Genomic DNA, 55,725 nt, shown 5'->3' with positions numbered 1-55,725 from the left:
GCGGCGCGTCGTCGAGGCCATGGAGACGGCTGAGGCGCAGGGTCAGGGCGCAGTGACGCTGGACGGCAAGATGATCGATTATGCCAATGTGCGGATGGCGCGCAGGATCATCGAGCTGGGGTCGTAGCTGCGCATGGCCATATCGCTGATCGTCGCGCCGGTGGTCGCGCTGATCGCGGCGATGCCGACCGAGCGAACGCGGACATCCTCGCGGTCCAGTATCAGGGGCTGATGAACCCGGTGTCGGGCGCGGTGGCAGTGGACGCTGCTGGCGGCGGCGACGTTGCCGGTGGTGGTGTGGGTGGTGGCGGGAGGTAGCGCCGCGCCGACAGAAACTCAGCTGCTGGGTTTACGGTGCTCGGCATGACCAATCGAAGGCGAGCATTTTGACTTTAGCCTAGGCAGCCCAGTCCATGATCGCGTCGATGAAGGTCTGAGCCTGGCGGATCGCGTCGAGCCTCGTCGCACAGACACCGACCGACACTGTTCGGCCCTTTCCGACAGTCCACTTCCAACCAGCCGGGTAGCTCATTTCAACGATTGAGAAGCTTACGCCGCGATGTTCCACGGAGAACCTCCGCTAACATGTTGCTGTATCTGAAAAGGCTACTCCAAATGGCGAATTTGTCCAGTCGAACGCAGGCCCACAATTCGCTCGCGCGGCTTGGATATAAGCGTTCAGGAGAGCGCATGGAGACTTATTGCGGTGGTGGTGTGGATGGTGGCGGGAGGGAAGTAGGGGCGCCTGACGATTGCCGACACCGCTATGCGACAGCTTGGCCCGTGCGCCAGGCCATCTCCCAGAAGTCTGCCTCGAGGCGGGTGGCTTCCTTGAAGATCGCAATCAGCTCGGCCTCGCGGGCCGGCGTGGCGTAGAGATCGGCGAGATGCTCCATATGCGTCCGCGCCTTGGCAGCGACCTCCTGGTACGGCACGCCGGCGTACTCGGCGATCCAGACGCGATAGGCGTTGCTCGCCGCGTCGGCAGCGGGACGCGAGGCGAGCCGCGTCGCGATCTCCGCGTACCCGATCACGCAAGGCGCAAGCGCCACCTTGAGTGCCAGCAGATCGCCGCGCATTCCCGCATCCAGCACGTAGCGTGTATAGGCCAGCATCTCGGCCGCCGGAGGGGCCTGTTCAAGATCGCTCGGGGATAGGCCCCATTCGGCACAGAGCTTCACATGCAGGTTCATCTCGACATCAAGGATGGCCGAAAGGCCGGCCGCGGCTTCACGCATGTCGGCAAGTCTGGGCGACTTGTAGACCGCGAGCGCGTAGGCGCGCGCAAACTCGATTAGGAACAAATAGTCCTGAACGAGGTAGTGACGAAACGCCGCTTCGGGGAGCGAGCCGTCTGCCAATCCGTTCGTGAAGGGATGCTCGGTATAAGCCCGCCACTCAACGGATGCTTCTGTCTTGAGACGCTCGAAAAAACTCACGATGTTTTTCGCCTAGCTTGCCTGTCCATGAACGTCCGTGGCTCTCCGAGCCGCTGGGCTATCTCAATCCAGACGGAGGCATAGGACTTTATGAGAAGGCCCTCGCACGTTTGCTGGTCGGGGATGATCAAACCGTTCAGTGTGATCGAGGCAACATTAGTGGCGCTGTTCAGCGCGGCGATTGCCTTCTTTCGAGGACTGGTTGCTCCAAGCCTCCCGAAACCGGCGCCCATCCTCCCAAACCCCCCGATCATTTGCTATCTCGCCTCTCCAGGATGACCATCGGCTTCTCTGGTGTGCCATGGCACTCTAAGAGGAAAGATAGAAAAGCGAAGGGCACCTCGGCATTCTTGACGTCTGGATGAGTGTCCAAGTAGCGGCTGAATCGAAGTGCAATTTCAGGCGCGCGCCTTCGGTGCGGTTTCCGCCTGGCACTTCATGGCATCCGCCCAAGCATTCTCATACTGCTCGCCGACGCCGAACACGACCCAAGACGATCAACAAGATGCTGAGAAAGCGGAGTTATCCGCAACGGTGGTACAGTTGGGTGGGCTCGAACCACCGACCTCCTGTTCCACAGACAGGCGCTCTAACCAACTGAGCTACAACTGCATCCTGGCGAGCCGCCCTCAAGGGGTGCCTGAAAAGGTCGACCTAGGGGGGCTGGACGGGGCGGAAACTAGGTGCAACGGCCCGGTTTGGCAAGGCCGCAATGGGGTGAAAAACCGGCTGAGATCACGTTCGGTGCGATGGAATCGGGCCTGATGGCGGCCAGCGGGACCTGGCGCTCCCGTCGTCATGGCCGGGCTTGTCCCGGCCATCCACGCCTTGCCCCCGCCAAGAACGTGGATGCCCGGGACAAGCCCGGGCATGACGCCGTTCCTGGATTCCACGTGTGCGCGCGAGAGAGGCGAAGAAAAAACCCGGGCCGTTGGGCCCGGGTTTCTCTCGATTCAAACCGGCCTCGCCGCTCAGGCGGCGGGCGGATAGTACTTTGAGGCCGAGGCCTTGATCGGCTCGGCGGTCTGGGCGGCAACGCGCTGGGTCAGCTCGACCAGCTCCTTGGCCTGGGACTGCAGGGTCTCGAACTGCTTGCGGGTGTGGCCGGTCCACAGCTCCAGCGCTTCCGACGGCGACTTGGCGCCGAACAGCTGCTGGGCGAAGTCGAGCTGCGCGCTGGAATTGGCCTTCATGAACTCGACCAGCTTGGCGGTGTATTCGCTCGCGCCCTTGGAGGCCGAGGTGAACACGGCCTCGACGGTGCCGTTGTGGGTCTCGGCCGCGTCCTTGAACTTGGCGTAGTTTTCGCGGGCCTGCGACACGCCCTTTTCGGCGAACGCACGCATCTGCTCGGGAACCTCGAACGGAATGATCGAGGCAGAAAACGGATCAGTCGCACCTGTCATGGTTGTCCCTCACGCTAATTGAAAAAATGGAGTGAGCCTTCTGGCGCGCCCGCCGGCCCCTGTCGGGCCCTTGCATTCAGCGGGTACGAAGACTGGAAACGCGAAACGATTGAGATGGCTCGCCCAGCGCCCAGCACTATGGCTGCCTATCATGTCAACATTGTGCAGCGCAACGCGCCAGGGCGGTGCGCTGCGAAAATTTAATTCTCGGGGAGGGTGAGGTTCCCGGGTTTGGGAACCGGGGGTTGAGAAGGTCCAGCCCTGCCGCCGTCATTCCGGGGCCCGAGCGAAAGCGAGGGAGCCCGGAATCCATCAGGCCGCAGAACAAGAGGATGGATGGATTCCGGGTTCGCGCTGCGCGCGCCCCGGAATGACGAGCTGCGGGGAGGCCGGCAGCTCGCATTGCAACCGATTGCTCCAAGACCCCCCGAATTCCTTGGATGAACCGGGCTGCGGCTTGCGGGGGTGGCGGGATTAAGGTTATCGCGGCTTTGGGATACCTGCGGAGGGGCGAGCCGTGGACCTGCGCGCGGGCGCGCGCGATACTAACCCTTTCTTAAGGCTGTCATTCCCGGCAGCCGCCAGCGTCTAGCGTGAGACTAAGCCGGTCGGATGACGAGTTCGGATTTCCAGTTGCGAGGTGTGGGCGATCCGCGGCTGGCCGTGCATGCGACCTCCCCTTGGCCGGCCTGGCTGTGGTCGATCGACGGCACGCGGGTGCTGTGGACCAATCCGGTCGGCGCAAGACTGTTCGGCGCGGCGCATGGCGCGGCGCTGGCGGAGAAGGTGTTCGGCCCGGCGGACCCGCATCGCCGCCAGGTCGCCCGGCTCGCGCGCCAGCTGCCGGCGAACGGCAGCGTGCGGCTCGAACGGCTGCGCGGCTTCGGCGCAAGGCTCGGCACGCTGATGACCTGCGCCTGCAGCCGGCTCGACTTTGCCGACGGCAGCCATGCCGTGCTCGTCACCGCGATGGATCCGAGCCTGCGCAGCATGCCGCTGATCGAGCGGCTGCATCGCCTGGTGGAAGGCGCGAAGATGCCGATGGCGGCGTTCGCGCCCGACGGCCTGTTCGTCGGCGCCAGCGACGCCGCCCGCGCCCTGCTCGGCTTCCGCGATCTCGGCGAGGCCGGGCTCGAGAAGGCGCGCAGCGATGCGCTGCGCGACGGCCGCGCCGAGACGCCGATCGGTATCGGCCAGATGGTGCTGCAACGGGTCGGCCGAGGCGCCGATGTCGGCCTGGTCGCGCTGATCGAGCCGGCTGCCGCCGCGCAAGCCAGGCCTGCCGAGCATATGCCGGCCGAGCCCAGGCCTGCCGAGTCCAAACCTGCCGAGTCCAAGCCTGCCGAGCCCGCACAGCAGGCCGCGACCATGCCGAGCGAGCCGTCCCCGTCGCAGCACGGCTCGGCCGGGATCTCCTTGTTCGATGCGTTCGCCGAGCCGATCGAGGCGCCCACCGCCACCGGGACCATCGCGCCCCAACCGCAGGAGACGGTCGAACCGACCCGGCAAGATCCGGCGCATGAGGTGGCCGGCCAGGCCGCCGACGTCGCGGCAAAGACTCCGGTTGAAAACCCGCTTCAAGCCATTGTGTCGCCGCAGGCTGCGCCGATCAGATCCGGCATGGTCGAGCCGCCATCGGACCAGGAATCGCCGGGCCACGAGCCGCCCGCACCGCGTCAGCATCCGCTGCGCTTTCTCTGGCAGACGGACGCGGAGGGCCGCTTTGTGCTGCTCACCGACGAATTCATCCGCCTGATCGGCGCGCGCACGGCTGGCGGCTTCGGCCGTCCCTGGCACGAGATCGCCGAGGCGTTCTCGCTCGACCCCGAGGGGCGCATCGCGCAGGCGCTGGCAAGCCACGACACCTGGGCCGGCATCACCGTGAACTGGCCGACCGACGGCGGGGAGCAGCTGCCGGTCGAGCTCGCCGGCCTGCCGACTTACGATGCCGCGCGCAATTTCGCCGGCTTCAAGGGCTTTGGCGTCTGCCGCGATCTCGACGCCCTCAACCGGCTCGATGCGCTGAGGCGCTTCGAGCAGCTCACCGCGCCGCCGGCGCAGCATGATCTGACCGCCGATGCGGTCGAGCCCAAGGCCGAGCCAGTGGAAGAGGCCGAAACAGTGGAACAGCCCGCGCCAGCGGAGCCCGATCCTGAGCCCGGGCCCGCGCCGACCGCCGAAGCCGAACGACCCGACCTCGCCTGCGACGCGACTTCACAGCCAAAAGATCCGGACATCCCAGTGGAAACGCCCGTCGAAACCCCTCCCAATGTCGTGCCGTTCCGACCGTCCGGCGATGTCAGATCACTCAGTGATCAGAGATCGCCGACGCTGACGCCGGTCGAGAACAGCGCGTTCAACGAGCTCGCGCGGCAATTGTCCGAACGGCTCGAGCGCGATCGCGAGACCATCGCGGACGCGTCCGAGCCCGTGACGGAGATCACGACCGAGCCGGAGGCGCCCGAGCCCACGCCACAGCAGGCGGCGGCCGAATGGCTGACCGAGCCGGCGCCGCCGCCGCGCGGCGCCAGCGCGCGCGACCGCGCGCTGCTCGACCTGTTGCCGACGGGCATCCTGATCTATCGGCTCGACCGCCTGCTCTACGCCAATTCCGCGTTCCTCGCGCGGATGGGCCATGCCGACATCCATGCGCTGGAGGATGCCGGCGGGCTGGACGCGCTCTATGTCGAGCCCGGCGTGTCCTCGGCGAGCAGCACCTCGCAAGGCGGCACGCCTGTCACGATCAGCGCGACGGTCGCGAACGGCGACACGCCGCTTCCGACCACAGTCGCGCATCTGCACACGATCGACTGGGACGGCGAGAGCGCGCATGCGCTGATCTGCGCGCTGCCGCAGCCGCCAGCCGCCATCGCCGCGCCCGGCATTGCCGAGCCCGTCATCGCCGAGCCTGTCATCGCGGAGACGGCTGTCGCAGAGACGGTCGTCGCCGAGACCATCGTCCCCGAGCCGTTCGCTTACGCTCCCGAGCTCGAGCCCGCAGTCGGCGAAGCCGAGGCGGAAGATCTCGCCGCGATCCTCGACACCACGGCCGAGGGCATCGTGATGTTCGATGCCGAAGGCAACATCCACGCCTGCAACCGCAGCGCCGAGGCGCTGTTCGGCTATGACGGCACGGCGCTGCTGGAGCAGAACTTGCTGACGCTGTTCGCGCCCGAGAGCCAGCAGGTCGTCGTCGACTATCTCGAAAGCCTCAAGAGCCAGGACATTGCGAGCCTGCTCGACCACGGCCGCGAGGTGCTGGGCCGCGAGAAGAAGGGCGGCGTCATTCCGCTCGCGATGATCATGGGCCGCACGCGGCCCGACGGGCCGAACTTCTTCGCCGTGTTCCGCGACCTCTCCCAGAGCAAGGCGGGCGAGAGCGAGCTGGCGCAGGCCCGCCGCCTCGTCCACAGCGCGGCCAACGCGAAGGCCGACATGCTGGCGCGGATCAGCCACGAGATCCGCACCCCGCTCAACGCCATCATCGGCTTTGCCGAGGTGATGATCTCGGAGCGCTTCGGCGCGCTCGGCAACGAGCGCTACGGCGAATACATGAAGGACATCCGCGCCTCCGGCGAGCGCGTCATCGCCATCATCGACGATTTGCTGGAGCTGTCGCGGATCGAGACCGGCAAGCTCGACCTCACCTTCGCCGACCTCAACCTCAACGACCTCGTCGAAGCCTGCGTGACGGTGATGCAGCCGCAGGCCAATCGCGAGCGCATCATCATCCGCACCTCGCTCGCGCATGCGCTGCCGCAGGTCACGGCCGACGCGCGCGCGATGCGGCAGATCGCCATGAACCTGATCTCGAACTCGATCCGGCTCGCCAGCGCCGGCGGCCAGGTCATCGTCTCCACCGCCGTGACCGACCGCGGCGAGATCGCACTTCGCATCCGCGACACCGGCCATGGCCTGTCCGAGCGCGAGGTCGCCGCGGCGATGGAGCCGTTCCGCACCCCGCCGCCGGGCGATGCCGCGGACAGCGCGGCGCTGAACCTGTCGCTGACCAAGGCCCTGGTCGAAGCCAACCGCGCCCGCTTCAACATCAAGAGCGCAGGCCACGGCACGCTGATCGAAGTGGTGTTCGCACCGGCGCTGGCGGGGGCGTGAGGCGAGATCAGACGAGGTTGATCGCTGCCACGAGGGAGGTGTGCTCCACCCCGGATCGTCGAGATCACAAATGATCAGGCCCTTAAAGCGCGATGCGATTAGGATGAATCGTCATCGCGCTTTAGGTTGTTGTTTAAGCATGATCTTTTCGGAAAACCGCTGCGCACTTTTCCGGATCGTGCTTTAGCAGGATCGTGCGTCATCCTATCGTCGAAAGGACGAGCCCGGACCTGGGTCAGCTCGACGACAAACCAGCCTCGACCTCGGCGTTCAGAAGAGTGGACATGATTTTCTGCCCCACGGGTCGTGCGAGGCTGCCGGCGGACAGAACCACCACGCCATTGCTTGACGGAGCGTTTGCGCCGTTCTGAACCCAGCTCTCAAATCCCATCCACGAGCTGAAGCCCGGGACGCCGCCGTCTTTCGACAGGACACGTCCTGCCGCGCCCGCGATCTTCGGAAAGAACCATCCAATTCCGACCGTGGGCCCCTGCGCCTGCACCTGGCAGGTGCCCGTCGTACCGCATTTGCCGCGGGCCGGGCTGGCCTGCTGCTGCATCTGCAGGATGGCGAATTCCGTTGGTGAAGGCTGCAATTGACCCATGTTGTAGAGCAGCCATTGAAGCATGTCAGAGGCGCAGCTGACGATCGCTCCGCTTCCGAACTCCATCGTCGGGCACGGCTTATAGCTCTGACCTATCTCGAAAGGCTGCGTGCCGTTATACCCACACGCCATGCCGGGTACTTGGCTCGTATTGAACAACGCGGTGTTGCCCATGCCGAGATCCGCGCCCAGCACGGCGAGTTGCGCGTTGTACTCGTCATAGACGTCGACGTAGGGGTTCTGCGGGTTGAAACCGGCAATCGCCAGCAGCGACCATGCAAGGTTCGAATACGTGTAGCACTGGCCCGCGGGGCAGATCCAGGCCGAGTGCTGCCCACTGTTGAACCAATCGACGAGATCGGCGAGATTCTGCAGGTTACCGGGCGGGCAGAATTGTCCCCGCGGATCGGGGGGTTCGCCATTGTCCTGGGGAAATCCAGAGGCATAAGTGACGATGTCGGCCACCGGAATTCCGCTGATCGCTGCCGGCAGCGAAATCGAGGGCATGCAGGACCCAACCGTATTTCCTTCATATGTGCCCTGAAGGCTGTAGAAAATTCTGGACGTGAAGACTTTTGAAATGGATCCGATTTCGAACAGAGTAGTTGGCAGCTTCGCAGCGCTCACGACATCATGGTTTGAGTCCCAGACTTCAATCTCAGAAGGAGAGAAGAACTTTGCAGAGGGGACGCCGGAGCCGTCAAAATCCGTGAAGACGTAGACTGCCATTCCCATGTGATCGCTGACGGCGGCGTCTATGATGGCTTGAATCGCCAAGCTCGGGTCCGAAAAGGCCACTTGCGCCCCTCCCCATGACAAGCTGCATCGCCAGCAAGCTCTAGCATCTTTCAGATCGGTTGTCTTTATGAGAATAGAACCGTAGAGGTTGATCGCGCGACCTGGTGATGAAGTGTGGTCCAAAGTCTCGCTGGGTTGCCCACCCGAGACGTCAGGCACCGCGGATTCTCGCGCTCAAATAAAAAGGGCACGGCTTGCGCCGTGCCCTTTCGCATTCCTGTCGCCCGGTCTCAGCTGTAGATCTCGAACAGGCCGGCGCCGCCCTGGCCGCCGCCGATGCACATGGTGACGACGCCCCACTTGGCCTTGCGGCGGGCGCCCTCCTGCAAGAGGTGGCCGGTGAGACGGGCGCCGGTCATGCCGAAGGGATGGCCGATCGCGATCGAGCCGCCGTTGACGTTGTACTTGGCGGGATCGATGCCGAGCTGGTCGCGGCAGTACAGGCACTGGCTGGCAAAGGCCTCGTTGAGCTCCCACAGATCGATGTCGTCGATCTTGAGGCCGGTGCGCTTCAAGAGCTTCGGAATCGCGAACACCGGGCCGATGCCCATCTCGTCGGGCTCGCAGCCGGCGGTGGCCCAGGCGACGAAGCGGCCGAGCGGCTTCAGGCCGCGCTTCTCGGCGTCCTTGGCTTCCATCAGCACCACGGCAGCGGCGCCGTCGGAGAGCTGGCTGGCATTGCCGGCGGTGACGAACTTGCCGGGCCCCTTCACCGGCTCGAGCTTGGCGAGACCTTCCAGCGTGGTCTCGGGCCGGTTGCACTCGTCGCGGTCGACGACGTAGTCGACGATGCTCTCGGCCTTGGTCTGCTTGTCGACGACCTTCATCCTGGTCTTCATCGGGACGATCTCGTCCTTGAACTTGCCGGCCTGCTGCGCCGAAGCCATGCGGCGCTGCGACTCCAGCGAGAACTCGTCCTGGTATTCGCGGCTGAGCTTGTAGCGCTCGGCGACGATGTCGGCGGTGTCGATCATGGCCATGAAGATGTCGGGGGCGACCTTGAGCAGATCAGGATCGACCGATTCCTTCGGCGTGCCGCCGCCGGGGATCGAGATGCTCTCGACGCCGCCGGCGACGATGCAGTCGGCACCGTCGGAGCGGATCGAGTTGGCGGCCATCGCGATGGTCTGCAGCCCCGAGGAGCAGAAGCGGTTGACCGAGACGCCGGCCGTGGTCTTCGGCAGGCCGGCGAGCAGCGCGGCCTGGCGCCCGATGTTCGGCGCGCCATGGGCGCAATTGCCGAGATAGCAATCCTCGACATAGTCCTTGTCGACGCCGGCGCGGTCGACCGCGTGCTTGATGGCATGGGCCGCGAGCGACATCGGCGGCGTGATGTTGAACCCGCCGCGGCCGGATTTCGCGAGGCCCGTGCGCGCATAGGAAACGATGACGGCTTCACGCATGTGTTTCTCCCTGATCGAACGATTTTGAACGGAGCGTAGTTACGAGGCGTTCTGGGCGCCATTGGTACACAAAGTCAGCAGATCGCGGGAAAATAAAAACGCCGCCCCCGGTGATGGAGGCGGCGTTGTTCCGCGGGTCGGAATATCAATGTGAGCGTCAGGCGTGGATGGCCGGGACAAGCCCGGCCATGACGACGGTGAGCGTTCAGAACGTCAGTGCCTTGACCTGCTTGACCTGCGGCAGCGCCTGCACCTTGGCGAGCAGGTCGGCCGGCACCGCGCCATCGACCTCGACGAGGGCGATGGCATCGCTGCCGGGCGCGACGCGGCCGAGATGGAAGGTGGCGATGTTGAGCTTGGCGTCGCCGAGCAGGCTCGCGAACCTGCCGATGAAGCCCGGCTTGTCCTCGTTGGTCACGTAGATCATCGACTTGCCGAACTCGGCGTCGACCCGGATGCCCTTGATGTCGACGAGGCGCGGCTTGCCGTCGGCATAGACGGTGCCCGAGACCGACCGTTCCTGCCGCTCGGTGGTGACGGTGACGGTGATCAGGCTCTCATAGTCGCTCTGGGCGGCGCGCACGATCTCGTCCACCACCATGCCGCGCTCCTTGGCGACGACGGGCGCGGACACGACGTTGACCTCGCCCAGCATCGGGCGCAGAAGGCCGGACAGCACGGCCGAGGTGATCGCCTTGATCTTCATCTCGGCGACGTGGCCCTCATAGGTGATCTCGACCTTGAGAATGCCGCTCTCGGTGAGCTGGCCGGCGAACGAGCCAAGCTTCTCGGCGAGCGAGATGAACGGCTTCAGCTTCGGCGCTTCTTCCGCCGTGATCGAGGGGAAGTTGACCGCGTTCGAGATCGCGCCGGTGAGCAGATAATCCGACATCTGCTCGGCGACCTGCAGCGCGACGTTCTCCTGCGCTTCGGTGGTGGAGGCGCCGAGATGCGGCGTGCAGATCACGTTGGGATGGCCGAACAGCACGTTCTTGGTCGCGGGCTCCTCGACGAAGACGTCGAAGGCGGCGCCGGCGATGTGCTTGGAGTTGAGCGCATCGACCACCGCCTGCTCGTCGACGAGGCCGCCGCGGGCGCAGTTGATCAGGCGCACGCCCTTCTTCATCTTGGCGATCGCGGCCGCGTCGATGATGTTCCTGGTCTTCTCGGTCAGCGGCGTGTGCAGCGTGATGAAGTCGGCGCGCCTGAGCAGGTCGTCGAGCTCGACCTTCTCGACGCCGATGTCCTTGGCGCGCTCCGGCGACAGGAACGGGTCGAACGCGATCACCTTCATGCGCAGGCCGAGCGCGCGGTCGGCGACGATCGAGCCGATATTGCCGCAGCCGACGACGCCCAGCACCTTGCCGGTGATCTCGACGCCCATGAAGCGGTTCTTCTCCCACTTGCCGGCCTGGGTCGAGGCATCGGCCTGCGGAATCTCGCGGGCGAGCGCCAGCATCAGGGTGATGGCGTGCTCGGCGGTCGTGATCGAATTGCCGAACGGCGTGTTCATCACGATGATGCCCTTGGCCGTGGCGGCGGGGATCTCGACGTTGTCGACGCCGATGCCGGCGCGGCCGATCACCTTGAGGTTGGTCGCCCTCTCCAGGATCTTGGCGGTCGCCTTGGTCGCCGAGCGGATCGCAAGCCCGTCATAATTGCCGATGATCTCGGCGAGCTTGTCCTTGTCCTTGCCGAGATTGGGCTGGAAGTCGACCTCGACACCGCGGTCTTTGAAGATCTGAACGGCAGCGGGCGAGAGCGCGTCGGAGATGAGAACTTTGGGTTTGGTCATGGGGATGTGTCCTTCACCGTCCCTGAGAGGATCGGCCCGAGGGCCGGAAATGCGTGAGTGACTTGGAAGCGTCTTGCTCTCCCTCTCCCCGTTCTTACGGGGAGAGGGCTGGGGTGAGGGGCAGCCACAGGCGAGGTACTCGTGGAGAGAGCCCCTCACCCGGATCGCTGCGCGACCCGGCCTCTCCCCGTAAGAACGGGGAGAGGCGAAGAAAACTCACGCCGCCTTGGGCAGAGCGGCCTTGGTTTCGGCGAAGGCCCAGTCGATCCACTGCGTCAGCAGTTCGACATCCTTTGCTTCGACGGTGGCGCCGCACCAGATGCGCAGGCCGGCCGGCGCATCGCGGTAATAGGCGAAGTCGAAGCCGGCGCCTTCCTTCTCGACGAGGGCGACCAGCTTCTTGGAGAACTCGGCTTGCGCGTCCTCGGACAGCGAGGTGATCGCGGGATCGGTGAATTTGAGGCACACCGAGGTGTTGGAGCGGATCGAAGCGTCCTTGGCCAGGAAGTCGATCCAGGGCGTCTTCGCCTTCCAGTCGGCGAGCACCTTGGTGTTGGCGTCGGCACGCGCGATCAGCGCCTTGAGGCCGCCGATCGACTTGGCCCAGTTCAGCGCATCGAGATAATCCTCGACGCAGAGCATCGACGGCGTGTTGATGGTCTCGCCGACGAAGATGCCCTCGTTGATCTTGCCGCCCTTGGTCATGCGAAAGATCTTCGGCAGCGGCCAGGCCGGCTTGTAGGTCTCGAGCCGTTCCACCGCGCGGGGCGACAGGATCAGCATGCCGTGCGCGGCTTCACCGCCGAGCGCCTTCTGCCAGGAGAAGGTGACGACGTCGAGCTTGGCCCAGTCGAGCGGCTGCGCAAAGGCTGCGGACGTCGCGTCGCAGATGGTCAGGCCTTCGCGGGTCGCGCTGATCCAGTCGGCGTTCGGCACCCGTACGCCGGAGGTGGTGCCGTTCCAGGTGAAGACGACGTCGCTCTTGGGATCGACCTTGGAGAGATCGGGGATTTCACCATAGGCTGCGTTGAGCTTGGTGACGTCCTTGAGCTTCAATTCCTTGACGATGTCGCTGACCCAGCCTTCGCCGAAGGATTCCCAGGCGAGCGTGGTGACGGGCTTTGCTCCGAGCAGCGACCACAGCGCCATCTCGACCGCGCCGGTATCCGAGGCCGGCACGATGCCGATGCGGTAATCGGCGGGCACCTCGAGCACTTCGCGCGTCAGATCGATCGCGAGCTTGAGCTTGGTCTTGCCGACCTTCGCGCGATGCGAGCGGCCGAGCGCTGCGTCCTTGAGATTTTGGGCGTTCCAGCCGGGGCGCTTGGCACAGGGGCCGGAGGAGAAATGCGGCACGGTCGGCCGCGAAGCGGGCTTCGCTACAGTCATCGTCTACCCTTCCAGATAGTAAGCCTCCCGTTGGGGGGAGGTGTCCCGCCGCGGCTGATACGGGAATCGGGCAGAGCAGTCAAGGAAGTTCCGGCGTCTCACGCTGGGGTGAAGGCGCATCCGGTGCGATATCGGGGGATTCCACGACCGCGAGCGCATTCAGCAAGTCCGTGGCCTCGCTGATCAATTGCGCGGCCCGGCGGCGGCTGCCGACTTTCAAAATGCATTTGTCGTTGGCCTGCACGACGTAATCGTTGCCGACCTTGATCATGGAATAGCTTGTCATCGAAATCCCCGAACCGACCGAGCCCGGTTTCTGACGCTGCCTAGCACCGTTCGTTCCTTCATCAACGTGAACGACCGGCGGGTAGTTTACCGGCTCTTAACACGAACGAATGCGCGCCCTGAATTTGCTGATTGTGCAACGCTCGCGCGATGCTGCCTCAAAAGCGGACGGTCATACCGACGTGGCTCGCCGTGAATCCAAGTCGCTTGTAGAAGCGCTGCGCGTCGGTTCGCGTGTGGTGCGTCAGCAATTCGACCAGATTGCAGCCGCGTGCCTTGGCCTCTGCCACCGCCCATTGCACCAATTGCTCGCCGATGCCGCGGCTGCGACAATCGGTGGCAACGCGCACGTCCTCGAGCAGGCCGCGACTGCCGCCTTGCGAGCTGATGCCCGGCAGGATCGCGAGTTGCAGGCAGCCGACCACCCTGCCCTCGCTCTCGGCCACCACGAGCGCGAGGTTCGGATCGCGCTGGACCCGCGCGAACGCGTCGTAATAGGCGGCGGGCAACGGATCCTCGACGCGCTCGCGCGCGCGGCCGAGATGATCGTCTGCCAGCATCGCCACGATCGCGGGAACGTCGTCGCGGCGGGCGCTGCGAATCGAGACGGTGCTCATGTCGAAACTCCAACCTCAGCGCGCCGGCGGAAGACCGAGAAACGCTTCGACGTCGCCGATCCAGCGGCGGACGGAAGCATAGCGGTCGAGGTCGAAGCCGCCTTCGTGCGCCACGCGGGTATAGGCGAGCAGCGAGATGTCGGCGAGCGAAACCGCTTCGCCGGCGAAGAAACGGCTGGCCGCCAGATGCTGCTCCATGCGGTCGAGTGCCGCATAGCCGCGCTTGACCTTCTCGGGGTCGAGCTCGGATGCGTCCTTGCCGAGATAGACGAGCAGGAAGCGGCACACCGCGATATAGGGCTCGTGGCTGTACTGCTCCCAGAACAGCCATTCATCCATCTTCGCGGCCGTAAAGGCGTCGCGCGGAACGAGCGCGCTGTCGCGGGCGAGATAGCGGATGATGGCGTTGGACTGCGCCAGCGTGCGGCCGTCGTCGAATGCGACCGTGGGCACCTGGCCGGCGCCGTTCATCTCGAGGAATTGCGGCGTGCGCGTCTCGCCCTTGCGGGTGTCGATCTCGACCCACCGGTAGGGCAATGCGAGATGATCGCAGACCCACTTCACCTTCAGACAGTTTCCGGAATTGCTGTCGCCGTAGACCTTCATCGCTGCCGCCCCGCTATGGAGCGACAGAGCATCAGGACGGAGCGAAACTGTCAACCGCGGCGCGGCGACCTTGCGTCAGAACTTGTAGCCGAGGCCGGCGCGGACGGTGTTGATGCTGGTGTCGACCTGGGCGGCGAAGCGAATGTATTCGTACTCCGCGCGCATGAACAGGCCGCCGACCAGATTGACATCGACACCGACACCGGCCGTGTAGCCGTAGATCAGGTGACTATGCTGGGCATCGGTCGAGCTCAACGGCGCCAGCGGCGTGTAAATCCCAAACTGGGTCGGACTGACGCGATCCTGCACGTTGACGGTACGTATGATGTCGGCATTGCCGAGCGCGAGACCCCCGAACATGTAGGGCAGGAAGCATCCCCATGCGTAAGCGGCGCGGCCGCGGAACGTTCCGATGTCGCTGATGCTGATCGAAGACGTGGATGTCGCCGTGACATCATGGAAATTGCCGTCTGCCAGAGCGGTGGCGCTGACGCGCCTTTCGCTGGCCGACGTCATCCCCCCGAACTTGCCGTGCAGCCAGCTCACTTCGATGCCCATCACGACATCGTCCCATTGCGCGTTGTAGCCGACGAAGGCGCCGTAACCGGTCGTGCGCTGCGAGGCTTTGCCCAGTCCGAGATTCCACTGGGACACGCCCATCGAGCTCTCGATCAGCGTATCCGCCAACAAGGCTGCCATCATGTTGCTGGTCGAGCCGTTGAAGTTCTCGTCGGACGAGCCATAGCCGGCCTGCGCTCCGATATACGAGCCCTGCCAGTTGACGGCCGATCTCGTCAGCCCGTCGGTGAAGCTGCCGCGCAGGATCGGCAGGTCAGGCATATCGGCCGCGTGCGCGGCAGACACCGTCCCCAACATCGCTGCCGCCAACAAAAGCCCACGCATCGCAACGCTCCATCGGACTCGAACTGTTGCGATGATCATGGCCCGTTAACCTTAACCAATGGTTGCGTGAGCCGCCTTCGCCGCTGCTCGCCATGAAAAATACGCAAAGCAAAACGGCGCGGGTTGCTCCCGCGCCGTTAAGAAAGCTTAAGCGATGAGGCTTGCGATCAGCCTTTGGTGACGAGCGGCGGCGGCGCGTAGACCGGCGGGCTGTTGAGATCCCAGCGCACGCCGAGCTTGACGTCGTGCGAGGTGAGCTCCTTGATCTTGATCGTGGTCGGGCCCGAGGCGCTGTTGTCGAAAAGGCGGTAATTGCCGGGCGCTGCGTCGCCGAGGTTCATGTAGCTGTAGGCCAGTTCGACCGTGAACCCGGGATTGACCTTGTAGGCGAGGCCCGCGTGAGCGGCCCAGGCAAAATTCCACTTTCCGTTGTCGGCGAAGTAGGCGACGCTGTTGTTGAGCAACGGGCTGTACGACACGCCGTCGTCGCGGAAGCCGCTGATCTTGTTATAGGAACCGCCGACACCCGCGCCGATGAACGGAGTGATGCACCACCAGGTGCCGAGATCGACATAGGCGTTGGCCATGACGACCCATTCGGACTTGCTGCCGCTGTAATTGTTGGAGCCGACGAAGCCGGGCCCGATGACGTTGTCGGCACCGTGCAGGTTGGCCTTGCCGCGATACTGGCCGATCACGTCGCCGCGGAACCAGTTGTTGAAGCGATAGCCGACGCCGAGACCGAACAGCGGCGAGGAGTCGAAGCCGAGGCCTTCCGTCGTCTTCGAATACCCGGCCGGCAGGGCGCTCTCGATGCGCTTGGCGCTCTGGTTGGTCATGCCGATGTCGCCGCGCAGATACCAGCCGCCGAAGTCGGCCGGCGGAGCGGGCGGCGAGTACATGGGAGGGGGTGCCGCGATCGGCATGTCCGCGGCGAAAGCCATCGACGAGATCAGGGTTGCCGCACCCGCGGCAAGGAGAGACTTAACGCTACGCATTGGCTTCGTCCTTTTGGCCGGTGAGGCAAATACACAGGCCTCACGTTCTGGAAACTCACGGAGCGGACGATGCCAGCAAATGTTTAAGCGCCACTTAACCCTAATTTTTAAGGTTGATTTTTTCTCACCGCTCGCGTGCACGGCACGTGAGCGTTGCAGGAACGCCGCATCAAGTGCGGCAACTTGGCCGCAATTGCTAACGATCCGTGAACGTGGGCTGCAGCGAGAGAGGGCGCGTTAACGCGTGTGCCGCGGCAGCTTGGGCAGGAACACCGCAAGCAAGCCGATCGCCGGCAGATAAGCGCAGACCTGGTAGACGAACTCGATCGAGGTGTGGTCGGCGAGCTTGCCGAGCACGGCGGCCCCGAGGCCCCCGATGCCGAAGGCGACGCCGAAGAACACGCCGGAGATCATGCCGAAACGATGCGGCACCAGCTCCTGTGCGAACACGATGATCGACGACGTCGTCGAGGAGATGATCAGGCCGATGACGATGCTGAGCACGGCGCTGGCAGCGAGCCCGGCATAGGGCAATGCCAGCGTGAACGGCAGCGCGCCGAGGATCGACATCCAGATCACGATCTTGCGGCCGAAGCGATCCCCGAGCGGGCCACCGAGAAACGCGCCGACCGCGTTCGCCGCCAGGAAGATGAACAGGTAGATCTGCGCGGCCTGCGTCGACACGCCGAAGCGGTCGATCAAATAGAAGATGTAGTAGCTCGACAGGCTCGATACGTAGAGCTGCTTCGAGAACAGCAGCGCCACCAGCACGAGCAGCGCGACGGCGACGCGGCGCGAGCTCGGCGCGTCGGGATGGGCTTGAACCGGCGCCATCTTCTTCGCCTTGATCTGCGGCGCGTACCAGCGACCGATGCGCCACAGGATGAGGATCGCCAGGAACGCGATCGAGGAGAACCAGGCGATGCTGCCCTGCCCGAACGGCACCACGATCAGCGCCGCCAGCACCGGCCCCATCGAGGTGCCGAAGCTGCCGCCGAGCTGGAACACCGATTGCGCAAAGCCGTAGCGGCCGCCGGAGGCGAGCCGCGCGATGCGCGCGGACTCCGGGTGAAACACCGCCGAGCCGAGGCCAACCAGCGCGGCGGCGACGAGGATGACGAGATATTGCTGCGCCGCGCTGAGCAGCAGCAGGCCGAAGAAGGTCGAGGCCATGCCGATCGCCAGCGAGTAGGGCTGCGCCTTCTTGTCGGTGTAGTGCCCGACCACGGGCTGCAGCAGCGAGGCCGTGAACTGGAAGGCCAGCGTGATCATGCCGATCTGCGCGAAATCGAGCGCGTAGGTGTCCTTCAGGATCGGATACACCGAGGCGATCAGCGACTGCATGGTGTCGTTGAGGAAGTGCGAGAAGCTGATGCCGGCGAGCACGATATAGGCCGGACCCGCCGCCTTGGCGGCCGGCGCCACGTCAGCGACGACGACGGGCTCGGTCAGCGTTTCCTCTGAGACGACGACAGGCTTGTTCAATGCAGCGATCCCGGCGCGGCGAACCGCCGCATCCGCTAGTTACGATGCAAGCGGCGGTCGAACCACCCTCAATCGTCGATGGCTGGGATGCGTGGGTGTTCTCGTCGCTTACCCTCCCCTGGAGGGGGAGGGTCGGCTCATGTTGAGCGAAGCGAGACATGAGACGGGGTGGGGTGACGGTCTCTCCGCATCCCACAGTGCCCGAGTGGAGAGATCACCCCACCCCGCTCGCGCTTCGCGCGATCGACCCTCCCCCTCCAGGGGAGGGTAAGAAAAACATCAAGCCGCGGCCTGGCCCAGCGCGGTGACGATGGTGTCGACGACGTCCTCGACCAGGATGCGGTCCTCGCCCTCGCCCATGACGCGGATCACCGGCTCGGTGCCGGAGGAGCGGATCAGCAGGCGGCCGTGGCCGTTGAGCCGCTTCTCGCCGTCGGAGATCGCCAACTTGACGTCGGAATCGTCGAGCGGCTTGCCGCCCTTGTGGCGGACGTTCTTGAGGATCTGCGGCAGTGGATCGAAGCGGTGGCAGACCTCGGACACGGGGCGGCGCAGCTTCTGCACCACCGCCAGCACCTGCAACGCGGCCACGAAGCCGTCGCCGGTGGTGGCGTAGTCGGACAGGATGATGTGGCCGGACTGCTCGCCGCCGAGATTGTAGCCGCCGCTCAGCATCTGCTCGAGCACGTAGCGGTCGCCGACCGGTGTGCGGACGAGATCGAGCCCCTGCCCGTTCAGGAAGCGCTCGAGCCCGAGATTGGACATCACGGTGGCGACGATGCCCGGCCGCGACAGCCGGCCGTCTTCCTTCCAGCTCTGTGCAATGACCGCGAGCAGCTGGTCGCCGTCGACGATATGGCCGCGCTCGTCGACCAGGATGACGCGATCGGCATCGCCGTCGAGCGCGATGCCGATGTCGGCGCGCATCTCGCGCACCTTCTTCGACAGCGCTTCCGGCGAGGTCGAGCCGCATTCCTTGTTGATGTTGAAGCCATCGGGCTCGACACCGATCGGCACGACGTCGGCGCCGAGCTCCCACAGCGCTTCCGGCACCACCTTGTAGGCGGCGCCGTTGGCGCAATCGACCACGACGCGCAGACCGTCGAGCGACAGATCGCGCGGCAGCGTGCGCTTGGCGAATTCGATGTAGCGGTCGTGCACGCCGTCGATACGGCGGGCGCGGCCCAAGCTCGCACTCTGTGCCAGCCTCTTGTCGAGCGATTCGTCGAGCAGCTGCTCGATTTGCCTCTCGACGTCGTCGGAGAGCTTGAAGCCCTGCGGGCCGAACAGCTTGATGCCGTTGTCCTCGAACAGATTGTGCGACGCCGAGATCATGACGCCGAGATCGGCGCGCATCGACTTGGTCAGCATCGCGACCGCAGGCGTCGGCATCGGGCCGACCAGCAGCACATCCATGCCGACCGAGGTGAAGCCGGCGACCATCGCGTATTCGATCATGTAGCCCGAGAGGCGGGTGTCCTTGCCGATCACGACACGGTGGCGGTGGTCACCGCGCTGAAACGCAAGGCCTGCGGCCTGGCCGACCTTGAGCGCGAGCTCCGGCGTGATCAGTCCGTTGGCGCGGCCCCGAATCCCGTCCGTCCCGAAATATTTGCGGCTCATAATCGTCCCCCAACGCAACGATCAGGGAATCCCCTCGACAACCACGGGCTGCCCGAACAGGCCCCGCATCCCTGATTTGCTGGGGTCTTATAATGCCTGCACGGCTAACTTGGCTTCAAGAAATATGATAAATCATTACGGAACCAGGTCCGCCGCGATTCCGATAACGTCTTGTTAACACTCCAGTTCCCGAGAGAGTGCCGGAACCAGACGGACCGGCCCTAGCCGCTGCGTTTGACGCGGCCGTCCTCCCGGCTCGGCGCCGGCTGGGTGACGTTGACGGGGTCGGAGCCCGGAAAGGTCTCTTCCAGCCCCTCTTCCAGCGCTTCCTCGAGATCATGCTTTTCCTTGATCTCTTCCGGTGAAGGTCCGGCGTGCGGCTTGGTCATGGCGGCCTCCTGCAAAACCTTCCGCAAACGATTTGGCTGTGCATCCAACCATGCTAGATGACCTCGAAATCTTCCGATGCAAGCCTCTTAGGTAGCAAGACTTTTGGGTACAAGACGGGCCGGGGAAACGAGCATGAAACATATCACCTGTATCGACGATCTTCGCGCCCTGCATAAGCGCCGCGTGCCGAAGGCGTTCTTCGACTATTGCGACCGCGGCTCCTATGCCGAGGAGACGCTGCGCGCCAACCGCGAGGACATGCAGGCGATCAAGTTCCGCCAGCGCATCCTGGTCGACGTCTCCAAGCGCGACACCTCGACCACGATCCTCGGCGAGCCCTCGACCATGCCGCTGATGCTGGCGCCCGTCGGCCTGCTCGGCATGCAGCACGGCGACGGCGAGATCCACGCCTGCCGCGCCGCGCAGGCCGCCGGTATCCCGTTCACGCAATCGACCATGTCGATCTGCTCGATCGAGGACATCGCCGCCAGCGTCGAGAAGCCGTTCTGGTTTCAGCTCTACGTCATGAAGGACCGCGGCTTCATCAAGGAATTGATCCAGCGTGCGATCGCGGCCAAGTGCAGCGCGCTGGTGCTGACCGTGGACCTGCAGGTGATCGGCCAGCGCCACGCCGACATCAAGAACGGCATGACGGTACCCCCCGAATGGTCGCTGTCGAAGCTGCTGGATTTCGCCAGCAAGCCCAGCTGGGTCTCCGGCGTGCTGCAGGGCAAGCGCCGCACCTTCGGCAACATTGCAGGTCACGTGAAGAACACCGAGGATCTCAACCGCCTTGCCGAATGGACCGCCTCGCAGTTCGACACGTCGCTGAGCTGGAAGGACGTCGAGTGGGTCCGCAGCATCTGGCCGGGCAAGCTGATCATCAAGGGCATCCTCGACGTCGAGGACGCCGAGGAAGCCGCCAAGACCGGCGCGCAGGCCCTCGTCGTGTCCAACCATGGCGGCCGTCAGCTCGACGGCGCGCCGTCCTCGATCGAGGTGCTGCCCGAGATCGCCGATGCGGTCGGCGACAAGATGGAGATCATGTTCGACGGCGGCATCCGCTCCGGCCAGGACGTGATGCGCGCGCTCGCGCTCGGCGCAAAATCCTGCATGATCGGCCGCGCCTATGCCTATGGCCTCGGCGCCGGCGGCCAAGCCGGCGTCGCCAAGGCGATCGACATCATCCAGAAGGAGCTGCTCACCACCATGGGCCTGTGCGGCGTCAACCGGATCGACGAGATCGACGATCATATCATCGCGGTGTGAGCGCGGAGACTGTGCCGTAGGGTGGGCAAAGCGAAAGCGTGCCCACCACCTTTCGCCGAGCGAGAAAAGACGTGGGCACGGCGCTGGCGCGCCTTTGCCCGCCCTACGATTGCCCCCTTCTCACATCGGCGGCGTCAGGCCGTCGCGGCCGACGCTGACGCGGTTGGTCTCGAACGAGCCGTCGGGCAATTGCTTGATGAAAGCGATGACCTTGGCACCTGGCTTCAGCTCGGATTTGTCGCTCGGCACGAAGGTCACCACCGGCGTATCGTCCGCGACGAACACCTTCTTCTCGCCGTCCTTGTACTTGACCAGCAGCGTATGACCGTCATTGCCGACGACGCTTTCCGCCACCGTCGCATTGGTCATGCTGGAGTTGGGCTTGAGGTCATAGGGCCGCGAGCCCTCGCCGGTGCCGCGCATGCTCTCCGGAAACACATGCACCTCGACGGCGGCCTGGCCGCCGTCCGGTCCCGGCACCGTAGTCGCGCCGACGAAGGAGCCGACCTTGATGTCGGCGAGCGAGATCTTCGTGATCCCTGACACCTTCAGGTCGGGAGCGATGCGGAGCTTGACGTCCTCGCCGCTGCGCGACTTGACCTGCATCGTGTCGCCGTTGACGGCTTCGATGGTGCCGCGCACGCGCGTCGGCACCGGCGCCCTCTGGGCGAAGGCGCCGTAAGTCGATATGGCCACCATCGCGACGGCGATCAGCGGACGGGTGAAGGTTGCGCGTTGAATGGTCATTTCGGTCTCCGATTGTCCCTACGGGGTGGAACTCCGGAGATGGGGTGCTATTCGCTGCGTCCCTCTCAAGTCTTTGTGAGATCGGCCTCGACCAACGCGCGCAGCTCGGCCGTGACCTCGGGCCTCCGGCCGAACCACAGTTCGAAGCCGCGCACCGCCTGATGCAGCAGCATGCCGAGCCCGTCGGCGGTCCTCAGGCCGCGCGCTGCTGCGGCAGCGAGCAGCGGCGTCACCAGCGGGACATAGACGAGGTCGGCAACGACGGCCGCCTGCGGCAGGCGCGCGACATCGACATCGAGTGACGGCTGGCCGTGCATGCCGAGCGAGGTCGTGTTCACGAGAAGTTTTGCGCGCGGCAGGACGTCGTTGATGCCATCCCATTTTACGGCATGCACGTTGGGCCCGAACTGCCTTGCCAGCGCCTCGGCCCGCGCGACGGTGCGATTGGCAAGATGCACGCGATTGATGCCGCGTTCGAGCAACCCGAACACGACCGCACGCGAGGAGCCGCCGGCGCCCAGCACCAGCGCCTCCTCGGCCGCCTCCCAGCCGGGCGCGCTGGCGTCGAGATTGCCAATGAAGCCTTCGACGTCGGTATTGGTCGAGTGCAGCTCGCCATCGGCAAACCACAGCGTGTTGGCCGCGCCCACGGCCCTGGCGCGGGCGTCGGGCGTCGACAGCGCCAGCACGCTCTCCTTGTGCGGGATGGTGACGTTGGCGCCGACGAAGCCGCGCAGCGACAGCCGCAGCACGAAATCGCGCAGGTCCTCGGGCGGAACCGCCTCGATGACGTAGCCACCTTCGATGCCCAGCGTGCGCAGCCAGTAATGATGGATCAGCGGCGAGCGCGAATGCGCGGCCGGCCATCCGATCAGACAGGCTGCAGGCGTCCTGGGCGCGGTCATTTTTCCCTCGGGGTCGTATTCCGAGGCGATCCATTTCGCGTCGCGCCCGCTCTGTCAAGCGCATGGGCGCCACAGCGCCGCTCAGGCCGGCCGGCGCGGGAAAGCCGTGCCGTCAGCTCGCGGCAGCCTCAGCGCTTGCTCCGCCCTTGATGTCGGCGATGGCGCGCTCGAGACTCGTGCGATAGCGCGCACGCGGCGGCGTCACGCCATGGGTGAGCAGCACGCGGCGGACCGCGGGCGAAGCGCCCGTGATGAACAGCTTGATGCCCTCGCGGTGCGCCTTGGCGGCGACGCGGCCGAGCACATTGGCCGCCGTCGAATCCAGGAACGGCACCGCGGCGAAGTCGACCACGAAGGCCTTGCGCTTGTCGGCGACGGCGTCGAGCACCTCTCCGATCGCGGAGGCCGCGCCGAAGAAGAACGCACCGGTGATGCGATAGACCAGCACGTCGCGGTCGACCGCAAGCGTGGAATCGTAGGGAACGCGGTCGCCATTGCCGTCGTCGGGGCGATCGGCGGCGGCCAGCGGCGTGCGTTCCTCGATGCCCGCCATCTCCGCCATGCGATGGATGAACAGCACCGCGCCGAGCGCGAAGCCGACCAGGATGCCTTCGGTCAGGTCGCGGAAGATCGTCAGCAGGAAGGTCGCGAGCAGCACGACGGCATCGCCCCATGACGAGCGCAGCAAAGTGCCGAACTCATGCTTCTCCGCCATGGTCCAGGCCACCACGACCAGCACCGAGGCGAGCGCGGCGAGCGGGATGTAGCTCGCAAGCGGCGCCGCAATCAGCATGAACAGCAGCAGGAAGACCGCGTGCAGCATGCCCGCGAGCGGCCCGCGGGCGCCGGCGCGGATGTTGGTGGCGGTGCGCGCGATCAGGCCGGTGACGCAGATGCCGCCGAACAGCGCCGAGCCGATATTGGCCGCACCTTGCGCCACCAGCTCGCAATTGGAGCGGTGACGGCGCCCGGTCATGCCGTCGGCGACCACCGCAGACAGCAGCGATTCGATCGCGGCCAGCAGCGCGAACGCGATCGCGTCGGGCAGCACGGCGGTCGCCTTCGCAACCGAGAACGCGGGCAAGGCTGGCGAGGGCAATTCGCGCGGAATGCCGCCGAAGCGCGAGCCGATGGTCTCGACCGGCAGCGAGAACGCCGCGCACACGACGGCCGCGAACACGACCGCGATCAGGATACCGGGCCAGGACGGCCGCCAGATCCGCAAAGCCGCGATCATGGCGACACTGACGACGGCGACCGCGACCGCGGATGGATTGAGGGTATCGAGGCCGCCGGCGAGCGCGAGCAGCTTCGGCACGAATTCGCTGGGCTCCTTGCCCGCGAGCGTGATGCCCGAGAGATCGCGGAGCTGGCTGGCGAAGATGATCACGGCGATTCCGGCGGTGAAGCCGACCGTCACCGGATAGGGAATGAACTTGATGTAGGTGCCGATCCGCAACAGCCCCGCGGCGATCAGGAACAGGCCCGCCATCATGGTGGCGAGGACGACGCCGTCGACGCCATGGCGCTCCGCGGTCGCAGCGACCAATACGATGAACGCGCCGGCGGGGCCGCCGATCTGGAACCGGCTGCCGCCGAGCAGCGAGGCGATGAAGCCGCCGACCACGGCGGTGTAGAGGCCGCGGTCCGGCGTCACGCCCGAGGCGATCGCGATCGCCATCGACAGCGGCAGCGCCACGATCGCAACCGTCAGGCCCGCGAAGACGTCGGCGCGGAAATCCTCGAGGCCGTAGCCTTCACGCCAGACGGTGACGAGCTTCGGCAGATACAGTTCGGCAAAGGTCGGCTGACGCGGCTGGTGCAGCCGGCCCGCGTGATCGCTTGTGATGCTCATCTCAGCAAATTGCTCCGCTGCCCCTCGATGCTCCGAAGCATCGTGCGTCCCGTGTTGCGACCGTTGCGCTAGCCGATCTTGATCCCGAGCACGATCAACGCCCCGATCATGCTCCGACACGGCGCGGCGGTCCGGGCTCCTTCAGGCGAACGCCACGCCCGCCGCTGTCGCTGCGGACCTGCTCGCCGATCAGCTCGACGCCGGCCCGCTCGAACGCCTCGACCACCTTGATCAGGGTCTCGACCACGCCACGCACATTGCCGGTCGAGGCCTCCATCCGCTGGATGGTCGGCAACGACACACCGGCAAGCTCGGCCAGGGTTTTCTGGTCAATGCCGAGCAGCGCGCGGGCTGCCCGCATCTGGAACGACGTGATCACCGCGGCCTCACTTACCAGCAGTTATAAATGATATCTGAGATGTATACAATGATACAAAATACATCATAAAGCGACGAGCGCAAGTGGCGGCCCATCTGTCTCCTCCGTCATTGCGAGGAGCTCTTGCGACGAAGCAATCCAGAGTCTCTCCGCGGAGGGATTCTGGATTGCTTCGCTGCGCTCGCAATGGGCGCCGGCGTCGGCCTGAATGAGACGCCGCGCGCGCGGAGGCAGCCCCTCTCACCCCACCCTCTCCCCGCAAGAACGGGGAGAGGGCGTGAGAGAGCGGTGCCTCCCTTACTGCGCGTTCCTCACCGCGCGAGCGACAGATTCACGCCGCGTGTTGATGCGCGGCGATAATCTGGTCGGCGGCGCGGCCGGTGACCTCGGCCATGTGATCGAACTGGCGCGTGAAGCTGCCGGCGCCGGCGGTGGCCGAGCGCAGCTCCACGATCAGTTCGCCGATCTCGGCTTCCGGCATCATGGCGCGGACGCAGTCCCAGCCGCTCCAGCCCTCGCGGGTGTCGAAGCCGAGGATCTGGCCGCGCCGCGCCGACAGGATCGCGTTGATCTTGGCGGTGGCTTCGGTCGGGCAGACGATCTCGACCACGTGGATCGGCTCCAGCAGCACCGGCTGGCATTGCGGCAGGCCTTCGTTGAGCCCGATCCGCGCCGCCGTGCGGAAGGCGAGGTCGGAGGAGTCGACGCTGTGATAGGAGCCGTCGGTCAGTGTCACCTCCACGTCGGTGACGGGGAAGCCGAGCGGACCGCGCGCCAATCCGTCGACGACGCCTTCTTCGACCGCCGGGATGTAGTTGCGCGGCACGGCGCCGCCCACCACCTTCTCGGCGAACTTGAAGCCGTTGCCGCGCGGCAGCGGCTTGATGTCGAGCACGACATCGCCGAACTGGCCGTGGCCGCCGGACTGCTTCTTGTGACGCCCGCGCTGGGTGATCGACTTGCGGATGGTCTCCTGGTAGCCGATCCCGGGCGGATGCGAGGTGACCTTGACGCCGAAGCGGTCGCGCAGCCGCTCGCCGGCGACACGCAAATGCATTTCGCCCTGCCCCCACAAGACAGTGTCGTGGGTCTGGGCATTCTGCACGACGACCAGGGAGGGATCCTCCTCGTGCAGCCGCGCCATCGCCTGGCCGAGCTTGACGTCGTCCTTGCGATCGGTGGCCGCGATCGAAATCGCGAGCACCGGCGGCGTCGGCTCGATCGTGATCAATGCCGCGGGCGGCGCCTTGCCGTTCGAGACCGTGTCGCCGGTCTTGATCGGATCGAGCTTGGCAAGCGCCACCGTGTCGCCGGCATCTGCCGCGGCGCGCTTGGTGTCGTAGGCACCGTTGACGGCGAGGATGCCTGAGATCCGCCCCACGCCGCCGGAGGACGATTGCAGCGTGGCACCGTCGTCGAGATGGCCGGCGAGCAGCCGCGTCAGCGACAGCTTTCCGCCATGCTGCGAATGCAGCGTCTTGAACACATAGCCGAGCGCGTCCTTGGTCTCGGGCACACCGAGGCGCTTTGCGGTCTCTGCGATGCCGGGCGCCTCGTGACGCAGCGCCTTCATCAGGCGCAGCACGCCGTTCTCGCGCGCGGCGGCGCCCAGCAGCACCGGACAGATCAGCCCGTCGCGCAATTCGCGGGCGAGATCGTCGAACACGGCATCGCGCGGCGGCTGGATGTCTTCGAGCAATTGCTCCATCAGCGCATCGTCGTGATCGGCGAGCTTCTCCAGCATCGAGAAACGGGCTTCCTTCTCGCGATCGAGATCGCCGCCTTCGAGCGCGACCACCTCGGAGGCTTTGTGCTCGCGATAGATGAAGGCGCGCTCCAGCGCGAGGTCGACGAAGCCCTCGATCAGTTCGTCCTTCCAGATCGGGATCTGGCGCAGCACCAGCGGCACGCGGGAGGCGGGCTGCAGCATCGCGAGCGTCTCGCGGATGCGCTGGCTGGCGCGGTCGATCTTGTTGAGAAACAGGAAACGCGGGATCTTCAGCTCCTCCAGCTCGCGCAGGATGATCTGAAGCTGCGGCAGCTTCTTCTCGTCGGCCTCGCAGACCACGATCGCCGCATCGATTGCGGGCAGCGCGGCGCGCATGTCGTGGGCGAATTCGACGGACCCGGGACAATCGAGGAAGGTGTAGCTGTCGCCCATGAAACTCGTGGTGGCGGCAGTCAGCCCGACGGTCATCTTGTGATGACGGGCCTCTGGCGTGGCGTCGCCGACGGAAGTTCCGGCATCGACGCTGCCGGCGCGCGGGATTGCGCCCGTTCGCGCCAATATGGCTTCGAGAAGTGTGGTTTTACCGCTTTGGAAAGGGCCCACCAGCGCGATGCACCGTGGACCTCGGGGACTTCTGACGTCTTGTCCCATTCGCCGCCTCCTTTGATGTGGAGCTCGGCCCTTGATTGGGTCGGCAAACGCAGATGCTCTGCCCCTCCCCGAGATTTGGCAAGCAGCAAACGTCGCTGCGCTGCGTCGGCAGTTAGATCAAGTCTTATAGTGCCTGATGCAGTCCGTGTTCCGCCTCTCCCCGGCGGGAGAGGCGAACAAACACCCTCCGCTGGCCGCTCACCGCCCCGGGCGGAGTTCCAGGCTCTCGAGGCCGGCGGCGATGTTGAGGCCGACCTGGCCTTGCACGCTGAGCGGCTGGAGCGCGATCGAATTGTTGGAGCCGCCGACCAGCACGTTGCCGCCCAGGCCGACGCCGACCGAGGCGCTGCCCTGCGCGCCCACGTAATTGCCGGAGAGGTCGCCGGGGCCGAGCCGGTCGACCGGCGCGAACACACCCCAGGCCAAGGCCGTCTCCTGGGTGATGCCGATGTCGAGACCGACCTTGCGGATCGTCGCGACGTAGCGGTCCTCGGGCAAGCCATCGGCGCGCAGCACGCAGCCGAGATGGGTCACCGATCCCACGATGAAGCCGACGCTGGCGCCGCCGCGGCATTCGAGCACGCCGACCCGCGCCATCCGCTGCTGCGCGCTGCCGCCGACGCTGGAGGCAACGAGGCTGGCAGCGGCGAGCCCAGCGAAGATGAACGAACGGCGCATGAAATATCTCCGGCGTGATGTGATGCGAGCAGAGAGAGCGCCCGACCCGCGTTGCGCGTCTATGCCACAAGAGTGCTGGAGGTGCCAGATCGAGCACGGGGATTAGCGTGCAAACAATGAAAGGCCCGCCGGTGGCGGGCCTTTTCGCAGATATCTTGGGGTGGACAAAGCGACTTGTCCGCCATAGCTCGAAGAGCGACGGCGGAAGCGTGCCCACGCATTTTTTGCGATCCGGAGAGATGGTGGGCACGGCGCTAGTGTGCCTTTGCCCACCCTACGATTCCAGACTCGCGGAGAGAACTCCGATCCCACAAGAACGAGAAGAGGACACCGCTTGCCGCGACAGGCTTACCGCAGATTGCCGCAGAAGCGCTGGATGCGCTTGCAGGCGTCTTCGAGGTCCGACGTCTTGGTCGCATAGGAGATGCGGAACGCAGGTCCGAGGCCGAAGGCCGAACCCTGCACCACCGCGACGCCCTCGGTCTCGAGCAGCTCGGTGACGAAGTCCTCGTCGTTGCCGATCACCTTGCCGGACGGCGCGGTCTTGCCGATCGTGCCGGCGCAGGACGGATAGACGTAGAAGGCGCCCTCGGGACGGGGGCACTCGATCCCCTTGGCCTGGTTGAGCATGGAGACGACGAGGTCGCGCCGCTCCTTGAACATCTTGTTGTTGGCGGGGATGAAGTCCTGCGGACCGTTCAGCGCCTCGACCGAGGCCCATTGCGCGATCGAGCACGGGTTCGAGGTCGACTGCGACTGGATCGTCGACATCGCCTTGATCAGCTGCGCGGGGCCGCCGGCATAGCCGATACGCCAGCCGGTCATGCAATAGGCCTTCGACACGCCGTTCACGGTGAGGGTGCGGTCGTAGAGCTTCGGCTCCACTTGCGCAACCGTGGTGAACTGGAAGTCGTCATAGACGAGGTGCTCGTACATGTCGTCGGTCATCACCCAGACATGGGGATGCTTCACCAGCACGTCGGTGAGCGCCTTCAGTTCCGAACGCGTGTAGGCGGCTCCCGTCGGGTTCGACGGCGAGCACAGGATCACCCATTTGGTCTTCGGCGTGATCGCGCGATCGAGCGCCTCGGCCTGCAGCTTGAAACCGGTCGCGGCGGTGCAGACCACCGGCACCGGCTCGCCGCCGGCGAGCGCCACCATCTCAGGATAGCTGACCCAATACGGCGCGGGAATGATCACCTCGTCGCCCGGATTGATGGTGGCCATCAGCGCGTTGTAGAGCACCTGCTTGCCGCCGGTGCCGACGATGATCTGGTTCGGCTTGTAGGTGACGCCGTTCTCGCGCTGAAACTTGGCGATGATCGCCTCCTTCAGCTCGGGAATGCCGTCGACCGCAGTGTACTTGGTCTTGCCGGCTTCGATGGCGCGGATCGCCGCCAGCTTGATGTTGGCGGGCGTGTCGAAGTCGGGCTCGCCGGCGCCAAGGCCGATGACGTTGCGGCCCGCCGCTTTCAGCGCGCGTGCTTTGTCCGTGACCGCGATGGTCGCGGACGGCTTCACACGGTCGAGCGCAGCGGCAAGGAAGGACATCGTCATCTCCTGACAAGCGTCGTGAAACCATTCGCTTCACGACTCCGATTGTGGGAATGCAGCCACCCTAAAACGTGAGCCGCTGCACCGCAAGAAACTTCGGCCCGATCCGAGAAAGTTTACGGATCTGGAGCGGGTCGAGGCAGGATTCCCGCAATTTTCCGCAAACATGCCGCGCAAACCCCTCATATCCGGCAAGGCTTGTCCTCGGAGCAATTTCAGGCCGTTCGCGATCGAGCAGAAAGTCATGATGCCCGGGCTTGCCATCGTCGCTGGAGCTTCGCCGGCCCGACACCAAGTGGCCGGCGCAACCTTGGCGTGACCCGGGTCCTAAGGCACCCACGTTCCTCGAGCCGCGGTTGAAGACGTGGATGGCCGGGTCAAGCCCGGCCATGACGATGGGCAGATCTCAGCGCCCTCATCTCTGCCGCTCGGCCATTCACACAAACGCGCGCGAAGATACGCCCTCGCGTTGACGCAAGCGTGAACTGATTTGCATGGCCACGCGGAAATGATCTTCCGCCGCATTGCAATGCGGTAGGGTTTTCGAGTTTTTCTATCGGCTGACCCTTGCGGCGGATTCGCATCGGCATCATTGTTTAGCCGCGCTGCGGGGCAACGAGCGCCGCGTCTCCCGTCTTTCGGAATCGAACTCCAGAATGTACAAGCTCTATTCGATGCAACGCTCGGGCAACAGCTACAAGGTCCGCCTTGCGCTCGCGCTGCTCAACCTGCCTTACGAAGCGATCGAGGTGGACATTCTGCGCGGCGAGAGCCGCACGCCGGACTTTCTGAGCAAGAACCCGTCGGGACAGGTGCCGCTGCTGGAGGTTGGCGACGACCGTTATCTCGCCGAGTCCAACGCCATCCTCTGGTACGTCGCCGTCGGCACCCCGCTTGCGCCCGAGAATCGCATCGACCGCGCCGAGGCGCTGCAATGGATGTTCTTCGAGCAGCACGCGCTCGAGCCGAATATCGGTGCCGCCTATTTCTGGCTGTCGCTGGTCAAGGGCGGCCGCGACCTGCAGACCCATTCGCTGGAGGACTGGATGGAACGCGGCTATGGCGCGCTTCAGGTGATGGAGAATCACCTGAAGACCAACGCCTATTTCGCCGCGCGCCAGCTCACGGTCGCCGACATCGCGCTGTACGGCTACACCCACCTGGCCGACCGCTGCGACTTCGATCTTTCGACCTTCCCGGCGATCCGGGACTGGTTGAAGCGGGTGGAAGCCGCGCCCGGCTTCGTGTCGATGGACTGGCGGCCGGCCGACATCGACGCCCCCGCCAGCATCGCGGCCAGTGCATGACCGGCCCTGCCCCCTGCTCCCGGGAATAGCGGGTATAAAGGTATTATTTGCCGCAATGTGGCCATTTTCAGCAGGATAGCCGCCGCAATGTTGCCGGCTGAAACTGGGAAATTGTGGAAAGTTGCGGGTGATTCGCTCGCGCGTTGAAGGATTTAGACCATGACACGGGCGTCCGGCACGGCCGGCTTTCAGGGCCATCCCGCTACCGTCGCGTCTTCCCGGCTGACCAACGCGGTTGCGGCCTCACTCGCCGTCGCCGCGCTCTCGCTGTGCCTGATCGTCACCCTGACGGTGCTGTCGACCAAGGCGACCATGGCGATGGGCCTGCCGGTCTGATTCCCGTTTCATCCCGGTCCAGTCTTCAAGGCGCCGCATGCCCCGCGTCGGCCCGCATGGCGACAGGACGTTGATGAAATCACCTGTGGTAGTCGTTGCAATCACGTTGACTGCGGCCATCCTGGTCGCGGCGTCATTGTTGCTCGTCGTCGGCACCCGCAAGGGTCCGGGGACGTCGACGCTGAATGCGCCTGCGCTGCAACAGCCGCTCAAGCACGCGCACTTGGCTTAAAATCTTCCGAAAGCCTTACGCATGCGAGCAAGCGCGCCCTAAGCACACCGCACGAAAACGCATCGCAGCAGTGCAACGATCAGTCAGACTTGCGGCTTACCTCCTTCGTGAGGGCGAGACTGTCCATGCGCTTCGGATGGCGTGCGATCTCCGGTCCGGTGCTGACGGCAGCAACCCTGCTGCTGGCGATGCCGTTCGATCGGTTGATCCCCGCGCCCTCGCCGGCGCCGCTGCTCGTCGGCATCGTGGCGCTCGCCGGCGCAATGGCGGGTCTCGCCTCCGCCCTCACCAGCGCAGCCATCGCGGTGATCGGTGCAACGCTGCTCGTGCTCGGCCGCCACGGCGTTTCCGCTTCCATCGCCGACCTGGTCCAGCTCGGCGTCCTGGCCATCACCGCTGCCGGCACCGCCGGCATCACCGGCCTGATGCGCGAGCGGCTGCTCGGCACGTTCGCGGCCGAGCGCCGAAGCCACGCCACCGCCGCGCGGCTGTCGGCCGCGCTCGACCAGGTCGATATCGGCATCGTGCTGCTTGATGCCGAGACACGGGCCGAGTTCATCAACCGTGCGTTCCGCGATTATTTCGCCTTGCCGGACGAGATCGCCGACGGCAAGCCGCCGTTCGTCGCGCTGATGTATCACGGCCGCGACACCGGCGCGTTCGAGCTGCCCGAAGACGAACTGGGCACCTTCATCGCGCAGCGCATGGAGATGGTGCGGACCGGCGATGCCACGCCGATCAACATCGCGCTGCGCAGCGGCGAAGTGCTGCGCTTCGTCTGCGCGGCGCTGCCGGACGGCGGACGGATGCTCAGCTACACCCCGGTGACCGACCTCGTGCGTCACACCGATGCGCCGTCGCGCGCCGACTACTACCGCTCGCTGCGCGATCCCACCGGCCGCAGGCTGATCCGGTATCTGCGCGTCGCGGAGTGATGCAACTGCGCGATTGATCGCCGCGCCCATCATCCCGTATGAAAGTCGCTTCGTCGATCGCGGATATCCACATGTCGCTCACCATTCGCTCCGTCACCAGGCAGGACTACGATCAATGGCTGCCGCTGTGGGACGGCTACAACGCCTTCTACGGCCGCTCCGGCCCGACCGCGCTCGCTCCCGAGATCACGCGGATGACGTGGCAGCGCTTCTTCGATGCCTATGAGCCCGTGCATGGCCTCGTCGCGGAGAGCGACGGCAAGCTGCTCGGCATGACGAACTACCTGTTCCATCGCAGCACCACGGCGATCGAGCCGTCCTGCTATCTGCAGGACCTGTTCACGCTCGAATCCGCGCGCGGCAAGGGCGTCGCCTCGGCCCTGATCCATGGCGTCTACGAACGCGCAAAGCTGGCGGGATCGCCACGCGTCTATTGGCAGACGCACGAGACCAACCTCACGGCGCAGCGCCTGTACGACAAGGTCGCGGAGCGCTCCGGCTTCATCGTCTATCGCAAGATCTTCTGATCCCCGCGCACAGCCTGTGGATAACGATCCCTGTCACCCGCGCGTAACATAGCGGGACTACGGTGCAGCTGCGTCTGATCAGGCCCCCCGTCACCGGTCAAGCGCCTCAAAGCGGTCCCCGTCAGTCGCCGCGTCTGACTGGGGCCGCATTTTTTGTCGGCCTCGTCAGCCTGGCAGCAGCGCGGCGCTATCTGGCGCCGCGTCCCACCGTCTGCATCACCTCAAAACCTTCGAACTGGGGATGGCCGAGATAGAGCGGCTTGTTGTCGCCTGCTTTGTGATGCGCGGCGCGAAACGCCTCCGACTTGGTCCAGGCCTCGAACGCCGCGTGGTTCGCCCAAACCGTGTGCGAGGCGTAGAGCGTATGGTCCTCGGCTTCCGGCCCGCGCAGCAGATGGAATTCGACGAAGCCCGGCACCTTGTCCAGGTGCGTGTCGCGCGAAAGCCAGACTTGCTCGAAGGCGGCCTCGGAGCCCTTGGCGACGCGGAAGCGGTTCATGGCGATGTACATGGGTGCGGTTCTCCTGATGCTCGGCCCATATGTCGTCATTCCGGGACGCGCCGCAAGGCGCGGGCCCGGAATGACGGCCGCTGCTATGATGCCACCAATCCCTGCATCGGCTTCGCGCTCGCGCTATCCGGAAACACCGTTTCCGCCAGCACGCGATCGGACAGGCCGAACTGTCCTTGCAGCACGCCCTTGATCACCGAGCGCAGATCCGTGGTGGGCTTGAGGTCGCGGCCTTCGTGGAGGTTCGCAAGCTTGAGGCCCGGCCAGTCCGCGATGACGCGGCCGCCCTTCACGGCGCCGCCGGCAAGCAGCGCGATCGTGCCGGTGCCGTGATCGGTGCCGTCGGTGCCGTTGATGCGCGCGGTGCGGCCGAATTCGGTGGCGACGACGACGACGCTGTCGCGCCAGCGCTCTCCCAGGCCGCCCTCGAATTCGGCGAGTGCGCCGTCAAGCCCGCCGAGCAGGAAGGCGAGACGCCCCACAGGGCCGCCTTCATTGGCATGGGTGTCCCAGCCGTCGAAGGCGAGCGCGGCGATGCGCGGGCCGTCGTCCGCCGCCATCAGCTTGGCCGCGCCGCGCGCCACCTGGCGCATCTGCGCCACCGCATTGCCGGGCTTGCGTTTCATGTCGTCGCCGCTGGCGGCCTTGTCGAGTTGCAAGCCCTGCGACAGCGCCGTCGCCAGTGCGGGATCGCGGTGACGGTAGAGATCGACGAGGCGCATCGCGGTGTCGTCGTCCGCCTGCGGCAACGCCACCGGCGCCCATCCCACGGTCGGGGCGTTGCCCCGAAGCACCAGCGGCGTGGTGGGCCCGACCGCAAGGCCGCTCGATACGCGCTCGCCGCGCGGCAGCGCGTCCAGCGCGCGGTTGAGCCAGCCGGACTGCACGCGGCCCGGCCCGGCATAGCCGCTTTCGAGCACGTCCTGACCGTCGAAATGCGAGCGATCGCGATAGGGGGTCGCCACCGCATGGATCACCGCGGCGCGCTGGTCGCGATACATGCGCGAGAATTCCGGCATGGCGGGATGCAGCGCGAAGAAGGAATCGAGCGGGATCGCGGGATGGGCGCCGTCCGCGGCGAGCGCGATCGAGCCGTGCAGGCCGGCATAATCGGGATCGCCGATCGGCGCGACGGTCGAAAGTCCGTCGAGCGCGCCGCGCAGGATCACCACGATCAGCCGGGGATCACGCCCATCGGCTGCGCGTGCGAATTTCGGCAGGTAAGCCCAGGCCGCGAACGAGACGCCGCCGAGCAGGAGGCCGCGGCGCGAGGTGAGGAGCCGGTTCTCGACGCAGTCGATCATGATCATCTCCTCTGCATTTCCGGCGACATCAAGAGCAGCGCCAGCGCCTGCTGCCGCGACTCCGCCCGCTCGACGGTTCTGCGGGTTTCGATCGAGGCCGCATCGGCCGCCGCGAATTCCAGGAGGTCGAGCGGGTCGATATTGTTGCCGAGCCGCGCGCCCAGCTGCGCGGCGATATCGAGCCTGAGCTTGATCCCTTCTGGCGCAGCCCAGGCGGCGCTGGTGTCCGGGAAACCGTTCGGCCCTGCCGGCGACCACAGCGGCTGTCCGAGTAGATTGAGATTGTTCAGATAGGCGCCGGGGTCCTCCGGCACCCGCGCGAGCAGCCGTCCGCTCGCGACGAGGAAATCGTAAGGGCTGCGCATTTTGGTCAGCGGCGCTTTCCAGGCCTCGTCGGAATCGACCAGCGTGGTCGCAAGCGCCTTGAGATCGCCGTCGGTCCTGATGAAGACGTCGCGCAGCCGCGCGACCAGCGTTGGCGGCGGGTCGTCGGCAACGAAGTGACGAACGAATTTGGTGGCAATGAAGATCGCGGTCGAGGGATGCCGCGCGATGTCGGCGAGCGCAGCCTCGCCCTGCGCGAGCCCAGCCGGCTCGTAGGTCTTGCCGAGCAGCATCTGCGGTCCCGGCTGGTGCGCATTGGCGTTGAACACGAAGGAGCCGGGGGGCCCGAGCTGGCCCTGCCGTCCGGCGAAGGTCCAGCCGGTGATGATGCGGGCGAGCGAGGTGACGTCGTCCTGCGTATAGCCGCCACCGACGCCGAGCGTATGCAGCTCCATGATCTCGCGCGCGAGATTTTCGTTCAGGCCGCGCTTGCGATTCTGGCCGGCACGCGAGTCCGGGCCGAGCGATTGCTGGTTGTCGAGGAAGAACAGCATCGCCGGATGCTGCTCAACCGCCCTCAGCATGTCGGCGAAGCGCCCAAGCACGTGCGGCCTGATCGCCTCGCGCTCGAACGCGCCGGCCCAGATCCGCGCCAGCTCGCCCTTGCTCGCGGAGATGCAGAAATGGTTTGACCAGAACACGACGAGCCGTTCGGTGAAGCCGCACTCTGCCAGCGTCGCGCGCTGCAACCGCGCCAGCGCTTCTGTGCGGAAGGTCTTTTGGATCACGTTGAGCGGCTGCGGCGCGGGCTTTGCGGTTGGCGGCGCGGAGCCTTGCTGCATGGTCTCGGGCTTCGCCGGACTGTCGGCGGGCTTGGTCTCCGCCATCTGGCCGGCGATCTCCGTCGCGGCCGCATTCAGCGAGAGATTGCGGCGCGGCGCAGGCTTCTGTTCGGTCGGCGCCGGCATGTCGGCGGGCGCGGCGGTCCTCGCCGCCTCGCGCGCCTGCTTGACCTGATCCTGATAGGCGAAGACGGCCTGCCCGAGCTGCTGCGTCGATTGCAGACCGGGCGCCTCCAGCAACACGCCGCTTGCGCGCGCGAGCTCCGCCTTCACGAAGCCGCGCGGATCCGAGCTTGCGTTGACGAGATCGCCCGAGGCGCCGCCGCGGGCACCGAAGCCGAAACGGTTGAGCGCAACGAGCGCGGCTTGCGAATCGCGGGCCATCAATTTGTCCTTCGCGTGCCGGGAGCCGCTTTCCGAGTCCGCGCGCGACGCCTAATATACCGCAACGACCGATGAACCCGACATGAAAATCACGGCGAAGCTTCGACGCAAATCATGACAAAACCGAAAGAATCCTCGAGGCCGGAACCGCGCCGCCTGGCCTGCGCGCGCTGCGGCACCGAGTTTGCTTGCGATCTATCTGGCACGTGCTGGTGCGCGGAAGAAGTTGCGAAGCTACCGATGCCGGTCGCAGGCGAGGATTGCCTGTGCCGCGAGTGTTTGCGCAAGGCAGCGGCAACGGCAGCACCGTAGGGTGGGCAAAGCGCAGCGTGCCCACGCATTTTTGCGAATCGAGAGAGATGGTGGGCACGGCGCTTTGCGCCTATGCCCACCTACGAAGCCTACACTTGATGCCCCGGCGATTTCCGCGCCATGCCGTCGAACGCGTCGAGCAGCTTGTCGCGCCAGGCATAGATCGGATCATCCGCCTCCAGCAGCTTGAACGGGCTGACCACCCGCGCCCACTGGAAACCACCGAATACGATGTAGTCGGCGTAGTTCGGCGCCTCGCCGCCGATATAGGGCTGCTTCTTCACCGTCTGCCGCATCACCTCGAGCGACTTGCGGAAGCCGACCACGCCGGTGTCGCGGCTCGCCATGACCGCTTCCAGGCTCTTGCCGCCGAAGCGCGCCTCGCGCGACGTACGGAAATAGGCGGCGTCGATCTCGGCGAGATTGTTCGGAATGTCGGCGACGATCAGCGGAAAGATGCCGCCGACGATGGCGATGTCGCCGAAGGCGTTGATCATGCGCGCCATGGCGCGGCCGCCCTCGCCGCCGAACAGCGACGGACGGTCCGGAAAATGGTCTTCGAGATAGGTCGCGATCGTCCAGGAATCGACGATCGGCTTGTCATCGTGCAGCAGCACCGGAACTTTTTCCGAGCCGTGCGGCGCAAGCGCGCTCTTCTCGGTGAAGCGCCAGGGCAGCGATTCCGCCGACAATCCCTTGTGCGCCAGCGCCATCCGCGTGCGCCAGCAATACGGGCTGAACGGGCGCGAGGGGTCGGTGCCGACGAGTTCGTAGAGCTTGAGTGACATGAAAGGCCTTTCCTGCCAGCTCCTCATCCTGAGGAGCGCGGAACGCGCGTCTCGAAGGATGAAGGCCTGAGCTCGGCCTCGCCCTTCGAGACGCGCGCAAGATGCGCGCTCCTCAGGGTGAGGGTCTCCCATTCTGGATTGCTTCGCTTGCGCTCGCAACGCCGATGCGGAGGGATTTACCGCCCGTTGTTCCGGAGCAGCCGCTCGCCGCCTTCCGTCACCGCGATCACCAGCCCGAGGCCGGCAACCGTCTCGCGCGCGACATAGCCGCGCTCAGTGGCGTCTTCCCAGATGGTGAGGCGCGGGCACGAGGTCTTCCAGGTCGCGACCACCTCGGCATAGGCGCGCGGCTCGCGCGCGACCCATTCGACGAAGTCCAGCACCAGCGGATCGGCCGTCTCGCTCATTGCAAACCTCCCCTGTCGAAGGCGGCCAGCACGGGCGCACGAAGCAACAGCCAGCCGCCATAGGCGATGTAATAGCAGGCGATGGTGGTGATCAGCTTGTTCGACCAGGCGATGAACTGCTGGTCGGTCATGGCCTCCAGGATGCGCCGCGCCAGCGTGGTGCCGAGCATCGAGGCCGCGATCGCGACGCCGGCGAGCACGGGATCGAGGCTTGCGGCCTGATCGATGATGCCGCCGAAATAGATCAGCTTGGTGAAATGGCTGACGAGCTGGCACATCGCCTTCGTCGCCACCTTCTCGCGCCGCCCGAAATTGCCGCCGAGGAAGAAGGTGTCGAGCAGCGGGCCGGAGACGCCGGTCATCAGCATCAGGCCCATGCAGATCGTGCCGTAGACCGTGCCCTGCCAGAGACGGTCGGGATCCGGCTTGATGTTCGCGGGCAGAAGGCGCGCCATGAAAGGGGTGATGCCGAGCAGCAGCAGCGCCGTCGGCTTGTCCGGCACGTAGCGGGTGAGCGACCAGGCCGCGAGCGCCAGCGCGGCGCCGACCATATAATTCGCGACCGGCCGCCAGCGGATATGCGCCCGCCACAGGAACGCGCGCCAGCCGTTCGAGGCCATCTGCGTGATCGCGTGCAGCACCATCGCGGTCGGCAGCGGCATCAGGGCCAACAGCACGCCGATCAGGATCAGCCCGCCCGCCATGCCGAACAGCCCCGACAGGAACGCGGTGGCGACCATCAGCAATCCGAGGGCAGCGATCATGATGGGCGTCACGAGCAAAATCTCCGTGGTGCATGTAAGGGACGTGAGCTGCTTCCCCTCGCCCCGCTTGCGGGGAGAGGGTTGGGGTGAGGCAAGCGGGGAGAGGCGAAGAGGCCGCGCTCGCGCTCCAACAAATCAGCAGGAATTGCGCTCATTCTAGTGCCTCGCTTGCCCCTGCTTCGCAAACTGAGTTATCTTGGCCTGGCATCAGCTTTCCTGAGGGTCTTGCATAAGGGTCTTGCATTTGCGGCGGCTGCTGTTTCTCAACGGCATCAAGGCATTCGAGGCGGCGGCGCGGACCGGCAGCTTTGCCGCGGCCGGGCTCGAGCTGAGCGTGTCCGCAGCCGCCGTCAGCCGCATGGTGCATCTGCTGGAAGAGCGGCTTGGCGTCGCGCTGTTCGAGCGCAAGGCCAATCGCCTGGTGCTGACGCAGGCCGGCCGCGCCTATCAAAGCGGGCTGACGCCGATCTTCGATGCGCTGGCCAGCCTCACCGCGCAGGTGACGGCGCCGGCGAGCGTCCGCGTGCTCACCATCGGCGTCGGCCACACCTTTGCGATGCGCTGGCTGATCCCGCGTCTGTCCGAGTTTCGCAGCGAGGAGCCCGATATCGAGGTGCGCTTTACCACCGGCGGCGCGTCGGTGCCGTTCGGCGAGGACTGGAGCTGCGGCATCAAGCTCGGCACCGGCGACTGGCCCGGCCTCGTCGCCGAGCCGCTGTTCGCCGGCGACCTCACGCCTGTCTGCGTGCCCCGCCTCGCGAGCGGCCTGAAGCGCCCGGCCGATTTGAAGGGCCCGAGCCTGATCCGCGTCGCGCACTCAGCTGAGGACTGGCCGATCTGGCTGAAGGCTGCCGGCGTCACCCGGATCAACGCGCGCGGGCCGGAGTTTCAGTTCTACGGCCAGGCGCTGCAGGCCGCTGCCGACGGCCTCGGTATCGCCATGGGCATCCGCCCCTATATCGACGACGACCTCGCCGCCGGCCGGCTGGTGGCGCCGTTCGACCTCTCGGTGCCCAAGGGTATGCGCTGGTATCTGCTCTATCGCAGTTTTCAGACCGAGCAGCGTGACTTTGCCGCGTTCCGCCGCTGGATCATGCGGGCGGCGGCGGAACCCGCGGCCCGGCCGGGGAAGCGGATCGGCCGTATTGCGGCGCGGAACTAACGCTCGACGGCAAAAAAGCCGGCTGCTTTGTGAACGGCTTCACATCCCGGAGTACGCAAACGTGGTCCCCTGACCCTCCAACAAGACACGTACGAAACACTTCGGGGACGACCATGACGACCATCTACGACGGCTTTGACATCGAATCCTTCGAGGCTGGCAAAGGCCTCTGGCACGCCCGCATCCGCCGCGCCGATCTCAGCCCCCTCGCCATCGACGGCGTGCTGTTTCCGGCCGTGGAAGTCGGTTTCGCCTGGCCGGATCAGAACGCCGCGATCGCCGACGCCAAGCATCACATCGACCGCTTCCGCCGGCGGACCGACAGCGACGACGAATGAGCGGGCCGGACGGCAAGCCAACCAGGGACGGCGCAAGTCAAGAAGGGGCAACCGGCCATGTCAGTCATCGAATTCGAAGGCCCGTCGCGGCCGAGGATCTACGCCCGCGCTGTGCTGTCCAACTGCCCGGAATGCGACGGCGATCTCACCGTGCTCCGGGTGATCGGCGGGCGCGCCGGATGCGAGTACTGGACCATGCGCTGCACCGATTGCGGCGGCATCCACCTCGACATCCTCAAGCCCTATCAGGCGAGCGAGGACGGCGAGGGTCCGGCGCCGGCGGCGTAAGGTTCCTTCCTGCTGCCAACCTGCTGTCAGCAGCCTGCATGGCGACGGCCATTCGCCCTTTATCGGGAGGCGGACTCGTCCCATATTCGCCTCATGGCGAAGAAACCAGCATCCTCCGAAAAATCCGGCAAATCCCCCAAGACCAAGGCCCCGAATTCCAAGGCGCCAAATTCCAAAGCTCACCGGCCTGACGTGCAGCCGATCGGGCCGGCGCTGGCCGAATTGCTCAATCCCGCGATCAACCGCGGCGACGCCGGGCTGGGATCGGGCACCGGCCTGCAGCCGCCGCCGGACAATTCGCGCGACCGGCGATCCGGGGGCGAGGCCGCCGCGCATCGGGCGCGGGCTTCGACGCCGAAGGAATTCCCGCAGGATAATGCGCGTCCGATGCCGCTGCGGCCCGACCCGCAGCCTCCGGGCGCCCGTCAATCCGGTGAGCTTGCCGGACTGGAGGAGGCGCCGCAGGCCAACTACGGAACCGCAGCCACGATCCCGACGCTCGATCCGGAACTGGCGCGGCAGCTCGGGCTTCCCACCGAGGAGGACGATGCCGAGGCGCTGGCGCGGCCGCCGCGCAGCAAGATGGAAGCGCTCGGCGTCAAGGCGACCGCCGATGCCCTGGAATCGCTGATCCGCGAGGGCCGGCCGGAGTTCCGCAAGGACGACGGCTCCACCAAGGTGTGGACCCCGCACCGGCCGCCGCGCCCGGAAAAGTCCGAAGGCGGCGTGCGCTTCGAGATCAAGTCCTCCTACGAGCCGCGCGGCGACCAGCCGACCGCGATCGCCGAGCTGGTCGAGGGCATCAATCGCAACGACCGCACCCAGGTGCTGCTCGGCGTCACCGGCTCGGGCAAGACCTACACCATGGCGCAGGTCATCGAGAAGACGCAGCGCCCGGCGCTGATCCTGGCACCGAACAAGACGCTCGCCGCCCAGCTCTACGGCGAGTTCAAGAACTTCTTCCCGGACAATGCGGTCGAGTATTTCGTCTCGTATTACGATTACTACCAGCCGGAAGCCTACGTCCCGCGCACCGATACCTATATCGAGAAGGATTCCTCGATCAACGAGCAGATCGACCGCATGCGCCACTCGGCGACGCGCGCGCTGCTCGAACGCGACGACGTCATCATCGTCGCCTCGGTGTCCTGCATCTACGGTATCGGCTCGGTCGAGACCTACACCGCGATGACCTTCGCCCTGAAGAAGGGCGAGCGCATCGACCAGCGCCAGCTCATCGCCGACCTCGTCGCATTGCAGTACAAGCGCACCCAGGCCGATTTTACCCGCGGCACGTTTCGCGTGCGCGGCGACGTGATCGACATCTTCCCGGCGCACTATGAAGACCGCGCCTGGCGCGTGAACCTGTTCGGCGACACCATCGAGACCATCGAGGAGTTCGATCCGCTCACCGGCCACAAGCAGGACGAGCTCGAATTCATCAAGATGTACGCCAACTCGCATTATGTGACGCCGCGCCCGACGCTGGTGCAGGCGATCAAGTCGATCAAATCAGAGCTGAAGCAGCGGCTCGACCAGCTTCATAATCAGGGCCGCCTGCTGGAGGCGCAGCGGCTGGAGCAGCGCACCACCTTCGACCTCGAGATGATGGAGGCGACGGGAAGCTGCGCCGGCATCGAGAACTATTCGCGCTACCTCACCGGGCGCCGCCCCGGCGAGCCGCCGCCGACGCTGTTCGAATACGTGCCCGACAACGCGCTGATCTTCGCCGACGAGAGCCACGTCACCATCCCGCAGATCGGCGCCATGTTCCGCGGCGACTTCCGCCGCAAGGCGACGCTGGCCGAATACGGCTTCCGTCTGCCCTCCTGCATGGACAACCGCCCGCTCCGCTTCGAGGAATGGGACATGATGCGACCGCAGACCATCGCGGTGTCGGCGACGCCGAGCGGCTGGGAGCTGAACGAGAGCGGCGGCGTGTTCGTCGAGCAGGTCATTCGTCCGACCGGACTGATCGATCCACCGGTCGACATTCGTCCGGCCCGCACCCAGGTCGACGATCTCGTCGGCGAGGTGCGCGCGACCGCGCAGGCCGGCTATCGCTCGCTGATCACGGTGCTGACCAAGCGCATGGCGGAAGACCTCACCGAATATCTGCACGAGCAGGGCATCCGCGTCCGCTACATGCACAGCGACATCGACACCATCGAGCGCATCGAGATCATCCGCGATTTGCGCCTCGGCGCCTTCGACGCGCTGGTCGGCATCAACCTGCTGCGCGAGGGCCTCGACATCCCCGAATGCGCTTTGGTCGCGATCCTCGACGCCGACAAGGAAGGTTTTCTGCGCAGCGAGACCTCGCTGATCCAGACCATCGGCCGCGCCGCGCGCAACGTCGACGGCAAGGTGATCCTCTACGCCGACCAGATGACCGGCTCGATGGAGCGCGCCATCGCCGAGACCAACCGCCGCCGCGAGAAGCAGGTCGAGTACAACAACGCCAACGGCATCACGCCGGAGAGCGTCAAGAAGCAGATCGGCGACATCCTCAACTCCGTCTACGAGCGCGACCACGTGCTGGTCGAGGTCGGCGGCCACGACATGACCGACGACGTCATCTCGATCGGCCACAATTTCGAAGCCGTGCTCGCGGACCTGGAAACCCGCATGCGCGAGGCCGCCGCCGATCTGAACTTCGAGGAAGCCGCCCGCCTGCGCGACGAGGTCAAGCGCCTGCGCGCCACCGAGCTCGCCGTGGTCGACGATCCCACCGCCAAGCAGCGCACCGTCGCCGGCAAGGCCGGCGCCTATGCCGGAGCTAAGAAGTACGGCGATGCGGCGAACTTGCCGGTCAGCGCGATGAAGAAGAAAACGGTCGGCTCCGCGTTGAAGGCGAGCGGCGGCAGCGGCTCGAAGGTGCACAAGCCGCATCTCGACGAGATGCACGGTCCGGAGTCGCTGCCCTACCGCGAGAAGCCGAGCCTGCCGGCAAAGCCGTTCGGCAGCACCAGCCGGATCATCCAGCCTACGGATTCGCGGCAGTCGGGCCCGGAGTTCGGGCCCGCGCCGAAGTCGACCGGCGGGATGCCGGGACGGCGGGGCGGGTGGAAGAAGAGGTAAGCCTAGAGGCAACACCGTTCGTGGTTATGGATTCCGGGCTCGCTTTGCAGCGCCCCGGAATGACGGCGGAGACCTCACCCCACGCTCGCCGTCACCACCGCCATCACCGACAGCAGCAGCACGATGGTGACGAGCTGGAGCGAGGCGACCGGCTGGGTGCGCCAGGCCGTGATCTTGTCGGACAGCGACAGATGGGCCTCGAAGAATTTCGACTCGTAGACGGTCTTGAACAGGTGCGGGAAGCTTGGGCCGAACGTCACGGCCAGCGGCGCGTGGGCGAGCGAGGCGATGGCGACGAAGATGGCGACGCCGGGATCGCCGACGAGGTCGTGGTTGCCGCAGAGCTTGAGCAGGAAGACGGCCAGGGCGAAGGTCGGGAAGCTCTGCAGGATCGCGGTCAGCGCGAGGCCTTCGAGCGCGTTGTGCAGGCGGGACTTTCGGACTCTGGCGATGGCGGCCATGGCACGTCTCCCTGATGACATGGGATGACGGTACCCCTGCCGGCCTTGAGGTGATGTGAGGCGGGTCACGCCCCATAGCCGGCCTGTCGCGCGATGGATTCCGGGCTCGCCGCGGCGCGGCGCGGCGCCCCGGAATGACAGACTACAACTCGCGGTTCCGGGCGGCTGCGTGGAGCCGAGTTGCGCATTGCGCCCTGGGCCGTGGCGCGCCACGAAGCTGATCTGGCACGAATTCGTGCAGCCACCCCATCGCTCAACTTTTAATTGCATGTCATGAACCTGGCATTGCGCTTGGGCGTCATACCGTCTGCAACGTCCCTGTGGTTTTGCGGATTGCCGGTGCGCGGGACTACGCGCTAGCGTTGCACGACGGCCAGAGAGGACGGGCGGAATGACGATCGAGAAGCTCAATCGCCAACGCGTGCTGCATCTGCTCGACGCCTTTGCGCGTGGCGATATCGAAGCCGCGCTGTCCTGCTGCACAGACGACGTCGACTTCCTCACCCATGCGCCGATCGACGTGCTGCCGCATATGGGGCCCCGCCACGGCAAGGCCGAATTGCGCGATCTGTGGCAGACCGTCTGGTCGCGCTATTCCGAAGTTCGCTACAAGGCGCCGCACATTGTCGCCGAGGGCGAGGCGGTCGCGACCTACATGCAGGCCTATTTCAGGAAGCGCAGCAACGACCGCATCGTGCAGTTCGACATGGCCGTGTTCTATACCTTCCGCGGCGGGCTGGTGGCTGAGATCCGCGAGATCATCGATTCCTACGATCTGGTGCAGCAGGTGCTGGAGCGCGAGATCGGGCCGTTGATCACGGGCGTGCAGGTGGATTGATCGCTTCTCGCCTCGAACCCGGATCCGAACCCGGAATATTACGGGGTTCTATTGTAAATCTCACAAAGCCCGTTCAATGGTGCATTGCGAAAACGTGAATTGCGTTTTGGCCGAAGTCCGCTACTTTATTCGCATACAAATGAGTTGATCCCCCGGCGCCTGACTGCGCGTGGGGTTGTTTTCCGTTTTCGCAAGCCAGCTTCAGGACTGCCCAGAATGACAGAGCACAGCCTCTGGCGTTTCTCGCGCGCGTTGCACCGCGCGATCAACGACCGGCATTTCGGGGATATCGAGGCCCTGATCGACGAGGACGTCGAATGGGCGCTCTACGGCCCGATCGACATGTTTCCGTTCCTCGGCGCGCGCCAGGGCAAGGACGCCGTGCTCGACGTCATCCGTCAGCTCGCCGACAATTTCCAGGTCCGCCGCTTCGACCGCGAGAGCATCATGCTCGGCGTCGATTCCGCCGCTTCGATGGTGCGCTACTCGCTCACGGCCCTGGATTCCAACAAGCCGATCAGCCTGCGGGTCGCGCAGTTCGCCCAGTTCAGGGCAGGCAAGCTCGTCAGCATGCGCGTCCTGATCGACACGTTCGATCTGGTCGAGCAGGCACTCGGCCGCTCCATTCATCTGCCGAAGATGACCAGCGCCGGCTGACGGAGACACCAACGGGCCCCGCTGTTCGGGACCGACGACGATGCCGGCTGCGACGTCCTGGCTTCCAGCCCCGCCGGATGCCGTCGCGCCAGAAGCTCGTCGTCGGGCGCGCGCCGCGCGCGCGGCCCGTTGGTTCGCCGCTTGAATCCACCGCCACAATTTCGCAACGATGGATCAGCATTTTCGCGCGCAATGGCGCATGGTCTTTGCTGACGGCCGATATATGTTATCGGACAGCATGCGTTGGGGCTCGCGGGCAGGACGATGGAATTCTCGACAGGGTTTGGCTGGACCAGGCTGCCGATGCTGGCGGCCACATTCATTTTGGGCTCGGTTCTGACGGTCTCGGCGCAGATCATCCCGCCCTTCTCCCCCGCAGCGGCCGCGCCCGACGACGAGGCCGAAACCGAGACGGCAGAGCCGGTCGACGTCAATGATCCCGACGTGCTCAAAGGCATCGACGTCGACAAGCTCGATTGGAGCCAGCTCGCGGTCGACGCCGGCACCGGCATCGATCCCATGGCCGCCAAGAAACGCGCCCAGGCCGCCGCCAGGGACGGGCTGGACTGGTCGTCCAATGCCAACGCGAACGGCTCCGCGGCGGTGACGGTGAAGCAGTCCGTGTCCTCGTTCTGGGACACACGGATCGGCGCCGACATGACGGTGACGAGCGAGCCGCGGACGATGTCCGAGCTGCTGGCGCAGAAGGCCACCAACGGCGGCAACCTGCCGCAATCCTCCGGCAGCGCCTGGGCGACGGCAACCGCGCCCGGCGCCGGCGCGATCTGGGACAAGACCGCGGTGGAAGCCCGCGTCGATCCCGGCACCGAGCAGAGCAAGATCGGGGCCTCGCTGACCAAATCGGTGCCGCTGTCGAGCGACACCTCGCTGACGCTCCAGAACGGCTACAGCGTCAACCAGCAGGGCACCAGCGCCGTGCCCGGCATCGGCGGCCACATCACCCGCAATTACGAAACCGACCAGTCCGCCAAGGTCACCCTCAGCGACACCGGCACCAGCATCACCGCCGGCCAGACGCTGTCGACCACCGACGACAAATGGCTGCGCAAGGTCGGCGCCGAGCAGAAGCTGTTCGACAACGTCACCGTCTCCGGCTCGGTCGGCGAGACCTCGCAAGGCGCGATCAACAAGAGCGTGACGGCCGGGTTCAAGAAGAGCTGGTAGTCCCACGCTCCACCTTCTCCCCTCATCCTGAGGGCGCTCCGAAGGAGCGCGTCTCGAAGGATCGAGGCCCCTCTGCCACAGCCGGGCCTGCATGGTTCGAGACGCGCGCGAGAGCGCGCTCCTCACCATGAGGGGATAGGGTTGTCGTCCCCGCAACGGCGTTCACACTCTCCTAACCATGCGCCACGGCAAAACCCCCGAATGGTCCGCCCTTGCCGCATCTTGGCCCATTTGCGGCCAAAATCGGACGCCCTGATAGGGAAGCCTCACAGACGTCGTCGTGCGGGGGACACTCGCGCTGCGCTCAACGCGAACAGGGGAACAACGATGAACGCCATGCGTCCGGAAAAGATCGAAGCCACCGAGACCGAGACGGTCGACACCAACCTCGCCGCCGTGACGGAGGTCGAGGCCGGCATCCGTGACTTCGTGCGCAACGATATTGCCTATCTGCGCCGCCCGGCGTCGACCACCACCGACGCGCCCCCGCTCGATCCGAGCGCGGAAGCCACCGTCAACAACGTCAACTCGCTGATCCAGCGCGTCGCCGGCACTTCGCTCGCCGAGATCGAGAACCTGATCTCCGAGCTCGAGAGCCTGCGCGACCTGCTCCATGCCGAAGGCCAGCGCGTCCAGCGCGAGATCTCCGGCTATGCCCAGCTCAGCCAGGCCGCGATGAAGTCGACCCGCATGATCGCCGACAACGTCGCGCAGTGGAAGCGCGCCGCCGACGGCCTGCGCAACAGCTGATCGCAAAGCACCGCATCACCGGCCGCCGCGTTCCCGCAAGGGAGCGCGGCGGTTTCGATTCCGGGAGGGTGCGATAGGCCACACTGCCTCTCCAACAAAGGTGTCATCACCCGCGAAAGCGGGTGATCCAGTATTCCAGAGACGGCGGTGATCGAGCCGAGAGGCCTCGGCGTACTGGATGCCCCGGTCAAGCCGGGGCATGAGAGCGGAGGGTGTGGCCACGACGACAGCGCTGCGGTGCATGCGCGTTCACATGGTCAGCGCCGCGCGTCCATTTGAACCCGCCGCCCGTCCCCGGCGACCAATGCCAGGCGCCCGTGCCGCCGTGGCCGGGCCTGGGGATATTTCAGATGGAAAGCATTCGGCCCGACACCACGGACCCGATACCGTTGCGGCCCGCGCCGAACCAATTCGGCACGATCATGCTGCGCTTTGTCGGGCTGCTGGCGGTTGCGATCGCCGTCCTGGCGTTCGTCTATAGCCGCTGAGGTGCGGCGGCCGGATGCCGGCCGCGAGAAATGAACGAAGTGTTACCGGCTCGCGTCGGCGGCCGAGATTTCCAGGGTGTAGGCGCCATCGGCATAGCCCTTCACCACCATGCCGGCAACCAGCATCACGGCGAGCGTCGCGGTCGCGAAGATAAATCCAACAAACTTGAGTGCGCCGCGATCTGCCATGGTCCTCGTCCCCTGTCTCTGCCAATTGGTTTCAAATAGACAGCGACAGGTTCATAATTAGTTAGCAACTCACTGGTTCCGCAGAAACGCTTCGCGATAACCATGTTGCGCAGGCTTATGGCAGCCGTCCCGAATCGCGTCCATAGCGCGCGGGCAACACTCGCTCGGTTTCTCCTCTCCCTCTCCCCGTTCTTACGGGGAGAGGGTTGGGGTGAGGGGCCTCTCTCAGCGTACGGGACGAGACTGTCCCCCTCACCCGAATTCGATCTGCGATCGAATTCGACCTCTCCCCGCAAGCGGGGAGAGGTGAAGAAACCAGCTCGATCTATCCCGTCTAACCGCTGTTCGCACGCCTCGGCACGAAGGCTGAAGCGGTGATGGAATAGACGTCTTCGCCGCGCTGGTTGGTGCCGGTGGTGCGGGCGGTCAGGATGCCCCAGCCGGGGCGCGAGGCCGAGATGCGCTTGTCGGTGACGACGTTGACGTACGCGACGGTATCGCCGGCGAGCACCGGCCTGATCCAGCGCAGGTCGCGAAAGCCCGGCGACGGGCCCCACACCGCGACCTCCTCGCCGCGCGAAGCGGCCTCGCGCGCCAGACGCTGGCCGTCGGCGACAAGCAGGCTCATGCAGGCCGAGCCGACATGCCAGCCCGACGCGGCGAGCCCGCCGAACAGCGAGTTCTTGCCCTCCTCCTCGTCGAGATGAAAACGCTGCGGATCGAACTTGGCGGCGAATGTCTTGATGGCCTCAGCCGTGAACGTATAGGTGCCGATCTCGCGGCGCTGGCCGATCTCGATGTCGTCGAAGAACCGCATCAGGCCGCTCCCTCGCGCCGCTTGATCAGGATCGGCGACGTCATTTCGGCGAGCGCCTCACCCTTGGCGTTGCGCGCGGTGCATTTGAACTTGACGATGCCGAGCTCGGGCCGGCTCTTCGAGCTGCGCGCCTCCATCACATCGACGTCGAGCGTGAGGTCGTCGCCGGGCCGCAGCGGCGAGAGCCAACGCACCTCGTCGACGCCGGGCGATCCCAGCGATGCGGCGCGGGTGATGAAGCCGTCGGCCATCATCCGCATCATCAGCGAGCAGAGGTGCCAGCCCGAGCCGGACAGGCCACGCAGCATGCTTTTGCTGGCAGCCTCCTCGTCCAGGTGCATCGGCTGTGGATCGAACTCGGCGGCAAAGGCCAAAATCTCGTCGCGGGTGACGTGGCGCGGGCCGAACGTGCCGAACCGGCCGGGCGGGAAATCTTCGAAGGTCAGGGTCATCTTGGGAAAGCTTCGCGGGAATGACAGATTGTGGCCGCACTTTGCGGCAATCTCAACCCGCCGGCCCGCATGGCTCGTGCTACATACCGGGTGGCGGCGTTGATCTGAGTCGGATCGACCGAGGACCGGGATCCATTTACCAAGGCCCAATGCCCTGGGGAGAGCAATGTTTTCATTCAGCGACCTGTTTCAGTGGGACCGCTTCATCACGCCTACGATCATCAAGACCTTCTATTGGCTGGTGATCGCGCTGATCTGCCTGTTCGGTCTCTCCGGCATCTTCTCCGGCCTCGCCGCGATGGCGATCAGCCCGTTCGGCGGCTTCCTGGTGCTGCTGTCGTCGATCGCGAGCGTCGTCGTCGGAATCGTCTTCTCGCGCATCCTCGCGGAGCTGATCCTGATCGTCTTCCGCATCAACGAACATCTCGGCGCAATCCGCGACCAGGGCGGCGGGATGCGGTAGCGCCGTCATTCCGGGGCGCGCGAAGCGCGAACCCGGAATCTCGAGATTCCGGGTCTGGTCGTTCGGACCATCCCGGAATGACAAGTCTTACGTATTAAACCTGAAATGCATCACGTCGCCGTCGGCGACGACGTATTCCTTGCCTTCGAGGCGGAGCTTGCCGGCATCGCGCGCGCCGGCTTCGCCGCCCAGCGCGACGTAGTCCTCATACGCAATCGTCTCGGCGCGAATAAAACCCTTCTCGAAATCGGTGTGGATCACGCCGGCCGCCGCGGGCGCCTTGGTGCCGCGATGGATGGTCCAGGCGCGGGCTTCCTTCGGGCCGACGGTGAAATAGGTGATGAGGTCGAGCAGCTTGTAGCCGGCGCGGATCAGGCGATCGAGGCCGGCTTCGTCCAGGCCCAGCGTCTCCAGGAAGTCGGCGCGCTCTTCACGCGAGATGGTGGCGATCTCGGATTCGATTTTTGCCGAGATGACGACGGCGACAGCGCCCTCCTTGGCGGCCTGCTCCTCCACGGCCTTGGAGAACGCATTGCCGGTCGCGGCCGAGCCTTCCTCGACGTTGCAGACATAGAGCACGGGCTTGGAGGACAGCAGGCCGAGCATGGAGAAGGCACGCTCCTCCTCCGCCTTGCGCTCGACGAGGCGCGCGGGCTTGCCCTCGCGCAGCAGCACCAGGGTGCGGTTGACGAGGTCGAGCTGCTCCTTGGCGTCCTTGTCGTTGCCCTTGGCCTTCTTGGTGAGGTTGTCGACGCGCTTCTCGAGGCTGTCGAGATCGGCGAGCATCAGCTCGGTCTCGATGGTCTCGATGTCGGCGAGCGGGGCGATCTTGCCCTCGACATGGGTGATGTCGGAATCTTCAAAGCAGCGCACCACATGCGCGATGGCATCGACCTCGCGGATGTTGGCGAGGAACTGATTGCCGAGGCCTTCGCCCTTGGAGGCGCCGCGGACGAGGCCCGCGATGTCGACGAAGGTCAGCCGGGTCGGGATGATCTGGCCGGACTTGGCGATGGCGGCGAGCTTCTCCAGCCGCGGATCCGGCACGGCGACCTCGCCGACATTCGGCTCGATGGTGCAGAACGGATAGTTCGCGGCCTGCGCCGCGGCCGTCTCGGTCAGCGCATTGAACAAGGTCGACTTGCCGACATTGGGCAATCCGACGATCCCGCATTTGAATCCCATGGCCTCTTCCAGTCTTCGCGCCGCGAGCGCGTGCGTTCGTTGAAGTCGTCATGCCCGGCCTTGTGCCGGGCATCCACGTCCTTCGCTCCGCGGAGAAAGAAAGGCGTGGATGGCCGGGTCAAGCCCGGCCATGACGGAGAGAGATCAGTTCGATTTCTCGCCGTTCTCGTCCTTGGTCAAAAATCCCTTCGCCTGCATGGCGAGATGCACCCTGTTGGCGAAGGTCGCGTCCGTGCCCTTGGCCACCAGGCCTGCGTGCTCGGCCACCGCCTCGCACAGCGTCGCCACCCAGTCGTTGTCGGCCTTGGCGAAGTCCGACAGCACGTGGGCGTGCACCAGTTCCTTGACGCCGGGATGACCGATGCCGAGGCGCACGCGGCGATAGTCGTTGCCGATATGCGCCGAGATCGACCGCAGGCCGTTGTGTCCGGCGATGCCGCCGCCGATCTTCACCCGCACCTTGCCCGGCGGCAGTTCGAGTTCATCATGAAAGACCGTGACGTCGCCGGGCGCGATCTTGAAGAAGCTCGCCGCCTCCTGAACGCTGCGGCCGGATTCGTTCATGTAGGTCGTCGGCTTGAGCAGGATCACGCGCTCAGGTCCGAGCGTGCCTTCCGAAGTCTCGCCCTGAAACCTGCGGCGCCAGGGCGCAAAACCATGACGCCGCGCGATCTCGTCGACGGCCATGAAGCCGATATTGTGCCGGTTACGTGCGTATTTCGCGCCGGGATTGCCGAGCCCAACAAAGAGTCGCATGACGCGGCGCGCCCCTCAGCTGGCGCGCGATCAGGGATCCCGCGCCAGCTCTTTCGAGAGATTACTTCTTCTTGTCGCCGCCGGCGGGAGCCTTGGCAGCCGCGGCAGGCGCAGCAGCGCCCGCAGCCGGAGCCGCAGCGCCAGCGGCCGGAGCTGCCGCAGCAGCGCCAGGAGCTGCAGCCGCAGCCGCGGCCTTCTGCTCTTCGGCGTAGCCGGACGGCGGCACGATGGTGACGAGGGTCGCGTCCTCGCGGGTCAGCGCCTTCACGCCGGCCGGCAGCTTGACGTCGGACAGATGCAGCGAGTGACCGATTTCGAGCGAGCCGACATCGGCCTCGATGTACTGCGGAATGCTCTCGACGCCGCATTCGAGCTCGATCGCGTGAGCGACGATGTTGACAGTGCCGCCGCGCTTCACGCCCGGGGAGGTTTCAGCCTTCACGACGTGCAAGGGCACGCTGATGCGGATGGTGGCGCCTTCGCCGAGCCGCATGAAGTCGACATGGATCGGGAAGTCCTTGACCGGATCGAGGTGATAGTCGCGCGGAATCACGCGGTGCTTCTTGCCCTCGAGATCGATGTCCACCAGCGTGGTCAGGAACCGGCCGGCGAGGATGCGCTGGCGCAGTTCGCGATCTTCGATCGAGATCGTCACCGGGGGCTGGTTGTTGCCATAGATCACTCCGGGCACGCGCCCGGCGCGACGCTCAGCCCGGGCGGCCCCCTTGCCGCTCTTCGGACGTGCGGTCGCCTTCAATTCCTTGACGGTCGTCGCCATGTCGTTAAGTCCTTGTTTTTGCAAAAGTTAATGGGCCGCAGCGCGGCCCATGGCATAGCTCGCAGCAAGCCTCCAGGGGTGCGGGGGCTACGAACTTGGCGGGCTTTTAGCTGGAAGATGCGGAAATGACAAGGAGAATGGGCTGGGGGGAGCGGGTTCTTACCCTCCCCTGGAGGGGGAGGGTCGGCTCACATTGAGCGCAGCGAAATGTGAGACGGGGTGGGGTGATCTCTCCCCACGAGGCACTGTTCAACGCGGAGAGACCGTCACCCCACCCCGCTCGCGCTACGCGCGATCGACCCTCCCCCTCCAGGGGAGGGTAAGAGTACCCTACCCGCCGAGCTTGGCCTCCAGCGCCGCGATGCGCGCTTTCAGCGCTTCGTTCTCCTCGCGCGCCAGGCGCGCCATGTCCTTGACCGCCTCGAACTCCTCGCGCTTGACCAGATCCATGTCGCGCAGGAATTTTTCCGCCTGGGTCCGCATCACCGTATCGAACTCGCGTTTGACGCCCTGGGCGGCCCCGGCGGCGTCGTTCATCAGGCGGCCGATCTCGTCGAAAAACCGGTTGTTGGTCTGGGTCATGGCGGGCCTCCGATAAACTTGCGCGAACTCTCCGAAACACAATGGCAATCCGAGGGGAGCGGTTCAAGGGCCGCGGGGTGGTATCCTTGTCATGCCCCGGTGTCCTTGCAATCGTACTCGACGTCCCTGCATAAGAATAATCACAGGGCGTCTGCGGGCGCCGACCGCCGCGATTTCGCTTGGACATAGAAGGCGCGATGCAGCTTCTTCTGATCGACTTCCCCGCCTTCAAGCCGATCGCGCTCGAGATCGGTCCGTTCGCGATCCGCTGGTATGCGCTGGCCTATATCTGCGGCATCGTGTTCGGCTGGCTCTATGCGCGCTCGCTGCTGAAGAACGACCGGCTGTGGGGCGGCCCGGCGCCGATCTCGCTGCTCCAGGTCGACGACTTCATCCTGTGGGTGACGCTCGGCATCATCCTCGGCGGCCGCACCGGCTACGTGCTGTTCTACAACCTGCCCTTCTTCGTCGATCATCCCGCCGCGATCTTCAGGCTATGGGAGGGCGGCATGTCGTTCCACGGCGGCTTCCTCGGCTGCGTCGTCGCGGTGATGGGGTTTGCCTATCGCAACGGCATCTCGATCCTGTCGCTCGGCGACATCACCACCGCCGTCGCCCCGGTCGGGCTGCTGCTCGGGCGGATCGCCAACTTCATCAACGGCGAATTGTGGGGGCGCGCCACCGACGCGAGCCTGCCCTGGGCGATCATCTTCCCCAACGATCCGACGCAGCTGCCGCGCCATCCGAGCCAGCTCTACCAGGCCGGCATGGAAGGCATCCTGCTGTTCACCGTGCTTGCGATCATGATCCGCTCCGGTGCCTTGAAGCGGCCCGGCATGATCCTCGGCGCCTTCATCCTGATCTATGGCCTCACACGCATCGCCGGCGAGCATTTCCGCGAACCGGACGCACAGCTTGGTTTCCTCTGGGGCGGATTAACCATGGGCATGCTGCTGTCGATCCCGATGCTTATCGTCGGCCTCGTACTTATTGTATTGGCAGTCAGGCGCGGTGCGCCGCAGCCCGTTGAGGCCATTCGTTAATTCATTTCGAGAAAGTACGCCGTGACCGACCAGCCGCTACTCGACGAGATCAAGGCGCTGATCAAATCCTCAGGCCCCATGCCGGTCTGGCGCTACATGGAACTGTGCCTGATGCATCCGCGCTATGGCTATTACGTCTCGCGCGATCCGCTCGGGCGTGAGGGCGATTTCACCACCGCGCCCGAGGTCAGCCAGATGTTCGGCGAGCTTCTCGGCCTGTGGACCGCCTCGGTGTGGAAGCAGATGGGCTCGCCGCAATTCTTGCGGCTGATCGAGCTCGGACCGGGCCGCGGCACCATGATGGCGGACGCCCTGCGAGCACTCCGCGTGCTGCCGCCGCTCTACCAGGCGCTCCATGTCCACATGGTCGAGGTCAATCCGGTCCTGCGCGAGCGGCAGGGCGCGACGCTGTCCGCCGTGCGCAACATCTCCTGGCACGACAGCATCGACGACGTGCCGGACGGGCCGAGCATCATCCTCGCCAATGAATATTTCGACGTGCTGCCGATCCACCAGATGGTCCGCCTCGAGAACGGCTGGCACGAGCGCGTGATCGAGCTCGACGGCAACGGCAGGCTTCAGTTCGGCGCGGCGCCGGAGCCGACCCCGCGCTTCGAGGTGCTGCTGCCGCCCCTGGTGCGCGCCGCGCCGGTCGGCGCCGTGTTCGAATGGCGGCCCGATGGCGAGATCATGAAGCTCGCCACCCGCGTGCGCGACCAGGACGGCGCGGCCCTGATCATCGACTACGGCCACTTGCGCAGCGATGCCGGCGACACGTTCCAGGCGATTGCCCGCCACACCTTCGCCGATCCCCTGAAGGCGCCGGGCCAGGCCGACGTCACCGCCCATGTCGACTTCCAGGCGCTGGCGCGCGCGGCCGAGGATGTCGGCGCGCGCGTGCACGGGCCGGTGGCGCAAGGCGACTTCCTCAAGCGCATCGGCATCGATACCAGGGCCGCCGCTTTGATGCAGAAGGCCACGCCGGAAGTGGCCACCGACATTTCGATCGCGCTCAAGCGGCTGACGGACACCGGGCGCGGCGGCATGGGCTCGATGTTCAAGGTGCTCGGCATCTCCGAGCCGCGGCTGACGGGCATTGCCGGCCTCAGCGATCTCGAACAGGCCGGAGGCAATTGATGACGCTTACCTCCTCCCTGCTGGCAGCGGTGCCCGGCCTGCGCCACGCCTTCTTCACGCGTGAAGGCGGCGTCTCCGGCGGCATCTATTCCGCGCTGAACGGCGGGCTCGGCTCCAACGACGATCAGGGCCTCGTTGCGGAAAACCGCCGCCGCATGGCCGAGCATGTCGGTGTCGCCGCGGACCGTTTTCTCAGCCTGCACCAGATCCACTCGCCCGACGTGCTGGTTGCCGAGACACCATGGCCGAGCGGGCCGCGGCCGAAGGGCGATGCGCTGGTGACGAAAACGCCCGGCATTGCGCTCGGCGTCTCCACCGCCGATTGCGGACCGGTGCTGTTCGTCGATCCCCATGCACGCGTGATCGGCGGCGCACATGCCGGCTGGAAAGGCGCGCTCACCGGCGTGCTGGAGGCGACGATTTCGGCGATGGAGGATCTCGGCGCCAGCCGCGGCGGCATCATCGCCGCGATCGGGCCGCT

At 65.6% G+C, this 55,725-nt stretch carries 57 protein-coding genes and 1 tRNA gene (2 of these 58 running past the window's edge); 22 read left to right on the top strand and 36 right to left on the bottom strand.

The genetic code is table 11. The annotated features are described in order from the left end of the window. On the top strand, positions 1–127 hold the 3' portion of the coding sequence (locus D6B98_RS22605; RefSeq protein WP_126259123.1) for an HpcH/HpaI aldolase/citrate lyase family protein. It extends 794 nt beyond the left edge of the window; the window shows 127 of its 921 coding nt (coding positions 795–921); its start codon lies off the left edge, out of view; it ends in the stop codon at positions 125–127. A gap of 637 nt (positions 128–764) precedes the next feature. Here the strand turns inward: D6B98_RS22605 and tenA are convergent. From tenA to D6B98_RS22590, 3 genes are all read right to left on the bottom strand, one after another. Beyond that, complete coding sequence (gene tenA, locus D6B98_RS22600) at positions 765–1,439, bottom strand: thiaminase II (protein ID WP_126259122.1); 675 nt, start codon at positions 1,437–1,439, stop codon at positions 765–767. A 535-nt stretch (positions 1,440–1,974) separates the two neighbouring features. After that, a tRNA-His gene (locus tag D6B98_RS22595) sits at positions 1,975–2,051 on the bottom strand. Between the two features lie 359 nt (positions 2,052–2,410). Beyond that, complete coding sequence (locus tag D6B98_RS22590) at positions 2,411–2,845, bottom strand: phasin (RefSeq protein ID WP_126259121.1); 435 nt, start codon at positions 2,843–2,845, stop codon at positions 2,411–2,413. A gap of 612 nt (positions 2,846–3,457) precedes the next feature. On the opposite strand from D6B98_RS22590, the gene D6B98_RS22585 reads away from it, so the two are divergent. After that, on the top strand, positions 3,458–6,958 hold the full coding sequence (locus tag D6B98_RS22585; protein ID WP_126259120.1) for a PAS domain S-box protein: 3,501 nt from the start codon (positions 3,458–3,460) through the stop codon (positions 6,956–6,958). Between the two features lie 235 nt (positions 6,959–7,193). On the opposite strand, the gene D6B98_RS22580 is transcribed toward D6B98_RS22585, so the two are convergent. The 12 genes from D6B98_RS22580 to D6B98_RS40050 all read right to left on the bottom strand — a co-directional run bounded on the left by D6B98_RS22580 (position 7,194) and on the right by D6B98_RS40050 (position 19,853). Continuing rightward, the gene (locus D6B98_RS22580) at positions 7,194–8,360 is read right to left on the bottom strand and encodes a serine hydrolase (RefSeq protein ID WP_126259119.1); all 1,167 of its coding nucleotides are present in this window, start codon (positions 8,358–8,360) and stop codon (positions 7,194–7,196) included. Between the two features lie 230 nt (positions 8,361–8,590). Next, positions 8,591–9,763, bottom strand: coding sequence for a thiolase family protein (locus D6B98_RS22575; RefSeq protein ID WP_126259118.1), 1,173 nt, complete (start codon positions 9,761–9,763; stop codon positions 8,591–8,593). A gap of 205 nt (positions 9,764–9,968) precedes the next feature. Then, on the bottom strand, positions 9,969–11,558 hold the full coding sequence (gene serA / locus D6B98_RS22570) for a phosphoglycerate dehydrogenase (protein ID WP_126259117.1): 1,590 nt from the start codon (positions 11,556–11,558) through the stop codon (positions 9,969–9,971). A gap of 216 nt (positions 11,559–11,774) precedes the next feature. Continuing rightward, the gene (locus tag D6B98_RS22565; protein ID WP_126259116.1) at positions 11,775–12,947 is read right to left on the bottom strand and encodes a phosphoserine transaminase; all 1,173 of its coding nucleotides are present in this window, start codon (positions 12,945–12,947) and stop codon (positions 11,775–11,777) included. Positions 12,948–13,026: 79 nt separating this feature from the next. Then, complete coding sequence (locus tag D6B98_RS22560; protein WP_245481442.1) at positions 13,027–13,218, bottom strand: hypothetical protein; 192 nt, start codon at positions 13,216–13,218, stop codon at positions 13,027–13,029. A 172-nt stretch (positions 13,219–13,390) separates the two neighbouring features. After that, positions 13,391–13,849, bottom strand: a complete 459-nt coding sequence (locus D6B98_RS22555; RefSeq protein WP_126259114.1) for a GNAT family N-acetyltransferase — start codon at positions 13,847–13,849, stop codon at positions 13,391–13,393. A gap of 15 nt (positions 13,850–13,864) precedes the next feature. Further along, a complete protein-coding gene (locus D6B98_RS22550) occupies positions 13,865–14,455 on the bottom strand; it encodes a glutathione S-transferase family protein (RefSeq protein ID WP_126259113.1) in 591 nt (196 codons plus the stop codon). Between the two features lie 75 nt (positions 14,456–14,530). After that, entirely contained in the window at positions 14,531–15,358 is an 828-nt protein-coding gene (locus D6B98_RS22545; protein ID WP_205680516.1) for an outer membrane protein, read from the bottom strand. Positions 15,359–15,525: 167 nt separating this feature from the next. Continuing rightward, positions 15,526–16,356 carry an outer membrane protein gene (locus tag D6B98_RS22540; RefSeq protein WP_126259112.1) on the bottom strand — a complete coding sequence of 277 codons (831 nt, stop codon included), beginning with the start codon at positions 16,354–16,356 and terminating at the stop codon, positions 15,526–15,528. Between the two features lie 237 nt (positions 16,357–16,593). Beyond that, the gene (locus D6B98_RS22535) at positions 16,594–17,841 is read right to left on the bottom strand and encodes an MFS transporter (RefSeq protein ID WP_164718790.1); all 1,248 of its coding nucleotides are present in this window, start codon (positions 17,839–17,841) and stop codon (positions 16,594–16,596) included. A gap of 279 nt (positions 17,842–18,120) precedes the next feature. After that, positions 18,121–19,464 (bottom strand): phosphoglucosamine mutase, encoded by a 1,344-nt coding sequence (gene glmM, locus D6B98_RS22525; protein ID WP_126259109.1) that lies wholly within the window; start codon positions 19,462–19,464, stop codon positions 18,121–18,123. A gap of 221 nt (positions 19,465–19,685) precedes the next feature. Beyond that, the gene (locus tag D6B98_RS40050; RefSeq protein ID WP_164718789.1) at positions 19,686–19,853 is read right to left on the bottom strand and encodes a hypothetical protein; all 168 of its coding nucleotides are present in this window, start codon (positions 19,851–19,853) and stop codon (positions 19,686–19,688) included. Positions 19,854–19,986: 133 nt separating this feature from the next. Between D6B98_RS40050 and D6B98_RS22520 the strand changes: the two genes are divergently transcribed. After that, positions 19,987–21,123 (top strand): alpha-hydroxy acid oxidase, encoded by a 1,137-nt coding sequence (locus D6B98_RS22520; protein ID WP_126259108.1) that lies wholly within the window; start codon positions 19,987–19,989, stop codon positions 21,121–21,123. Between the two features lie 120 nt (positions 21,124–21,243). On the opposite strand, the gene D6B98_RS22515 is transcribed toward D6B98_RS22520, so the two are convergent. The 7 genes from D6B98_RS22515 to D6B98_RS22480 form a co-directional block, all read right to left on the bottom strand. After that, on the bottom strand, positions 21,244–21,870 hold the full coding sequence (locus D6B98_RS22515) for a hypothetical protein (protein ID WP_126259107.1): 627 nt from the start codon (positions 21,868–21,870) through the stop codon (positions 21,244–21,246). A gap of 65 nt (positions 21,871–21,935) precedes the next feature. Beyond that, positions 21,936–22,775 carry a shikimate dehydrogenase gene (locus tag D6B98_RS22510; protein WP_126259106.1) on the bottom strand — a complete coding sequence of 280 codons (840 nt, stop codon included), beginning with the start codon at positions 22,773–22,775 and terminating at the stop codon, positions 21,936–21,938. A 112-nt stretch (positions 22,776–22,887) separates the two neighbouring features. Then, a complete protein-coding gene (locus tag D6B98_RS22505; protein ID WP_126259105.1) occupies positions 22,888–24,630 on the bottom strand; it encodes a SulP family inorganic anion transporter in 1,743 nt (580 codons plus the stop codon). 106 nt (positions 24,631–24,736) lie between these two features. After that, complete coding sequence (locus D6B98_RS22500; protein ID WP_126259104.1) at positions 24,737–25,009, bottom strand: helix-turn-helix domain-containing protein; 273 nt, start codon at positions 25,007–25,009, stop codon at positions 24,737–24,739. Positions 25,010–25,340: 331 nt separating this feature from the next. Beyond that, the gene (locus tag D6B98_RS22490) at positions 25,341–27,389 is read right to left on the bottom strand and encodes an elongation factor G (RefSeq protein WP_126259102.1); all 2,049 of its coding nucleotides are present in this window, start codon (positions 27,387–27,389) and stop codon (positions 25,341–25,343) included. A 198-nt stretch (positions 27,390–27,587) separates the two neighbouring features. Next, positions 27,588–28,067, bottom strand: a complete 480-nt coding sequence (locus tag D6B98_RS22485) for a DUF992 domain-containing protein (RefSeq protein WP_126259101.1) — start codon at positions 28,065–28,067, stop codon at positions 27,588–27,590. A 348-nt stretch (positions 28,068–28,415) separates the two neighbouring features. Beyond that, positions 28,416–29,618 carry a pyridoxal phosphate-dependent aminotransferase gene (locus tag D6B98_RS22480; protein ID WP_126259100.1) on the bottom strand — a complete coding sequence of 401 codons (1,203 nt, stop codon included), beginning with the start codon at positions 29,616–29,618 and terminating at the stop codon, positions 28,416–28,418. A 659-nt stretch (positions 29,619–30,277) separates the two neighbouring features. On the opposite strand from D6B98_RS22480, the gene D6B98_RS22470 reads away from it, so the two are divergent. The 5 genes from D6B98_RS22470 to D6B98_RS22455 all read left to right on the top strand — a co-directional run bounded on the left by D6B98_RS22470 (position 30,278) and on the right by D6B98_RS22455 (position 32,958). Then, positions 30,278–30,928: a glutathione S-transferase family protein gene (locus D6B98_RS22470; protein ID WP_126259099.1), complete on the top strand. Its 651-nt coding sequence runs from the start codon at positions 30,278–30,280 to the stop codon at positions 30,926–30,928. Positions 30,929–31,087: 159 nt separating this feature from the next. Next, entirely contained in the window at positions 31,088–31,264 is a 177-nt protein-coding gene (locus D6B98_RS40045) for a hypothetical protein (RefSeq protein WP_164718788.1), read from the top strand. 85 nt (positions 31,265–31,349) lie between these two features. After that, positions 31,350–31,496: a hypothetical protein gene (locus tag D6B98_RS22465; RefSeq protein ID WP_164718777.1), complete on the top strand. Its 147-nt coding sequence runs from the start codon at positions 31,350–31,352 to the stop codon at positions 31,494–31,496. A gap of 125 nt (positions 31,497–31,621) precedes the next feature. Continuing rightward, on the top strand, positions 31,622–32,431 hold the full coding sequence (locus D6B98_RS22460; RefSeq protein WP_126259097.1) for a PAS-domain containing protein: 810 nt from the start codon (positions 31,622–31,624) through the stop codon (positions 32,429–32,431). Positions 32,432–32,502: 71 nt separating this feature from the next. Continuing rightward, positions 32,503–32,958, top strand: a complete 456-nt coding sequence (locus D6B98_RS22455) for a GNAT family N-acetyltransferase (protein WP_126259096.1) — start codon at positions 32,503–32,505, stop codon at positions 32,956–32,958. Between the two features lie 187 nt (positions 32,959–33,145). Here the strand turns inward: D6B98_RS22455 and hmuQ are convergent, their stop codons facing one another. From hmuQ to D6B98_RS22440, 3 genes are all read right to left on the bottom strand, one after another. Then, positions 33,146–33,469, bottom strand: a complete 324-nt coding sequence (gene hmuQ, locus D6B98_RS22450; protein WP_126259095.1) for a heme-degrading protein HmuQ — start codon at positions 33,467–33,469, stop codon at positions 33,146–33,148. A gap of 83 nt (positions 33,470–33,552) precedes the next feature. Further along, the gene (locus tag D6B98_RS22445) at positions 33,553–34,773 is read right to left on the bottom strand and encodes a DUF1501 domain-containing protein (RefSeq protein ID WP_164718787.1); all 1,221 of its coding nucleotides are present in this window, start codon (positions 34,771–34,773) and stop codon (positions 33,553–33,555) included. Positions 34,774–34,775: 2 nt separating this feature from the next. After that, positions 34,776–36,323: a DUF1800 domain-containing protein gene (locus D6B98_RS22440; RefSeq protein ID WP_126259093.1), complete on the bottom strand. Its 1,548-nt coding sequence runs from the start codon at positions 36,321–36,323 to the stop codon at positions 34,776–34,778. Between the two features lie 114 nt (positions 36,324–36,437). On the opposite strand from D6B98_RS22440, the gene D6B98_RS40925 reads away from it, so the two are divergent. Next, complete coding sequence (locus tag D6B98_RS40925; protein WP_126259092.1) at positions 36,438–36,635, top strand: hypothetical protein; 198 nt, start codon at positions 36,438–36,440, stop codon at positions 36,633–36,635. A gap of 89 nt (positions 36,636–36,724) precedes the next feature. On the opposite strand, the gene D6B98_RS22430 is transcribed toward D6B98_RS40925, so the two are convergent. The 3 genes from D6B98_RS22430 to D6B98_RS22420 all read right to left on the bottom strand — a co-directional run bounded on the left by D6B98_RS22430 (position 36,725) and on the right by D6B98_RS22420 (position 38,606). Next, positions 36,725–37,423, bottom strand: coding sequence for a glutathione S-transferase family protein (locus D6B98_RS22430; protein WP_126259091.1), 699 nt, complete (start codon positions 37,421–37,423; stop codon positions 36,725–36,727). A 176-nt stretch (positions 37,424–37,599) separates the two neighbouring features. Further along, positions 37,600–37,830 carry a hypothetical protein gene (locus D6B98_RS22425; protein WP_126259090.1) on the bottom strand — a complete coding sequence of 77 codons (231 nt, stop codon included), beginning with the start codon at positions 37,828–37,830 and terminating at the stop codon, positions 37,600–37,602. Next, positions 37,827–38,606 carry a sulfite exporter TauE/SafE family protein gene (locus D6B98_RS22420; RefSeq protein WP_126259089.1) on the bottom strand — a complete coding sequence of 260 codons (780 nt, stop codon included), beginning with the start codon at positions 38,604–38,606 and terminating at the stop codon, positions 37,827–37,829. Before D6B98_RS22420 ends, D6B98_RS22425 begins: the two co-directional genes overlap by 4 nt. Before the next feature lie 232 nt (positions 38,607–38,838). Here D6B98_RS22420 and D6B98_RS22415 point away from each other — a divergent pair, with 232 nt between their 5' ends. The 4 genes from D6B98_RS22415 to uvrB all read left to right on the top strand — a co-directional run bounded on the left by D6B98_RS22415 (position 38,839) and on the right by uvrB (position 43,463). Then, entirely contained in the window at positions 38,839–39,756 is a 918-nt protein-coding gene (locus tag D6B98_RS22415; RefSeq protein WP_126259297.1) for a LysR substrate-binding domain-containing protein, read from the top strand. 113 nt (positions 39,757–39,869) lie between these two features. After that, a complete protein-coding gene (locus tag D6B98_RS22410) occupies positions 39,870–40,094 on the top strand; it encodes a hypothetical protein (protein WP_126259088.1) in 225 nt (74 codons plus the stop codon). Positions 40,095–40,151: 57 nt separating this feature from the next. After that, complete coding sequence (locus tag D6B98_RS22405; RefSeq protein WP_126259087.1) at positions 40,152–40,382, top strand: hypothetical protein; 231 nt, start codon at positions 40,152–40,154, stop codon at positions 40,380–40,382. A 93-nt stretch (positions 40,383–40,475) separates the two neighbouring features. Further along, positions 40,476–43,463: an excinuclease ABC subunit UvrB gene (uvrB, locus tag D6B98_RS22400; protein WP_126259086.1), complete on the top strand. Its 2,988-nt coding sequence runs from the start codon at positions 40,476–40,478 to the stop codon at positions 43,461–43,463. Between the two features lie 74 nt (positions 43,464–43,537). Here uvrB and D6B98_RS22395 read toward each other — a convergent pair whose 3' ends face one another. Continuing rightward, entirely contained in the window at positions 43,538–43,924 is a 387-nt protein-coding gene (locus tag D6B98_RS22395; protein ID WP_126259085.1) for a hypothetical protein, read from the bottom strand. 391 nt (positions 43,925–44,315) lie between these two features. On the opposite strand from D6B98_RS22395, the gene D6B98_RS22390 reads away from it, so the two are divergent. From D6B98_RS22390 to D6B98_RS40040, 5 genes are all read left to right on the top strand, one after another. Beyond that, positions 44,316–44,762 (top strand): nuclear transport factor 2 family protein, encoded by a 447-nt coding sequence (locus D6B98_RS22390; protein WP_126259084.1) that lies wholly within the window; start codon positions 44,316–44,318, stop codon positions 44,760–44,762. 216 nt (positions 44,763–44,978) lie between these two features. Next, positions 44,979–45,419: a nuclear transport factor 2 family protein gene (locus D6B98_RS22385; protein WP_126259083.1), complete on the top strand. Its 441-nt coding sequence runs from the start codon at positions 44,979–44,981 to the stop codon at positions 45,417–45,419. 264 nt (positions 45,420–45,683) lie between these two features. Beyond that, positions 45,684–46,604: a hypothetical protein gene (locus D6B98_RS22380; RefSeq protein WP_126259082.1), complete on the top strand. Its 921-nt coding sequence runs from the start codon at positions 45,684–45,686 to the stop codon at positions 46,602–46,604. 327 nt (positions 46,605–46,931) lie between these two features. Further along, positions 46,932–47,354, top strand: coding sequence for a hypothetical protein (locus D6B98_RS22375; RefSeq protein ID WP_097657569.1), 423 nt, complete (start codon positions 46,932–46,934; stop codon positions 47,352–47,354). 350 nt (positions 47,355–47,704) lie between these two features. Continuing rightward, positions 47,705–47,842, top strand: coding sequence for a hypothetical protein (locus tag D6B98_RS40040; protein WP_018648329.1), 138 nt, complete (start codon positions 47,705–47,707; stop codon positions 47,840–47,842). A 42-nt stretch (positions 47,843–47,884) separates the two neighbouring features. Here the strand turns inward: D6B98_RS40040 and D6B98_RS40035 are convergent, their stop codons facing one another. The 3 genes from D6B98_RS40035 to D6B98_RS22365 all read right to left on the bottom strand — a co-directional run bounded on the left by D6B98_RS40035 (position 47,885) and on the right by D6B98_RS22365 (position 49,300). Beyond that, positions 47,885–48,031 (bottom strand): hypothetical protein, encoded by a 147-nt coding sequence (locus tag D6B98_RS40035; protein ID WP_164718786.1) that lies wholly within the window; start codon positions 48,029–48,031, stop codon positions 47,885–47,887. 334 nt (positions 48,032–48,365) lie between these two features. Further along, the gene (locus D6B98_RS22370) at positions 48,366–48,848 is read right to left on the bottom strand and encodes a MaoC family dehydratase (protein ID WP_126259081.1); all 483 of its coding nucleotides are present in this window, start codon (positions 48,846–48,848) and stop codon (positions 48,366–48,368) included. Next, positions 48,848–49,300 (bottom strand): MaoC family dehydratase, encoded by a 453-nt coding sequence (locus D6B98_RS22365; RefSeq protein ID WP_126259080.1) that lies wholly within the window; start codon positions 49,298–49,300, stop codon positions 48,848–48,850. Before D6B98_RS22365 ends, D6B98_RS22370 begins: the two co-directional genes overlap by 1 nt. Positions 49,301–49,466: 166 nt before the next feature. Between D6B98_RS22365 and D6B98_RS22360 the strand changes: the two genes are divergently transcribed. Beyond that, positions 49,467–49,763 (top strand): DUF4282 domain-containing protein, encoded by a 297-nt coding sequence (locus D6B98_RS22360; RefSeq protein WP_126259079.1) that lies wholly within the window; start codon positions 49,467–49,469, stop codon positions 49,761–49,763. A gap of 87 nt (positions 49,764–49,850) precedes the next feature. Here the strand turns inward: D6B98_RS22360 and ychF are convergent, their stop codons facing one another. The 4 genes from ychF to D6B98_RS22340 all read right to left on the bottom strand — a co-directional run bounded on the left by ychF (position 49,851) and on the right by D6B98_RS22340 (position 53,064). Next, complete coding sequence (gene ychF / locus D6B98_RS22355; RefSeq protein WP_126259078.1) at positions 49,851–50,948, bottom strand: redox-regulated ATPase YchF; 1,098 nt, start codon at positions 50,946–50,948, stop codon at positions 49,851–49,853. Between the two features lie 144 nt (positions 50,949–51,092). Continuing rightward, the gene (pth, locus tag D6B98_RS22350) at positions 51,093–51,704 is read right to left on the bottom strand and encodes an aminoacyl-tRNA hydrolase (protein ID WP_126259077.1); all 612 of its coding nucleotides are present in this window, start codon (positions 51,702–51,704) and stop codon (positions 51,093–51,095) included. 61 nt (positions 51,705–51,765) lie between these two features. After that, on the bottom strand, positions 51,766–52,482 hold the full coding sequence (locus tag D6B98_RS22345) for a 50S ribosomal protein L25/general stress protein Ctc (protein ID WP_126259076.1): 717 nt from the start codon (positions 52,480–52,482) through the stop codon (positions 51,766–51,768). Positions 52,483–52,812: 330 nt separating this feature from the next. Next, the gene (locus D6B98_RS22340) at positions 52,813–53,064 is read right to left on the bottom strand and encodes an accessory factor UbiK family protein (protein WP_007596812.1); all 252 of its coding nucleotides are present in this window, start codon (positions 53,062–53,064) and stop codon (positions 52,813–52,815) included. Between the two features lie 197 nt (positions 53,065–53,261). On the opposite strand from D6B98_RS22340, the gene lgt reads away from it, so the two are divergent. The 3 genes in view from lgt to pgeF are tightly spaced (at most 21 nt apart) and all read left to right on the top strand, a layout consistent with a single transcriptional unit that may run on beyond the window. Next, positions 53,262–54,107, top strand: coding sequence for a prolipoprotein diacylglyceryl transferase (lgt, locus tag D6B98_RS22335; RefSeq protein WP_126259075.1), 846 nt, complete (start codon positions 53,262–53,264; stop codon positions 54,105–54,107). A gap of 21 nt (positions 54,108–54,128) precedes the next feature. Then, positions 54,129–55,244 (top strand): class I SAM-dependent methyltransferase, encoded by a 1,116-nt coding sequence (locus D6B98_RS22330; protein WP_126259074.1) that lies wholly within the window; start codon positions 54,129–54,131, stop codon positions 55,242–55,244. After that, positions 55,244–55,725: the 5' portion of a peptidoglycan editing factor PgeF gene (pgeF, locus tag D6B98_RS22325; protein ID WP_126259073.1), read on the top strand. It continues 286 nt past the right edge of the window; the window shows 482 of its 768 coding nt (coding positions 1–482); its start codon is at positions 55,244–55,246; the stop codon falls past the right edge of the window. Before D6B98_RS22330 ends, pgeF begins: the two co-directional genes overlap by 1 nt.

It is taken from the genome of Bradyrhizobium sp. LVM 105, from assembly GCF_003957705.1.
Taxonomy (GTDB): Bacteria; Pseudomonadota; Alphaproteobacteria; order Rhizobiales; family Xanthobacteraceae; genus Bradyrhizobium; species Bradyrhizobium frederickii.
The sequence above is the reverse complement of the archived record's forward strand: the minus strand, read 5'-3'. Positions and strand labels throughout refer to the sequence as shown.

Bases quoted from the DNA above. Each gene is read 5' to 3' on its own strand.
- D6B98_RS40045 (WP_164718788.1), top strand. From the start codon at position 31,088: ATGACACGGGCGTCCGGCACGGCCGGCTTTCAGGGCCATCCCGCTACC.
- D6B98_RS22460 (WP_126259097.1), top strand. From the start codon at position 31,622: ATGCGCTTCGGATGGCGTGCGATCTCCGGTCCGGTGCTGACGGCAGCA.
- D6B98_RS22590 (WP_126259121.1), bottom strand. From the start codon at position 2,845: ATGACAGGTGCGACTGATCCGTTTTCTGCCTCGATCATTCCGTTCGAG.
- uvrB (WP_126259086.1), top strand. From the start codon at position 40,476: ATGGCGAAGAAACCAGCATCCTCCGAAAAATCCGGCAAATCCCCCAAG.
- D6B98_RS22560 (WP_245481442.1), bottom strand. From the start codon at position 13,218: ATGATCAAGGTCGGCAACGATTACGTCGTGCAGGCCAACGACAAATGC.
- D6B98_RS40050 (WP_164718789.1), bottom strand. From the start codon at position 19,853: ATGACCAAGCCGCACGCCGGACCTTCACCGGAAGAGATCAAGGAAAAG.
- D6B98_RS22540 (WP_126259112.1), bottom strand. From the start codon at position 16,356: ATGCGTAGCGTTAAGTCTCTCCTTGCCGCGGGTGCGGCAACCCTGATC.
- pth (WP_126259077.1), bottom strand. From the start codon at position 51,704: ATGCGACTCTTTGTTGGGCTCGGCAATCCCGGCGCGAAATACGCACGT.
- D6B98_RS40035 (WP_164718786.1), bottom strand. From the start codon at position 48,031: ATGGCAGATCGCGGCGCACTCAAGTTTGTTGGATTTATCTTCGCGACC.
- D6B98_RS22395 (WP_126259085.1), bottom strand. From the start codon at position 43,924: ATGGCCGCCATCGCCAGAGTCCGAAAGTCCCGCCTGCACAACGCGCTC.
- D6B98_RS22340 (WP_007596812.1), bottom strand. From the start codon at position 53,064: ATGACCCAGACCAACAACCGGTTTTTCGACGAGATCGGCCGCCTGATG.
- glmM (WP_126259109.1), bottom strand. From the start codon at position 19,464: ATGAGCCGCAAATATTTCGGGACGGACGGGATTCGGGGCCGCGCCAAC.
- D6B98_RS22480 (WP_126259100.1), bottom strand. From the start codon at position 29,618: ATGTCCTTCCTTGCCGCTGCGCTCGACCGTGTGAAGCCGTCCGCGACC.
- D6B98_RS22515 (WP_126259107.1), bottom strand. From the start codon at position 21,870: ATGACCATTCAACGCGCAACCTTCACCCGTCCGCTGATCGCCGTCGCG.
- D6B98_RS22585 (WP_126259120.1), top strand. From the start codon at position 3,458: ATGACGAGTTCGGATTTCCAGTTGCGAGGTGTGGGCGATCCGCGGCTG.
- D6B98_RS22505 (WP_126259105.1), bottom strand. From the start codon at position 24,630: ATGAGCATCACAAGCGATCACGCGGGCCGGCTGCACCAGCCGCGTCAG.
- lgt (WP_126259075.1), top strand. From the start codon at position 53,262: ATGCAGCTTCTTCTGATCGACTTCCCCGCCTTCAAGCCGATCGCGCTC.
- D6B98_RS22380 (WP_126259082.1), top strand. From the start codon at position 45,684: ATGGAATTCTCGACAGGGTTTGGCTGGACCAGGCTGCCGATGCTGGCG.
- hmuQ (WP_126259095.1), bottom strand. From the start codon at position 33,469: ATGTACATCGCCATGAACCGCTTCCGCGTCGCCAAGGGCTCCGAGGCC.
- D6B98_RS22425 (WP_126259090.1), bottom strand. From the start codon at position 37,830: ATGAGCGAGACGGCCGATCCGCTGGTGCTGGACTTCGTCGAATGGGTC.
- D6B98_RS22375 (WP_097657569.1), top strand. From the start codon at position 46,932: ATGAACGCCATGCGTCCGGAAAAGATCGAAGCCACCGAGACCGAGACG.
- D6B98_RS22485 (WP_126259101.1), bottom strand. From the start codon at position 28,067: ATGCGCCGTTCGTTCATCTTCGCTGGGCTCGCCGCTGCCAGCCTCGTT.
- D6B98_RS22490 (WP_126259102.1), bottom strand. From the start codon at position 27,389: ATGGGACAAGACGTCAGAAGTCCCCGAGGTCCACGGTGCATCGCGCTG.
- D6B98_RS22470 (WP_126259099.1), top strand. From the start codon at position 30,278: ATGTACAAGCTCTATTCGATGCAACGCTCGGGCAACAGCTACAAGGTC.
- ychF (WP_126259078.1), bottom strand. From the start codon at position 50,948: ATGGGATTCAAATGCGGGATCGTCGGATTGCCCAATGTCGGCAAGTCG.
- serA (WP_126259117.1), bottom strand. From the start codon at position 11,558: ATGACCAAACCCAAAGTTCTCATCTCCGACGCGCTCTCGCCCGCTGCC.
- D6B98_RS22390 (WP_126259084.1), top strand. From the start codon at position 44,316: ATGACGATCGAGAAGCTCAATCGCCAACGCGTGCTGCATCTGCTCGAC.
- D6B98_RS22360 (WP_126259079.1), top strand. From the start codon at position 49,467: ATGTTTTCATTCAGCGACCTGTTTCAGTGGGACCGCTTCATCACGCCT.
- D6B98_RS40040 (WP_018648329.1), top strand. From the start codon at position 47,705: ATGGAAAGCATTCGGCCCGACACCACGGACCCGATACCGTTGCGGCCC.
- D6B98_RS22545 (WP_205680516.1), bottom strand. From the start codon at position 15,358: ATGCGTGGGCTTTTGTTGGCGGCAGCGATGTTGGGGACGGTGTCTGCC.
- D6B98_RS22565 (WP_126259116.1), bottom strand. From the start codon at position 12,947: ATGACTGTAGCGAAGCCCGCTTCGCGGCCGACCGTGCCGCATTTCTCC.
- D6B98_RS22345 (WP_126259076.1), bottom strand. From the start codon at position 52,482: ATGGCGACGACCGTCAAGGAATTGAAGGCGACCGCACGTCCGAAGAGC.
- D6B98_RS22410 (WP_126259088.1), top strand. From the start codon at position 39,870: ATGACGACCATCTACGACGGCTTTGACATCGAATCCTTCGAGGCTGGC.
- D6B98_RS22440 (WP_126259093.1), bottom strand. From the start codon at position 36,323: ATGGCCCGCGATTCGCAAGCCGCGCTCGTTGCGCTCAACCGTTTCGGC.
- D6B98_RS22520 (WP_126259108.1), top strand. From the start codon at position 19,987: ATGAAACATATCACCTGTATCGACGATCTTCGCGCCCTGCATAAGCGC.
- D6B98_RS22575 (WP_126259118.1), bottom strand. From the start codon at position 9,763: ATGCGTGAAGCCGTCATCGTTTCCTATGCGCGCACGGGCCTCGCGAAA.
- D6B98_RS22405 (WP_126259087.1), top strand. From the start codon at position 40,152: ATGTCAGTCATCGAATTCGAAGGCCCGTCGCGGCCGAGGATCTACGCC.
- D6B98_RS22550 (WP_126259113.1), bottom strand. From the start codon at position 14,455: ATGAAGGTCTACGGCGACAGCAATTCCGGAAACTGTCTGAAGGTGAAG.
- D6B98_RS22385 (WP_126259083.1), top strand. From the start codon at position 44,979: ATGACAGAGCACAGCCTCTGGCGTTTCTCGCGCGCGTTGCACCGCGCG.
- D6B98_RS22365 (WP_126259080.1), bottom strand. From the start codon at position 49,300: ATGACCCTGACCTTCGAAGATTTCCCGCCCGGCCGGTTCGGCACGTTC.
- D6B98_RS22370 (WP_126259081.1), bottom strand. From the start codon at position 48,848: ATGCGGTTCTTCGACGACATCGAGATCGGCCAGCGCCGCGAGATCGGC.
- D6B98_RS40925 (WP_126259092.1), top strand. From the start codon at position 36,438: ATGACAAAACCGAAAGAATCCTCGAGGCCGGAACCGCGCCGCCTGGCC.
- D6B98_RS22555 (WP_126259114.1), bottom strand. From the start codon at position 13,849: ATGAGCACCGTCTCGATTCGCAGCGCCCGCCGCGACGACGTTCCCGCG.
- D6B98_RS22455 (WP_126259096.1), top strand. From the start codon at position 32,503: ATGTCGCTCACCATTCGCTCCGTCACCAGGCAGGACTACGATCAATGG.
- D6B98_RS22510 (WP_126259106.1), bottom strand. From the start codon at position 22,775: ATGACCGCGCCCAGGACGCCTGCAGCCTGTCTGATCGGATGGCCGGCC.
- D6B98_RS22430 (WP_126259091.1), bottom strand. From the start codon at position 37,423: ATGTCACTCAAGCTCTACGAACTCGTCGGCACCGACCCCTCGCGCCCG.
- D6B98_RS22445 (WP_164718787.1), bottom strand. From the start codon at position 34,773: ATGATCGACTGCGTCGAGAACCGGCTCCTCACCTCGCGCCGCGGCCTC.